Here is a 57,671-nt window from a genome sequence, read left to right as displayed (position 1 = left end):
TGCTCCGCGCGCGATCGCTGCGGTCATCCCCGCGATGAACGAAGCCGATCGGATCGCTGCGACTGTGAGAAGCACCAAGCAGATTCCCGGTGTCGACATCATCATGGTCGTCGATGACGGTTCCTCCGATGACACCGGCGCCCTAGCTCGCAGGGCCGGCGCCGAGGTGGTCACCCACCGCAAGAACAAGGGCAAGGCTGCGGCCATGATGACCGGCGCGTTCGCGATCCGCAATCGTGAGATCTCCGATGCGGATCCCGACCAGGTCCCGGACCATCGCGCCCTCCTCTTCATCGACGGCGACCTGGAGGATTCAGCACTCAACACGGCCCCGCTCGCCGCACCTGTCCTCGCCGGGGAGGCCGATATGACGATTGCGGTCCTGCCCGCGCAGAAACGCAAGGGCGGCGGATTCGGTTTCGTCGTCGGACTCGCGAAGAAGGGCATCGCCGAACTCAGCGGATTCGAAGCGACCCAGCCCCTGTCGGGAATGCGCTGCCTGAGCCGTGAGGCCTTCGACGCAGCGCTGCCCTTCGCCGCCGGCTGGGGTGTCGAGACGGCCATGACGATCGACGTCGTCAATGCCGGGCTGCGTGTCGAAGAGGTCGAATGCGAGCTGCACCATCGTGTCACGGGCAAGAATCTCAAGGCACAGATGCACCGCGCGGCCCAGTACCGCGACGTCGCGCGTGCCATTGTCACGCGCCGCCTCCATGCAAAGAAGCTGCGCGACAAGAGGCTGCGCGCCCAGAAGGAGTCGTCGAAGTGAGCGCCGATCGCTACGCCTACTTGGGCCCTGAAGCCACATTCACCGAGGCAGCACTTCTGCAGTATCTGGACTCCCACGGCTTGCGCTCGCGTGCTTCAACCCAGCCGATGCGCAACGCAGCCGCGGCCCTGGACTCCGTCCTCGACGGCGACTGTCTGGCGGCGGTCGTCCCGATTGAGAACTCCATCGAGGGCGGTGTTCCCGCCACCATCGACGCCCTGACCGATCACGGTCAGCTCCAGATCGTCGCCGAGGTGGTCGTGCCCGTGCGCTTCGTCCTGGCGGTGAAGCCGGGAACGGACCCGAGCACGCTGACCTCATTCGGTTCCCACCCGCACGGGGAGGCACAGGTGCGCACGTTCATGTCCGCGAACTTCCCCGATGCCGTCTACCTCCCGACCTCCTCGACGGCCGCGGCCGCACGGGACCTGGCCAACGACGCCGCCGACCACGTGGCAGCCGTGTGCCCCGCGCTGGCAGCCGAGCGCTATGGCCTCGAGGTCCTCGCCGATGACATCGGAGAACGCCAGGACGCCGAGACCCGCTTCGTCGTCGTCACTCGTCCCGGTGCCATTCCCGCGCCGACGGGATCCGATAAGACAACAGTCGTGGCCTCACTGCGCTCCGACCGCGCCGGTGCGCTGCTGGATATGCTCGAGCAGTTCGCCACTCGTGGTGTGAACATGTCACGCATCGAATCTCGGCCCACCGGTGACGGGCTCGGGCTCTACCAGTTCTCGATCGACCTGCTGGGCCATGTGCACGAGGCGAGAATGGCTGATGCTCTGCAGGGAGTCCACCGAGTGACCCGAAGCCTGAGGTTCCTCGGCAGCTATCCCAGTGCATCAAAGACCACGGCGCCCCTCGACCCGACGACGACGGACGACTCCTTCACTGCCGCCGCTGACTGGCTTGATTCGACGCTGAACGGCTGAGTCGCGGCCCGTTCGAGCTCGCCAAGTGCGTCTGAGTTCACCCGCACGCGTTGGCTGCCTGACCGGACCGCCTACCCGGACCACCTACCCGGACCGCCTACCCGCCGTGAATGTGGACTCGCGTTCGATATTCCTGCCACCATCGAACGCGAGTCCACATTGATGGCCGCTGTGTGGACGTCAGTTCCCTGTGACGGTCGTTGTCTGGGAACGAACGGTGTTGAACTGCGGCGTGGCCAACCAGAATAAGCCGATGGCATCCCGGGGGGACGCGGCGGACAGTAGTCTGAGTGTGCACGGGTCGCACGGCCCCAAGAATTCGCAGCACCAGGCCCCACCCACACATCGACGAAGGAGTCGCCCATGGGAACCATCTTTCCGACCGCCGCCCCTGACGAGGCTCTCAATTCTGAGGAGCCTCTCACCTGCGACAAAGCTCTTGCCCCCGACGGGACCGAGGCTTACGACGCAATCGTCGTCGGGGCCGGCCTGGCGGGGCTCGTCGCCGCCCATGAACTCAGCCTCGCCGGGAAACGAGTACTCATCCTCGACCAGGAAAATCGGGCCAACCTCGGCGGTCAGGCCTTTTGGTCCCTCGGTGGGCTCTTCCTTGTCGACTCCCCCGAGCAGCGCCGGCTCGGTGTCCACGATTCTCTCGACCTGGCGCGCCAGGATTGGGCCACCTCGGCTGGCTTCGACCGGGACGAGGATCATTGGCCCCGGCAGTGGGCCGAGGCATATCTTGAGTTCGCCGCCGGAGACAAGCGCCGCTACCTGCATGATCTGGGGCTGCGCCTGACGCCGATCGTCGGCTGGGCTGAAAGAGGCGGGTCCGGGTCTTCCGAACATGGGAACTCCGTGCCGAGGTTCCACCTCGCTTGGGGCACCGGCCCCGAAGTGGTCCGGGTCTTCCGCGAACCAGTGGAGCAGGCGGAATCCGCAGGCCTCGTGACGATGGGTTTCCGGCATCGTGTCGATGAGCTCGTCGTCGAGGACGGCGGCAACGGCGATGGTGCCTCGGTTGTCGGGGTTCGCGGGTCGACGCTTGCCCCCAGCCACACCGGCAGAGGGATCGCATCGAACCGCGAGGAGGTCGGAGACTTCGAACTCCGTGCCCCTGCAATCATCGTCACCAGCGGCGGCATCGGACACAATTTCGAACTGATGCGTCAGTACTGGCCGGCCGAGCGCCTCGGCGAGTTCCCGCAGACGATGCTTGCCGGAGTGCCCGCCCATGTCGACGGTCGCATGCTCTCCATTGCCGAGGACGCGGGTGCGAGCCTGATCAATCGGGACCGTATCTGGGCCTATACGGAGGGCATCGAGAACTGGAATCCAGTCTGGCCGAACCACGGGATCCGCATCATTCCGGGGCCCTCGTCACTGTGGTTCGACGCCGAAGGCAATCGCTTCCCCGCGCCGAACTATCCCGGGTTCGACACCAACCGGACCATGAAGACCATTCTGTCGACCGGTCACGACTACTCCTGGTTCGTACTCAACGAGTCGATCATCCGCAAGGAGTTCGCGCTATCGGGTTCGGAGCAGAACCCCGACATCACGAAGAAGGATTGGCGTGTGACACTCGACCGTGTTCGGTCCTCCGATGCGCCCGGCCCGGTCGAAGCATTCAAGCGATTCGGTCCCGACTTCGTCGTCGCCGACACCACCGAAGACCTGGTCACCGGGATGAACGAACGCTCCCGGGGGCCCGTCATCGATCATGACCACCTCGTCGACCAGATCGTCGAACGAGATCGGCAGATGGACCACACGTTCTCCAAGGATGCGCAGGTCCAAGCCATCCACAATGCCAGGAACTACCTCGGCGACAAGATCGTGCGGGTGCAGAAACCGCACAAGATCCTCGACCCGGCCCACGGACCACTCATCGCGGTGCGCCTGAGTCTGCTCTCACGCAAGACCCTAGGCGGATTGGAGACGAACCTCGATGCTCAGGTCATCGGGGCGAGCGGCACACCGATCCCGGGACTCTACGCCGCCGGTGAGGTCACAGGGTTCGGCGGTGGGGGAATGCACGGCTACAACGCGCTGGAGGGGACCTTCCTGGGTGGGTGCATCTTCTCCGGAATGCGCGCTGGACGATCGGTGGCGAGAAGCTCGGGAGCCGGCCGGACCGCATCCGAGGACGAGGCGGCTGAAGTGGATCGAGCGGGGCGCTGACCATGGCTGATACGGATCTCACTGTGCTCGTCACAGGCGGCTCCTCCGGCATCGGTGCCGCACTGGTCAGGATGCTGGCAGACAGAGGTTACACGGTCCTGACGACGAGTCGAGACCCGGAACGGGTCGGGAAGTCCCAGCGGGTCCCCGGCGTGCGTTATCTTCGCCTGGACCTCGCTGATCCCGACAGCGTCGAGGCCCTCGGAAACGAGCTCGCCGAGGTCGACGTTCTCGTCAACAACGCCGGCGAGAGCCAGTCCGGCCCTTTCGAAGAGCTTCCGCCCGAGGCCATCAACCGCCTGTTTCGGACGAATGTCATCGGGCCGGTGCGACTGAGCCAACTCGCCCTGCCCGGCATGCGCAAGCGGCGTCACGGCCGGATCATCATGGTCGGTTCCATGCTCGCAAGCTTCCCCTGGCACATCGCAGCTCCTATGTCGCGTCCAAGGCCGCCCTGCGCGGATTCGCCACGGCCGCGCGCCAAGAGCTCTCACCGTTCGGGGTGTGGGTCAGCGTCGTCGAACCAGGGTCCATCGCCACCGGAATCGGCAACCGGCGGACGAAATATCTCGCCCCCGGCTCCGTCTACACCGACGATGTGACCACGATGCTGGGCCACCTCGACGACAATGAGCGGCGGGGAATCTCGCCCGAGACCGTCGCCGCAGTCATCGTCAAGGCCATCGATACAGCCAGACCCCGCGAATTCTATGCTGTGGGCAGCAGGTCGCCGCTGCCGTTCCTGCTCAAACGGGCACTTCCTCGAAGGGTGGTGTCACGGATCATCGCAGGCCGGCACGGTCTCAACCGATGATGACTGCCAGGCCACGGCGATCGGCTGTTGACCGAGGGCGGCTACTGGAATCGTGACGGCAAGAGGAACTGTGTGGTGGAGATTCCGAGCACTCGCTGCTGACGAGTGAGATTGTACGTGCGATCGTGCTGCAGGTACTCGACGAAGAACAGCTCCGCCCTATTGCCCTGATGGAAGAACGTCTTGATCTTCAACCCCAACTTCGCGGTGAACAGTGCCTTGTCCTTCGCGATCGCTTCGATGACGACAGGTTCGTACTCCATACGGGCGAAGTGAGTGGAGACCGCATCCTTGAGTTTGTAGGGAGTCGGATCGCCGATGTTGAACGGGCCCGAGGCCGAAGGCACATCGACGCAGGCGATCGCCGCTCGCACCAGGTTGTCGATGTGGGTCAGGGTGATCTTCTGCCTGCCGCGGCCGGGAAGTCGCAGGACTCCCTTCCTTGCCACTCGGCTCAGGTGCGGCATCAGCATGGTCTCGCCGGGACCGTAGACCGCGGCTGGCCGAAGGATGGCAGCGTCGGGGCGGATCCGCGTCACGAGCTGCTCTGCCAGAGCATGTGTCTTCGAATAGGCGTCATGGAAATCGTTGGGGTCCTTGGGGCCGGCTTCTTCCCACAGGTCCACGTGAGGCTTGTTCGGGGAGTAGACCGTCGTGGAGGAGATGTGCACGATGCGCGCCTTCGCGAATGCGTCGAGCACGTTCCGGGTCCCGGTGACCTTGACCGAGTACAGCTCATCATCGTCGGCGCTGACCTCGGCGATGCCTGCACAGTGGAAGACCGCTGAGGTCTTCGACGCCAGGGATTTCACTGCTTCGGAGGCGGGTTCGGTGAGGTCCCAGGCCTGGAAATTCACACCCGGGATCTCCGGATCGCGTCGTCCCAAGGCGTAGACGGTCTCATCTCTGGCCGTCAGGGCACGGGCGATGGCGCCACCGATGAAGCCGCTGGCTCCGGTCACGATTACCGCCACGTCTGATCCTCCATCATCGTCTGCAGCGTCTCATCCGGTTCATCCGAACGAGTACACAGTCATAGGAAATCACACTGTCAGTCCCGATGCTGCCACTGAGGTTCTCTTCTGTGCAGAAATGCGTCGATGCCCTCCTGCGCGTCGGCCGCGACGGCATTGCGCGCCATCACCTCCGACATGTGCGCATAGGCGTCTCCCAGGGGCAGATCACGCTGTTCGTAGAACGCTGCTTTGCCTACTGCCACTGTAGCCGACGAGGCTGACGCGACCTTCCGCGCCAGCTCCACGGTCGAGGTCTCCAGCTCGTCATCGGCAACCACATCGGAGACCAATCCGAACGTCAGCGCATCTCCAGCGCTGAGGAAGTCTCCGGTCAGCAGCATCCGCATCGCAGTCTTCGCCGGCACCGCCCGAGTCAGCGCCACCATGGGCGTGGAGCAGAACAGACCGATCTTCACCCCCGGTGTGGCGAAGCGAGCCGAGTGCGCCGCCACCGCCAGGTCGCAGCTGGCGACAAGCTGGCAGCCGGCTGCGGTCGCCACACCTTGGACCTGTGCAATGACCGGCTGCGGGATCGACTGAATCAGCTGCATGAGTTCAGAGCAGAGCGCGAAGGTCTCCTGCTGCGATTCCAGCTCGGCCCCACGGATCTCCTTGAGATCATGGCCGGAACTGAAGACATGTCCTGCGGTGGCCAGGATCACTGCACGGACATCGGTGCGCTGCCCCACCTCGGCGAGGGTGCCGATGAGCTCATTCATCACCGACCGCGACAGCGCATTGCGAGTCTCCGGCTCGTTGATCGAAATCATCGCGACTGCGTCGTCGGCCACAGACAATACAATTGAGTCAGACATAACAGTATTCTGCCAAAGTATCGTTGGTCCGGCGCGGAAACCTGGCATCGATTTCCTTCGAGGTCCTGACCTGGCGCCCCTCGTGGAGACGATGCTGACTGACATCGATGCCGTTGTTCGAGCGCGCAGCACATGCCACCCATACCGAGGAGACGGCCATGACCACCCTGCTGATGATCATCGGATTCGGTGCCGCGACCAGCGTGGTCGTGGGCTTGGGCCAGAAGCTGCGCCTCCCCTGGCCTGCACTCATGGTGGTCATCGGCATCGCCGGCGCATTCATCCCCACATTCGCGCAGATCACCATCGACCCCGAACTCATCCTGCCCCTGTTCCTGCCGCCCCTCCTGTTCGCGGCCGCCCAGAAGACATCCTGGGCTCTCTTCGCCATCCGCTGGCGCACGATCCTGGGCATGGCGGTCGCGCTCGTCGGCGTCACGGTGGCGGCCGTGGCCGGAACCGCGGTCCTCCTCATCCCCGGGATCACCATCGCCGCCGCGGTGGCGCTGGGAGCAATGCTCGCCCCACCCGACCCCGTCGCCGTCGATGCGGTCGCAGGAACCGTGTCGATACCTCGGCGGATCATGTCCACGCTGCAAAGCGAGGGGCTGTTCAACGATGCCGCGTCCCTCGTGATCTTCCAGACCGCGATGGCGGCGGCCATGTCCGGCACCGAGGTGGACTTCGGACAGCTGGCCCTGTCCTTCCTCATCTCCGCGGCCATCGCCATCACCATCGGCCTCGTCGTGGTATTCATCGTGTGGTCGGTGATGGAGAAGATCGATCATACGATCGCCCGCTCCTCGCTGATGCTGATGCTGCCCTTCGGCGTCTACCTCATCGCCGAACATTTCCACGCCAGCGGAGTCGTCGCCGTGGTCGTGGCCGCACTCGAGGTGCGCCGACGCGATGTCGAGGGCAATTCAGCCGAACGTGTCACCCAGGCCTCGACGTGGCAGGTCCTCGAGATGCTCATCACCGGCATCGCCTTCGGGCTCATCGGCCTCGACCTGCGCATGGTCGTCGAAACCGAGCAGACCGGGCTCGGAGAAGCCGTGCTCGTGGGGCTCGCCATCGCTGGCGTCATCATCGCGGTGAGGTTCGGCTGGCTGCTCATCGGGACCGTGCTCGAGAACAGGCGGAAGGACGAGGACCCGGACGCAGCACCGTTGAATGTCAGGGATGCCATGCTGATGACCTGGGGCGGGATGCGCGGATTGGCCACCATTGCGCTGGCGTTGTCGATTCCTGCAACCACCGCGACCGGAGAGCCGTTCCCCGGCCGCTCCTCCATCCTCGTCGCGGCCGCCGTGATCCTACTGGTGACTCTGGTCCTGGCCGGCCTCACCTTCCCCACCATCGTCACCATCCTCGGCATCGACGACGAGGCGCAGAAGGAGCGTGAGGATTCGGCGGAGATCGCGCGTCGTGCGTACAAGGCCGCGATCGACCAGATCAAGAATGACGACAGCCTGCCCGAGGAGGTGGCTGAACCTCTGCGCGCACGCTTCAAGGTCCTCTACTCGCAGCTGCTGGGAACCTCGGACGACCAGGTCAGTTCGGAGCAGGCCACAACGCTGAGGGAGCACCGCGAGGCGATGGTGAAGGTGCAGACCAAGGCACTGCAGTCCGCCCGCACGGAAGTGCTCAAGGCCCGACGCGAACGCGGCACCGACCCGGAGATCGCCGACAGAGTGCTGCGCCGCTTCGATCTCCAATCCGTGCTGCTGAGGTGACGCGTGTACTCCTGAGCTGACGCCTGCCGGGCTTCACCGTAATGACACATGCCGGGCTTCACCGTGGTGATGTGCGCGCCGAACGGCTCGGGTTCTCTCGCTTTTCAAAGTTGAGTGGAATAGACTCAACTTTATCGGTGTTGAACTCTTCGAGATCAATTCCTGTACACGGAACAGTTGCGAAGAACACTTGTGAAGGAGATGCGCATGGACGCACAGTTGACAACCAAATCACGCGAGACGGTTCAGTCCGCGATGAATGACGTCGTGGCTCGGCGAAACAATCAGATCGAGCCCGTCCACCTGGTCGCGGCTCTGCTGGAGCAGCCGGACTCACTGGCCTCAAACCTGGTGACAAAGGTCGGCGCCGACCCGAAGTCCGTTCTGGATTCGGTCCGCTCGACCATCGATGGCTTCCCCACCGTCAGCGGTCAGACCGTGTCCCAGCCGGGGCTGTCGCGTTCCGGACTCGAGATGATGAACCTCGCGCAGGAGGAGATGACCAGCCTCGGCGATCAGTTCGTGTCCACGGAGCACCTGCTGCTCGCGGCCGCCGCGGGTCAGGACGGAGCCGGTGAGGCGCTGCGCCGCGCCGGCGCCGGCCGCGACGCTCTGCTGGCTGCGCTGCCCGAACTGCGCGGGGGAAAGAAGGTCACCTCGGAGAACCCCGAGGACACGATGCAGTCGCTGGAGAAGTACGGCCTCGACCTCACAGCCACCGCGCGTGAGGGCAAACTCGACCCGGTCATCGGTCGTGACAAGGAGATCCGGCGGGTCATCCAGGTCCTCTCGCGGCGGACGAAGAACAACCCCGTCCTCATCGGCGACCCCGGCGTCGGCAAGACCGCCGTGGTCGAAGGCTTGGCCCAGCGGATCGTGGCCGGTGACGTGCCTGAGTCCCTGCGCGACAAGACGCTGATCAGCCTGGACCTGTCCGCAATGGTGGCCGGGGCGAAGTACCGGGGCGAATTCGAGGAGAGGTTCAAGGCCGTCCTCGAGGAGATCAAGAACGCCGATGGCCAGGTCATCACCTTCATCGATGAGCTCCATACCGTCGTCGGCGCCGGCGCCACCGGAGACTCCGCTATGGACGCGGGCAATATGCTCAAGCCGATGCTCGCCCGCGGTGAACTGCGCCTCGTCGGCGCGACCACACTCGACGAGTATCGCGAGAACATCGAGAAGGATCCGGCCCTGGAACGCAGGTTCCAGCAGGTCTACGTGGGCGAACCCAGCGTCGAGGACACGGTCGCGATCCTGCGTGGGCTCAAGGAACGCTACGAGGCCCACCACAAGGTCTCGATCAACGACGGAGCACTCGTCGCCGCGGCCACCATGTCCAATCGCTACATCACCGGCCGTCAGCTGCCGGACAAGGCCATCGACCTCGTCGACGAAGCCGCGTCCCGTCTGCGCATGGAGATCGACTCGGCACCCGTCGAGATCGATGAGCTTCGGCGTGCGGTGGATCGGCTGAAAATGGAGGACATGGCCCTGTCCAAGGAAACGGACACGGCCTCGAAGGAGCGCCTCGGCGCCCTGCGTGCCGATCTTGCCGATCGGGAGGAGGAGCTGCACGCCCTCGAGGCCACCTGGGAATCCCAGAGGGCTGGTCTCAACCGGGTCGGCGAGCTCAAGGAGAAGCTCGACGAGCTGCGCTCTCAGGCTGACAAGGCTCAGCGCGACACGGATCTGGAAACGGCCTCGCGTCTGCTCTACGGGGAGATCCCTGCCGTGCAGAAGGAGATCGACCTCGCCGAGGCGGAGGAAGCCAACGCCGAGACCGAGACCGATCCGATGGTCAGTGATCGTGTCTCGAGCAATGACATCGCCGAGGTCGTCTCCTCCTGGACGGGCATCCCGGCCGGACGCCTGATGCAGGGCGAGATCGAGAAGCTGCTGGGCGCCGAGGATGTGCTGGGCAAGCGTCTCATCGGCCAGAAGAGCGCCGTGGCCACGGTGTCCGATGCGATCCGTCGTTCACGTGCCGGCATCGCCGACCCGGACCGTCCGACGGGCTCGTTCCTGTTCCTCGGCCCCACCGGCGTGGGCAAGACCGAGCTCGCGAAGTCCCTCGCGGACTTCCTCTTCGACGATGAGAAGGCCCTGATCCGCATTGATATGAGCGAGTATGGCGAGAAGCACACCGTCTCACGTCTCGTCGGCGCCCCTCCGGGCTACGTCGGCTACGACGAGGGCGGCCAGCTCACCGAGGCTGTGCGCCGTCGCCCCTACTCCGTCGTCCTCCTCGACGAGGTGGAAAAGGCACACCCGAGTGTCTTCGACATCCTGCTGCAGGTTCTTGACGATGGTCGTCTCACCGATGGTCAGGGGCGCACAGTCGACTTCCGGAACACGATTCTGATTCTGACCTCGAACCTGGGTTCGCAGTTCCTCGTCGATCAGTCTCTGAGTGTCGAGGAGCAGAAGGATGCTGTGTTGGGCGTCGTGCATTCGACGTTCAAGCCCGAGTTCCTCAACCGTCTTGACGACATCGTGCTCTTCGACGCCCTGAGCACGGAGGAGCTGTCCTCCATCGTCGACCTGCAGATCCAGCGTCTGGCGTCTCGCCTGACCGAACGCCGGATCACGCTCGAGGTCACGGATGCCGCCGAGGATTGGCTCGCGCTCGAGGGCTACGATCCTGCGTTCGGCGCCCGCCCCCTGCGCAGGCTGGTCCAGCGCGAGATCGGAGACAAACTGGCCCGCGCTCTGCTGTCCGGCGACGTGGTCGACGGCGATGACATCGTCATCGGTCTGCCCGAGGATCCGGAGTCCAAAGGCCTGGAGCTGCGCCCGAAGCGATAGTCCGCCCCAAACGGTACGGGCCCCATCGAAGTTTCAGAGCTCTGCTTTAAAGCGGAGCTCTGAAACTTCGATGGGGCCCTTTCCCTGCGAGCTCAGGAAACAACGGCTCGTGCGGCGCGCAGGCGACTAGCGCGAGGCATTCGCCTTCGTGCGTTCCAAGCCTTCGGAGGTCGATCTCCACCAGCGACTCACCAGCTTGTGGAGCTTTTCGAAGCTGCGATCGCGGATGAAGATGGCATCGACGGCGATCATCGTCAGCGAGAACCAGGGCAGTCCCATCAGCAGGGCGATTCCCAGGTGGAAGGAGAGGATGCCCAACAGGCCCACAATTCGCGTGTACCTGTTGAACAGCATGAACGGGAACGCGCACTGGAACAGGACCGAGCCCCAGGAGATGGCCACGACCATCGGGCCCCAGGCGGTCAGCAGGTCTGAGAGCACCGGCCAGGTTCCGAACTGTTGAGTGTGCAGCGGGTTGTACACTGCGAATCCGTGCTGCCAAGCGGCACCACCGGCCTTGTACAGACCACCCGACATGTAGATCGCACAGACCTGGAAGGCCAGCACGACGATCGCTAAGTTGTTGGCCATGATGAGGGCCCAGCGATAGCTGCCTCCGTCGGTTTCCGGGAACTCCGGGTTCTGCTGTCTCTTGCGCTTGGCATCCAAGGACCACCGCCGGGTGGTGTCGGCGAAGAGCATCGCGATCATGAACATGCGATACGCATTGTCGCCCTGATCGCCAGCACCGTCGTTGAGCTCGATGAAGCTCACCCACAGGACCAGATAGAACGGCAGAACGATGCGAGTCCGCCATCCGAGGATGATGACGACGGCGAGAATGGCCAGACCGATGATCATGGCGGTGAACAACGGCGGGTTGGTCACCGCACGGTGGAAGACAGAGAACAGCCAGATGTTCGGGAAGTCGCTCTTGGGGTCAGCGATCTCCCCGTTCCAGGCGCTGCCCACGCCGAAGGCATAGTGCCGGGCGCTGAAGTTCGTCAGCAGCAGGCCGAGTCCGGTCAGGCCGATGAGGATACGGGTCACCGCGAGACCGTACGTTGCGTGATAGCGACCGATGAGCATCTCCTCAAGCCAGTCCCAGCCGCGCGAGATGCTCCCCAGGACGCGGGAAGCGACTGGAATGCGCTCGTTCGGATCCGCTGCCGAATAGGAGGTCACCCCGGACTTCGACTCCTGCACGCCGATCTCTTCACCCTTGACCCGGGTGTTCTTGTCACTGCTCATCTGCACACCTCACTTTGTCGGAGGCACAGAAGTACTCGGCGAACTCCACATCGGACTGGTGCGGTTCGGCCACCAGTGCTCGCCAGCCGACCGGCACCGGCTGGATGTTCGGCCGTTTCGCATCGTCGTTGTTGCGCTGTGCAAACGGCACAACATTCTGTCGGGCTGCCTGGTACTGGACGCGCTGGACGTCCTCACCCCAGATCGCTCTGGCCACCTGTGTCGCATAGGCCGTGGCCAGATGTTCGCTCTCCAGGTATCCGTCGACAGCACCGTCGGGATCTTCGTAGTCCCCCAGCTTCGTCGTCAGCCGGTCGACAGAGTCATCACCCTTGAAGTAGTCGAGCTTGACGATCGCCTTCTGGTCGTTGGGCAGGTCCTCCCACGATCCCTTGATGTCGGAGGCGACCCCGACGCCCAGACCGGCCGAGCGAGGAGGGAAGAGCTTGTAGGTCGAATGATCGAGTTCAACATCCGTGGCGCGCACCCAATCCGTGACCTCTTCACCGCCCTCGGCAGTCTTCACGACCGCGCGGACATCGAAGTAGTAGTCGCCGTTGATCGGCTCGGGAGCGAATACACTCCACGACTGACCCCACAGCGGAATCATGTACTCGGAGAGAAGGTCCCCGGGGATCACCTCTCGCGCCGTCGACGACGGAGCGATCCAGAGGAAGCTTGCGAGCAGATGAAAGGCTGTCAGCAGCATGGCCACAACCATCAGCGCGCGCTTGACGACCGACCGTCTGGCGGACTTCGTCTCAGTCTTGTCTGTATCCATCTCAGTCCTGGAGTCTGGTGCGCCACTTTGCGAAATCCGCCGTGACCAGAAGTGGACTGCTCAGGATCTCCCCAGTGACTAGGGTGCATTCATACAGACTCCAGGGTACGTCAGTGAATCCGGAAGTTCAGCCCGAGCAGCCCTGGTGTTTCACGAACCCAACCTGCCAGAACTTCCGGCAGAACGTCCGACAGAACGCCTGCCGGAACGTCCGGCAGAACGTCTGGCAGAACTTCCGTGCAGCAACACTGGGTCTGACTCCGAGCATGACCCCGGTAGTGACGGTGAAATGACTGCCCTCAGCGCTGGCTGCGCAACCAGTCCTTGACCACCTCGGTGCTGTCCCCCAGCTGTGGCGGAGCGAGATCGTAGCTCGGCGGAGTCTCGGACAAGCGGATCGGATTGGCCACCGTTGGGATCACCCGATCCCCGGCCCCCGCCTCGGCGACGGGCTCAAGACCCAGCGAGGTCGCCAGGTCGACACCCTGGGCGATCGTGTTGATCGGAGCACACGGAAGACCGGCAGCAGTCAGGATGTCGAACCATTCCTGGTTCGTCTTCTCACTCAGCGCGGCGATGAGTTCCGGTTCGAGTTCGCCACGGTTCTCGTTGCGGTCGGAGAAGTTCGCGAAGCGTGCATCCTCAGCCCACTCGGGATGGCCCAGCACCGCTGCCAGTGAACGGAACTGGTTGTCGTTGCCGACAGCGATGATGATCTGCCCCTCGGCCGTGGGCATCGGCTGGTAGGGGTACAGGCTCGGGTGGGCGTTGCCCATTGCCTGCGGGACGACACCCCCGGCCACATATGCCGAGGTCTGGTTCGCCAGCCCAGACAGTGCCGAGGACAGGAGGTTCGTCTCCACCAGCTGCCCCTCGCCGGTGTCCTTGCGGTGGGCCAGTGCCGCGAGGATTCCGACCGTGGTGTGCAGACCGGTGAACACGTCAACGACCGCCACGCCAGCCTTCACCGGACCCGACTCCTGCGACCCTGTGACGCTCATGAAGCCGGACAGTCCCTGGATCAGCAGATCGTAGCCGGGTTGCGGGTTGTCACGCCCGAACCCGGTCACCGAGGCGTAGATGACGCCCGGATTCTGAATCTTGACGGTGTCATAGTCGAGCCCGTACTTTGCCAATCCACCGGCCTTGAAGTTCTCCACGAGGATGTCGGCCCGCCTAGCCAGCTCCTGCGCCAGGGCCAGCTCCCCCTCGTCTTTGAAATCGAGGACCACGGAGTGCTTGTTTCGGTTCGCCGTGAGGAAATACGTCGCATCATCGCCTCGCCGAGGTGGCGCCCAGTGCCGTGTATCGTCGCCGGTCCGTCCCTCGACCTTGATGACCGTGGCGCCGAGGTCGGCAAGCATCATCGTCGCGTAGGGCCCCGCCAACACACGTGAGAAGTCAGCGACGACCACTCCCGCCAACGGACCGGTCCCAGACCGACCGAACAATTCCTGCAGATCCTGCTGTTCCACGTGCTGCCTCCCATGGCGCGTTCGAGCCCTGATACCCAAGCGTTGTGTCTTCCACGCCAGACTATACGGACTTCTCCCACCCCGTCCGGGTAGGTGCGGAATCCGTTGACCCCCAGGAGCCGAACCTCGCTACACTCGGGACAAGCCAACTGCCGCCTGCAGCACTGGGGAGAAAGTTCACGGCGGCGTGCAGCCCACCAGGCCACGAGGCTCAACAGTCGCTCAGACACGAAGGGATGAACGATGACGTTTCACATGCCCGCGGAAACAGCTGCCCACGATCGCATCTGGATGGCGTTCCCGTCCTCCGGCTATGCCCTGGGGGAGACCGAGGAAGACGCCGAGGCGGCTCGCCGCACTTGGGCCGCGGTGGCCCGTGCCACCAGCGAGTTCACTCCGGTGACTGTGGTCGTCTCGACGTCGCAGACGGACAATGCCCGCCGCCACCTCGGCGAGGGCATCAACCACCCGATCACTGTGGTCAATGCCGAACTCGACGATGCCTGGATGCGCGACATCGGTCCGAGCTTCGTCGTTGACGACGATGGCGCACTGCACGCGGTGGACTGGGTGTTCAACGGCTGGGGCGCCCAGGAGTGGGCGACATGGGATCATGATCAGCACATCGGCCGCTTCGTCGCGAACCAGGCAGGAGTCCCCATCATCGATTCCCAGCTGCGCAATGAAGGCGGCGGCATCCACGTCGACGGGCAGGGCACCGTGCTGGCCACGCGCAGCGTGCAGTTGGATCCGGGCCGCAACCCCGACCTGACCGAGGCCGACGTGGAAGCCGAATTCGCCCGCACGGTCGGGGCGAAGAAAGTCATCTGGCTCGAGCACGGCCTCCACCGCGACAATCAGACCTTCGGCACCCGCGGCCACGTCGACATCGTCGCGGCCATGCCCAGCCCGGGCGTCATCCTCATCCACGATCAGCGCAATCCCGAGCACCCGGACTTCGAATTCAGTCAGGCGCTCAAGACCCAGTTCACCGCCGAGACCACTGCCGAGGGGCAGCCCTTCGACGTCGTGACGATCCCCGCACCCGAAGCACTGCGCGATGATGAGGGGTGGGTCGACTACTCCTACGTCAACCACCTCGTGACCAATGACGGGGTCATCGCCTGCACCTTCGACGATCCGATGGACGCCGAGGCGGTCTCCGTGCTCGAGAAGGTGTACCCGGGACGCAAGGTCGTCGGCGTCGATGCTCGCGAACTCTATGCCCGGGGCGGCGGAATCCACTGCATCACCCAGCAGCAGCCCACAGTGGGCTGATCACCGAAGAACTGTCTCTTCTCCCCCAAACCTGAGACTGTATTCTTTCACTGAGGAACCATCTGCAGTATATGGTGGTGAACCAGGACACAGTGCCGATGCGCACGACCGTCGATCATCGTCGGTCTGTGCACTCACACGTGTTGCATGCAGTCACGGCAAGCTGAGAAGGAGAGCAGGAAAATGAAGAAGCGATTGATTCTCCTGGCTGGTCTGGGAGTCGGTTACGTACTCGGATCACGCACCGGACGTCAGAGCTACGAGAAGCTTAAGGCCCAGGCACAGGATCTCTGGACCGACCCGCGAGTGCAGGACACCGTTGAGAAGGCCAACCAGTCGATCCGCGACAAGTCCCCGGCCGTCGCCGATGCCGTCCAGACGGCAGCCGACAAGGTCAACTCCGCAGCGGGGACAGGTGCGACAGGCACAGGAGCCACCGGAGCTGGTGCAGACGCCACGGACAGCAAGTCCACTGGCACTGCAGGCAGCAAGCCCACGGGCGCTGCGGAGGCCAAGGACGATGTCATCGCTGACCCCATGCGCGACATCGACGATGAAGGCCCTGCCGGACTCACTGAAGACGCCTGAGGCTCTCACACCTGAGGCTCTCACCTGCACCGCTCGAGGGTTGTTGCCCACGGCGGCTGAACCGCTTGACGGCTGACCCGCGATCGCAGGCAGCAGGTGACAACGCTCCCGCACACTGATCCAGGGTGCGGGAGCGTTGTCATGTCCGGCGCAGTACGCCACGAGCCCTCACCAACGTGACTAGAGCAGTGAGCTCGTGAGTCTGGCGACGTTCTCCACATATTTGTGCAGCAGCGGCCGATCGTTCCAACGTTCGGCGTCGAGCTCGACGGAGTTCGGAGCGTAGCGCTGCGCTTCGAGGTCGTACATCCGCTGGGTGAATTCCCTATCGACGATGAACATGGTGACCTCCATGTTCATCGCGAACGATCGCTCATCCATGTTCGACGACCCGATGATCGACACTTCATCATCGATGAGGAGGAACTTCGAATGCAGGACGGTCGGGGCGTGGTACAAGAAAATTCTGACGCCGGCTCGCACCAGATCGGCGTAATAGGACTGTTGGGCCCGCTGCGTGAGCCAATGGTCGCTCGTCTCTCCCACATACAGGCGCACGTCGACTCCGGACCGGGCCTCAGTCGTGAGCGCGTGCATGAGCGATTCGTCGGGCACGAAGTACGGTGAGCAGACGACGACGCTGCGGTTCGCGTTGTAGATGAGGTGGTTGAACAAGCGCAGGTTGTTCTCATCCTCGAACCCAGGTCCCGACGGCACCACCTGCGCCTGGATACCACCGTTCTGCGGTGCTTGGGGTTCTCTCCGTGAGGGTTCGTCGAAGAACTCCCCCGTCTCCGAATACCAGTCCGTGACGAAGACTGCATCGAGTTCATCGACGACTGGGCCGGTGCACTTCAGCGACAGATCCTTCCATTGGAAGCCCTTCCTCCGGTTGCGCCGCTTGTTATACGACCGGTCGATGATGTTCTGTGATCCGGTGAAGGCAAGGACTCCATCGACGACGAGGATCTTCCGGTGATTGCGCAGATCGGGTCGCTGGTACTCGCCCTTCCAGGGGCGGATCGGCAGGGCCCGGCGCCACGCCACTCCCGAGGAGTTGAGCCTCTTGACCAGCTCCGAGTAGCCCGGATATCCCAGTGAGCCCAGATGATCGATGAGGATTCGGACCTCCACCCCACGCTCGTGCGCTGCCAACAGCGATTCGAGGAGCCGCCTCGTCGTGTCATCGATGGCGACGATGTAGAACTCGAAGTGGACGAACCTCGTGGCCGCGTCGATCTGGTCGGCCATCGCCTCCATGCATGCGTGGTTGTCGGTGTGGAGTTCGAAGGAGTTGCCGTGCGTCATCGGCAGTGCGCCCAGATCGTAGTTCAGCTGCGCTGCCGTCCTCAGTGGTTCCGGCATGTGGGCCGAGTCGCCGATGATCGCCTGATCATCGGTCTGGTCCCGGAAGACGTCGTTGACGAGCACCTGTTTGTCCCGCCGCCGCTTCGGGAGCTTGGAGGAGCCGAGCAGCAGGAACGCGAGAATTCCGACGTAGGGGATGAGGAAAATCGCGAGCAGCCACCCGAGTGCGACCGAGGGTCTGCGGTTGTGCGGAATCCAGCCCAACGCGACGATGCGGATGATCATGTCGATCGCCAGGAGTGTGAATATCAGCCAGTTGGGCCACGCCTGGTCGATCGTGAAGAAAGGATAGCTCTCCAATCCGCTCATTTCCGCACTCTTCCGGTCTGCGGGCTGTCGACGACCGGCGCGTGCGCCGATCCTCAAGTTTCAGCTCTCAAGCTGACTTGAGAAGTTCACCGTCGTTCTCCTCCGGCACCATCGTATCCTGCCGCATGAATCCTCAGATGGTCGCCCCGGCAGACAGTGACGGAGGTCGATCGCGGCCCGACCACACCCGTTCTGAGCCCACCGGACACCCACCCCACCTCCGCCCGGGGCAGCAGTCAGCGTCATAATGGGAGGTGACGACCAGACACAGAAGCGAAGGTGCTGACAGTGATTCGAGATATCTCCCCCGAGGGGTCCGACCGTTCGGACCTCGCTGATTCCTCCAGCCGCGGACCCGATGTCCCCGACCCGACGGCCGTGCCGATCAAGCCCGCCGTCAGTGTGCTCATGATCCGTGATGGCAGCACCGGGCTCGAGGTCTTCGTCCAGCACCGGGTGTCGACGATGGATTTTGCCGCCGGCGTCGTCGTCTTCCCCGGCGGCCGCGTCGATCCCATCGATGAGCAGACCGGGGCATCCATCGAGGTCCCCGACCCGCAGACCCATCAGGCAGCGTGGAAGGACTCCACCATCGCCGAGGTGACCGACGGTTGGCGCATCCTGCTCGCCACCGCTGTGCGTGAGGTCGAAGAGGAGACAGGTGCCGTGCTTGACCCGGCGGGGCTGAAGCCGTGGGCGAACTGGGTGACCCCGGCGGGGCGGCCGAAACGATTCGACACCTACTTCTACGCGCTCTCGGCCGGTGACCATGGGTCAGCCCATCATCGGACCACCGAGGCGCATGCAAGCGAATGGATGTCGGTGAGCGAGATTCTGACCGCCGAGACCGAGGAGCGTCTCAAGTTGATGCGCCCGACACTCGTGCTGCTGCGCGAACTCGATACGTTCGACACCGTCGCCGAGGCGGTCGGATCCGACCGGACCATCGACCCGATCCGCCCGGAGTTCCCCGGCAAACACGGCTGAACCGCGGCCGGTCGCCACAGCCGATTCGCTCGCCTCAGCCCTTCGACCTCTTGGCCATGCGAGCCAGCCGTTCTGTGACGACCGCGCGCTGCTCGTCGGTGCCGATGAGCGAGGCCAGCGCCTCCTGCTCCGCATCGAGGCCAGTGGCCAAGTCGGCTTCATAGGAGAGGTCGACGAGTTTCTTCGCCCAGACAAGTGCCGAGCGTGATTTCCCCGCGATGTCGGCGGCAAGTTCGAGTGCCCGCGCGACCGGATCCTCGGCCAGTTCTTCGACGAGACCGATCCGCAGCGCCTCTTCGGCTCCGATGGCCTCACCTGTGGCGATGAGCTTCTTCGCCATTCCGGGCCCGACCAGGCGCGGCAGAAGCTGAGTCCCGCACATGTCCGGAATGATCCCCCATTTGATCTCCATCAGCGAGAGTTGGACGTCGGGGCCGGCGATGCGAATGTCGGTGCCCAATGCGATCTGCATCCCACCGCCGAGAGCCGGGCCTCTGAATCCGGCGATGACGGGCACCTCGATCAGGGACCACACATGCACGGCCTTCTGGGCCAGCGCCCGAGCGGATCCGAGACGCTCACCGACGTCGACGGCGCTGCCGGTCGGTGACGCATTCCCCACCCCCGCCTCGGCGGCGGAAGCGGTTGCCGTGCCCTCATCTGCGAGCCGGGACATTTCGGTGAAGTCCAGCCCGGCACTGAACGCACGCCCGCGACCGGAGAGCACGACGGCCCTGACCTCAGTCGATTCCTTGAGCGCACGGCCGACCTCGACGAGGTCTTCGAATACCTCTCTGGTCAGTGAATTGAGTTTCTCGGCGCGATCGATCTCCACGTGGGCGACGCCCCGATCGATCGTATAGGTGACGTTCGAATGTGCTGCATGGGGCATGAAGTCCTCCGGATCCTAAGCTGAACGAATGATCAGCTGCGTTTCTTGAACCCTATCGAAGCCCCGCTCAGGGTCAAGATCAGAACGGCGAGCAATGAGGTCATGCACATGACGACGACACCCGGCCACGCGAAGCCGGTGAACAGAACCGCCGACAGCCAGGCTCCCAGGCTGGTGCCCAGATAGTAGACGGTGAGGTAGATGGCCGCCGACCGGGTGGAGTCGACACCCGGCCGTGAGGCGCTGGCTGATGCTGATGCACCTGTGTGGCCGAGGAAGAAGCCGCCGGTGAGCAGGGACATGCCGATGATGATCACGGGCAGAGAGTTCACGAGCGTGAGCCCGGCGCCGACAAGCGCCGTGACCATCCCGATCAGCGTCAGCGAGGTGCGCGAGAGCTTCGTGGCCAAGCGCCCGTAATACGTGGTGACGAGCGTGCCGACGAGGTAGATGAGGAAGAACAGGGCGACCGCACCTTCGCTCAGACGCCAGGGATCGTGCTGCAGCCGGGTGCCGAGCATCGTGAAGGACCCACCGAAGACGATCATGCACAGGAAGCCAGTGAGGTAGATTCGCCACAGCCCCGATCCCAGCGGAATGATCGCGCGCCGAGGCGGCTGGACCGAGTCCGCGACCGCCGCGGTGTCCGACTCGACCGCCGAAAACTGCTTAGCCGTCGACGGTTCCACCACGGTCGCCGAGGCTTCCCGTGCAGCGATCGCCCGCGCGGTGGTGAACAGATCGTGGCGGAGCAGCCAGACGACGATGACTCCGAAGACCAGCGAGACTGCCGCGGTGAACGCCAGGCCGCCGTGCCAACCCAGGATCTCAGCGGCAAGACCGGTCAGCAGCCGGGACGAGAGCCCACCGATCGTATTGCCGGCGATGTAGACGCCGATCGCGCCGGGCAGCGCCGCCGCCGGCAGTCGCAGCGAAAGATAGGCCATCGCGGTGGCAGGTACGGCAGCGATCGCCACACCCTGAAGGAAGCGCACGACGATGAGCAGTTCGGGGCTCGGCATGAAGGGCAGAATGAGTGCGAGAAGCGCTGCCAGGACCACGCCGCCGGCGATCTGCCTGGCATGCCCGATGCGCGGGGCGAGCATGGAGAACGGGATGAGGAAGACCGCCATGGCGACGTTGGTGGCGGAGACCGTCAGACTCGCTGTGGGGGCATCGATGTCATAGGCACCACGGATGGCAGGGAGGAGCCCCTGCGTCTCGTAGAGCACGAGGAAGACAGAGACTCCGGCCAAGAACACTGCCACGATGGTTCGCCGAGTACTCGTCGCGCTCGGCTCACCAGTACCCATGAACCCCACGCTATGCCGACACTGAGGAAAACCCCAATGCGCACACACCCATGGGTTTCCTAGGCTGTACTCAGGTCCCCCGCCTGACACCCATCCCTCGGCTCTTCGCGGTACGCCCACTGCACCACGGAGAGCGGCTAAGCATGAGAAGGAGAACACGGTGCCCGTGTCGTCTCTGGCCCCCGAACTGCCGTCCAGCGACCCCCGTCAGCGGCCGGACTCTGTGAACGGGCCCGCGCAGGAACACGCCAATCGTTCCTTCTTCGTCACCTGGATCCTGTCACTGACGCTGGGATTTCTCGGTGCCGACCGCTTCTACACGGGCCGTTTCGCCACCGGCGGGCTCAAGCTCTTGACTCTGGGCGGCTTGGGCCTGTGGTGGATCGTCGACCTCGTCATCGTCATGGCCGGCGGTCTTCGCTATTCCGATCGACCCCTGAGCGGCTATGACTCCTCGAAGGAGATCGCGTGGATCGCGACGGGTCTTCTCCTCATCATCGGCTATTCCCTGCGGCTGGACCAGGTCATCGCTGGGCTGCTGACCCAGCCTTTCTGAGCGCATCGACCATGGCCAGGACACCAGTTGTCCTGCCGACATAGCACCTTGCTGCTCTGAGGACACGCCGCCGTGCACGTTTCCCGGAATTTAGCCCACCCTTTCCTGAAATCCCCGTCTTCTCGGTCTAGGCTCGCATCAAGTACAGACCGAGGAGGCTCAATGCAACGACAATTCCCCAGGGTTCGTCTGGTCAGCAATGACTCGACTGGAAAGCGGGTGGCTCAGGCCGCCGCAGCCGTCTCAGCGCTCGGGCTCGGCGCCCTCTCCGCCTGGGACATGACCCAGAAGAAGCATTCGATTCTGCGCAACTACCCGATCGCGGGCCACGCACGGTTCCTGCTGGAATCGATTCGTCCCGAGATCCAGCAGTACTTCATCGAACGGAATTGGGATGGGCGCCCGTTCAGCCGTGACACCCGCACGACGATCTACGAACGCGCCAAGGGCAAGCACTCAGAACATGCCTTCGGCACCGAACATGACGTCAACCGCACGGGCTATGAAGCCCTCATGCACTCCGCGGTTCCGATCACCAATTCCCCGACCCCGCCCCGGGTGCGAATCGGCGGCAAGGACTGCACACAGCCCTATGACATCTCTCTGCTCAACGTCTCGGCCATGAGCTTCGGGTCGCTGAGCAACAACGCGGTGCGCGCCTTGAATAAGGGTGCCGCCATGGGCGGCTTCGCCCACGACACCGGGGAGGGTTCGATCTCGCCCTACCACCAGGAGTTCGGCGGCGACCTGATCTGGGAACTGGGCACCGGGTACTTCGGTTCCAGAAGGCCCGACGGCGAATTCGACCCGGAGGTCTTCGCCAGGAAGTCACAGGACCCGCAGGTCAAGATGGTCTCACTCAAGCTCTCCCAGGGCGCCAAGCCCGGCATCGGCGGTGTCCTGCCGGGACCGAAGGTCACCGAGGAGATCGCGGAGATCCGCGGCATCCCCGTCGGCAAGACCTGTGTGAGTCCACCGAATCACCGGGTGTTCTCCACGCCGATCGAGCTTCTGCAGTTCATCGCGAAGATGCGCGAGCTCTCCGGCGGCAAGCCCGCCGGCTTCAAGCTCTGCGTGGGTTCGCGCACCGAGTTCCTCGCCATCTGCAAGGCGATGGTCGAAACCGGGATCACGCCGGACTTCATCATCGTCGACGGTTCCGAGGGCGGCACCGGTGCGGCGCCACTGGAGTTCGAGGACCACGTCGGCCTGCCGCTGACGCAGGGCCTGATGATCGTGCACAATGCGCTCATGGGTGCGGGCCTGCGCGATCAGATCAAGGTCGGCGCGTCCGGGAAGATCGCAAGCGGCTCCGATATCGTCAAGCGCCTCATCCAGGGCGCGGATTTCACGAACTCGGCCCGTGCCATGATGATGGCCGTCGGCTGCATCCAGGCTCAGGTCTGCCACACGGGCAAGTGCCCCGTCGGCGTGGCCACGCAGGATCCTCGCCGGGCCCGCGCCATCGATGTCCCCGACAAGTCGACCCGTGTGAAGAACTACCATGCGAGCACCGTCGCCGAGGCTGTGCGCCTGATGGCATCAATGGGGGCAACGCACCCGGACGAGCTGGAGCCCACGATGCTGCGCCGCAACGTCTCGGCGTCCGAGTCGTGGTCCTATGCCCGACTCTACGACTGGCTCAAGCCCGGCAAACTGCTCGACGGCGCTCCCGACGACTGGGCCGATGACTGGGAGACGGCCCAAGCCGACTCCTTCGCCATCCCGCACGGCCACAGCCGCTGAGTCACCCGAGCTGCAACCCGAGATGCGGCCCGAGATGCGGCCCGAACTGGATTCAACTGACGAGACAGGAGACCGCCATGACAACCCTCGTTCTGCTCCATTCCGCGTTGGGCAAGACTCCCGGCATCGATGCGATCGCCGAGCGCTACACCACTGCGGGCCATAGCGTGGTCGCCCCCGACTTCTATGAGGGGCACACGTTCACCTCGGCCGATGCAGGGGTCGGCCACGCGCAAGAGGTCGGGTTCTCACGGCTCGTCGATCGGGTGACCGCGGCGTGTGCTGATCTGCCGGATGAGATTGTGTTCGCCGGCCTCTCACTCGGGGCCGGCATCGCCCAGCAGATGGGCAAGAACGATTCACGTGCACGCGGTGCGCTCCTCTTCCACGGTGGCGGCTTCCCCAAGCCGACACGGTGGCAGGAGGATGTGCCCGTCCAGATCCACTTCGCCGTCGACGACGAGTGGCGGGATGCGGGAACACCGGAGACCCTGATGGAATCAGCCGCCCGAGCAGGTGCCCAGGCGGAGTACTTCCTCTACCCGGGAGCGACCCATCTCTTCAGCGACCCACTGGTCGACGACTATCGCGAGGACAGTGCGCAGCTGCTCCTCGACCGCAGTCTGGCGTTCCTCGAACGGGTCTGACTCCCACGACTCGCCCCACCCCAACGAACCACCCAAGCAACCAAGCAACCAACTTCGAGAGCAGATCGCAGCGCCGAGGGCCGACCGCAGCGGCCAAGGCCGACTCCCTGAAGTCGCCCGTCGCCGCTGCGGTCTGCTCTCGGCGATTGCGTGGCCGCAGGCAGGGCGGAATCGGCGAACGCCTTAGTGTCGTTTCGTGCCTTTTCATTGCGTTTAATGCGTCTTGATGTCATTATCGTTAAATGGTTCAGGTTTACATGAAGCAGGATCTGCTCAGATTCGGCTTGACCGACGACGATGTCCGCCGGGCGCAGCAATGTTGTCTGCGAAAGATTCGGCGTGGGCATTATGCCGTGGCCCGTCCTTGCAGTTCACCGCAACATGCCATTCTGCACTCGTCTGCCACTGCCGAGCCGATCGCCTATCCCCAGGCCTTCGGCGACATCCGAGATCGAAGTGAAAGCCTCAAGCCTTTGATTCGCTCGCGACTGGATGAACTCCGCTCCGGTGACGTCTACTCCCACATCTCTGCTGCACTGATTCACGGCATTTATCCGCCCTTCCCGGCGACCGACCAAGCTGAGATCATCCGCCGCGGATATCATGAGAACTTCACGACGCTGCGCATCTACGACCGCACGGTTCCGCTGGCGGACCGAACCACCGTCGGCGAATTTGCCGTCACAGATCTGTCGCGCACGCTCTCCGATATCGCTCACGACTACCCGTTGGAGATATCGGTCCCGATGATCTCCGAGGCCCTTCGGGTCAGGGATATCAGCAAGCCTGAGCTTCTCGATCAGATGAAGATACGTCGAAGAGGCTGCAGAGCTGCGAAACAAGGCCTGGAACTGTCTGATCCGCTGCACGAGTCCCAGGGCGAGTCACTCTGTGCGGTGAAATTCCACAGATTCTCCATCCCAGACATGATCCCGCAGGTGACGGCGCACGATCGCGCAGGGAAATTTCTCGGCAGATGCGGCTTCAAACACGCAAGACTCCCCCTAATCGTGGAGTTCCATGGACTGGGGAAGTACTACCTCAACGAGAATGGACCGGATCGAGCAAGCAAGGACAACCACGCTCGGCACATGCGACTCACCAATGCCGGTTTCACGGTGTTCAATTTGGTCTGGGCCGACCTGTTCCCCAGTGACATGTTTTCTGCGATAAAAAAGCACATTGCCGAAAGCCGACCGCACCATCGAGGGCAGACTCCCTGAGGTCGGCCCTCGACGGTGAGGTCTGCCCTCGACGGTGAGGTCTGCCCTCGACGTGGCGCGGGCGATGATCGCCGGGTATCTGGCGGGTGCGAAATCGCTCCTGGCTTGAGGTCGACAGCTGAGGTCGACAGCTGAGGTCGACAGCTGAGGGCGGCACCCGGGCGCTATCGCTCAGGACAGTCGGACGCTATCGTTTCAGTCCATCACCAGGCCGTTGTCGACGACGAGGTTCTGGCCCGTCACCGCACGTGAGGCTGGTGAAGCGAAGAACACCACCGCCGAGGCGAATTCCTCCGGAGTCGTCACATGGCCCAGCGGAGTCTGTGCCGCGATCTGGTCGAAGACCTCCTCCGGGGTCGCCGAGGAGGCATCTGTGGTGCGCAGCAGACCGCCGGAGACCATGTTCACCCGAACTCCGGACGGCCCGAGATCCTTGGCAAAGGTCCTGGTCAGCGACAGCAGCGCCGCCTTGGCTGCGGTGTAGTCGTGGTAGGGCACGACCGGGTTCTGGACGAGGTTGGACCCGATGTTGATGACCCGCCCGGAGCCGATCTTGCGGAATCCGCTCATCGCGGCCTGGACGGTGTTGAGGGCGGCACCGACGGCACCACGGAACTGATCTGTGAAATCGGAGAAGTCGATCTCATCCGCCGGCTGCCTTTCGTCACCATTGAAGGAGAAATCGACGAGGGCATTGTTGACCACGGTCGATACGGGAGCCCCGAACTCCTCCTGCGCCGTCCTGAACATCGCATCGACGGCTCGTGAATCGGTGACATCGGCCTCGACGGCCACGGCACGTCCGCCTCGGGCACGGACCGCCTCGGCAAGCTCCTCCGCGGCTTCGACGGAGTAGCGATAGTTGATGACAAGCGCCGATTCCTCATGTGCGAAGGCCTTCGCGATTGATGATCCAACCCCGCGTCCAGCCCCGGTGATGAGGACGACCTGCTGGTCCAAGGGCATGGCCGATGTCGTGAATGCCTGGGCGTTGCTCATCGCGATTCTCCTTCGAAGGCTGGGCGGTCCTCGACGATTCCGAGGTCATATCCGATCGTGATCTCACCCTACCCGCGCGGTGCGGCACCGACGCCATCCCCGGGTGCGACCTCGCCCGCCGCCGGGTATATTGCGGGGCTCAAACGTGATTACCTGGCCAATCCTCCTTAGACTGAGCACACGACCATCGTTGCCCATCCCCAGGAAGTCCCCCATGAGCGAGCTCGGCGCCAGCATCTCAATCGGAGTCCTCGCAGCACTCGTCGTGCTCATCGTCTACCTCATCGCGTCTCGAATCGGCAGATGGCAACCGGCTCCGCAGCGTCGACCCCAGGGCGGGCAGACGCCGCAACAGCCCGGGTACGCCCCCGGTGGGCACGGCCAGCAGGGTTCGGGGCCGGGCGCACGACCGCGAGGCGGCTCCTACGACCAGCCAACGCGCGCCTACAACCAGCCGACTCAGGCCTACGACCAGCCGACGCGCGCCTACAACCAGCCCGAACGCGTCTATGGAATGGCCGAAGACGAGACTCGTGTGCTGCCGGCGACCGGGGCCGACACCGATTCGCGCGCCACGAAGGCGGAGCTGAGAGACAACATCGGACAGTCGGGTCAGATGGTCGAGGCGAACCGGCGCGCGGCCACCTCGGCCAACGGTGACACTCTGGCGGTGTTCACGTATATCTTCGGCGCCGCCCTCATCGCCGTCATCGCGTTCGTGTTCTTCAACAATCTGCTCCTCCCCGCTACGGTCGGCGCCCTGGCCGGCGCGATCATCTGCGTGGCGTTGGCATCGACCTACACGCTGAAGTCCCTCGAATTCTGGCCGGACAATTCGACGATCACGATCATCAACCTCCTCGTGGCCCTGGCCGCCGCTGTCGCCATGTTCATCGGCGCAGAGCAGACCGAGCGCGACGGATTCACCCTGGGCCGCATCACCGATTCCTTCGACGCGCTGCCCTTCAGCGAAGGATTCACCGGCTTCGCCACCGCCATCGCCGATCGCGTCGTCGAGTTCTTCCGCGAGTTCGGGTTCATGGGATTCATCTTCCTTCTCCTCATGGGCGTCGGCTGCATCATCGTCTTCACTCTGGCAGCGAAGTCGCTCATCGACGTCATGGACTGGCGCATCTTCGTTCAGTTCGGACGCTTCGTCACCGACCGCCCCATGTCCCATTCGCGTGCCGTTCGCTTCCAATCCTCTAAGGTCTCGCACACGGTGACGTCGATCATTCTGGCCGGGATCGCGGTCCTCTGCGCGACCGGAATGGCCTATGACGGATTCACCTGGTTCACTCGCTGAGAAACAATTCAGCCTCGGGGATATAAGATAGTCTCCGGACTTCCTCCGTCGCGGCGCACCTCAAGGGCGCGTTGCATCGGCCCTCAGCAGACGACGACGAACGACCCGCAAAGGGATGAGAACCTCAATTGGCGAATGGCAACGCAACATTCCGGCACTCGAACGTGGCGCTTCTCGGCCTGACCGAGATCCTCGCCCCCAACGTTGTGACCTCTCAAGAATTCGACGAGCGCCTCGCCGACACCCTGTCTACCCTCAATCTGCCCACTGGTCTTCTCCAACGCGTCGCCGGTGTCAACGCACGCCGCAATTGGGATGAGCCGAGCCAGTTCGCCGATGGCGCGATCGCCGCCGGCAAGAAGGCCCTCGCCGAGGCTGGGGTCTCCCCCGACTCGATCGGACTGATGGTCAACACTTCGGTCACGCGTGAGCACCTCGAACCCTCCGTGGCCGTCGGCGTCCACGCCGGCATCGGCTTGGGCTCGCGGGCGATGAACTTCGACATCGCCAACGCCTGCCTGGGCTTCGTCAACGGAATGACCCTGGCCGCGAACATGATCGACGCCGGCCAGATCGAATACGCCCTCGTTGTCGCCGGTGAAGACGCCTCCCGCGTCCAGGAGGCCACGCTGCGTCGGCTGACCCGCCCGGGCATCAGCCGCGAGGAGTACCTCAACGAGTTCGCTTCCCTGACGCTGGGATCCGGTGCCTCCGCCGCGGTCCTCGGGCCAGCCGACAAGCATCCGAACGGCCACCGCATCCTCGGCGGCATCACCCGGGCCGCCACTCAGCACCACGAACTGTGCGTGGGGGATCACAACGGAATGTTCACCGACACCAAGGGCCTGCTGGCCGGGGGCATGGAACTCGTCGTCGCCGCGTGGGAGGAAGCCCATGAAGATGGATGGGACTGGCGCGAGATGGATCGCTACATCATGCACCAGGTCTCCGACGTACACGTCAATTCGATCACGAAAGCCGCGAATCTCGATCCCGATCGAATTCCGGTCACCTATCCTGAACTGGGCAATGTGGGACCGGCTTCCCTGCCGATCACGCTCAGCCGTGAGGCATCACACCTCAAACGCGGCGACCGCATCCTGTGCATGGGAGTCGGGTCGGGACTCAACACTGCAATGACCGAAATCGAGTGGTAGAGGTTCAATGAGATTTCCTGCACGGCCGGCTCAGGCTCCCCCGAAGCTGCCCGAGTGGGACCCCGCCTGGTCCCGAATCGTCGAGGCCAAGACACCCGAGGGACCTCATTCCTTCCACGTCCTCGACACCCTCGAGGTGCTGCGCACCAACGGGCTCGAACCCAGCGGCACAATACTTGCACTCCACGGCAATCCGACCTGGTCGTACCTGTGGCGACACCTTGCCCAGGCGACTGTGGACACAGCCCGGTCCGGTGGACGTGTGTGGCGGCTCATCGCCCCCGACCAGCTCGACATGGGCTTCTCCGAGCGGCTGGCCCATAATTCGCTGCCAACTCCTCACGGCGCCGAGGTGCGCCGCATGTCCCAGCGCATCGATGACTTCGACGCCGTCGTCACCCCTCTTCTCGCCGAGGTGGCAAGCAGTGCCGCGCCCCAGGACGGGGTTGCAGACGCCGCGAGCACCGGGCGCAACGGGGCTGCGTCCGCCGACACAGCTGCATCCGCCGAACATCCGATCGTGACGATCGGTCATGACTGGGGAGGCGTCCTGTCCCTGGGGTGGGCAGCACGCAACGCCGATCGCGTGTCCGCCTCGATCAGCCTGAACACGGCCGTCCACCAACCCGAGGATGCGCCGATCCCAGCACCTCTGCGGGCAACATTGGCCGGACCCATGCTGCCGACTGCCACTGTGGTCACCGACGGGTTCCTGCGGGTGACGATGAGCCTCGGCGATCTCGATCCCGAGATCAAGGATGCGTTCCGCTCCCCGTATGAGAGTGCCTCCCGACGCCACGGGATCGGTGGGTTCGTCGCCGACATCCCCGTCGATGAGAGCCACCCGTCCTATTCCGAGCTGCAGCGCGTGGGCGCCGACATCGCGGCCTTCGATCATCCTGCCCTCCTGGTGTGGGGACCGAAGGACCCGGTCTTCCTTGAGCGCTATCTGCGCGATCTGCGTCAGCGCCTGCCCCAGGCCGACGTGCACCGCTTCGAACTGGGCTCGCACCTGGTCAGCGAGGACTACGACGTGGCCGGCGTCGTCACCGACTGGCTTGAGACACAGTTCCCCGCCGGCGGCACCGGAGCGAATGCCCCTTCGGACGCGACCGCTGCGTCTGAGGCAACCGTTGCAGAGAACGCGACCGCCGCCCCTGCCCGTGGGGTGACATCGATCCTGGACGCACGCCACGATGACGAAGCCATCGCCTCGGTGGACTTCGCACAGACCCCGGCGCAGCAGATCACCTGGCGCCACCTCTGGCACGTGACGACGAGCATCGCGGGCGGTCTGCTCGAACTCGGCGTGCGTCCCGGCGATCGAGTCTCCATGCTCGTCCCGCCCGGCAACAACCTCACCGCGGCCCTCTACGCCTGCCTGAAGATCGGCGCAGTCGCCGTCGTCGCCGATGCCGGGCTCGGGCCGAAGGGCATGACCCGGGCGACGAGCTCGGCGGATCCGCAGTGGATCATCGGGGAACTGCCGGGACTCGGCCTTGCCCGTGCCTTCAACTGGCCGGGCCGCCGCATCTCCGTGTCCCCTTTGGGCTCGGTGGCGGCCAAACTATTCAAGGTCGAGACCAGCCTGACAGCACTCTCGCGCACCACACACCACGCGCAGCTGCCCACTCCGGCAGCCACCGACGATGCGGCGATCCTCTTCACCTCCGGATCGACGGGACCAGCCAAGGGCGTGCGCTACACCCACGGCGACATCTCCGCCCTCGCGGCAGTTCTGACCCGAGTCTTCGACGTACGCGAAGGTACCGGCCTGGTCGCCGGCTTCCCGCCCTTCGCCCTTCTGGGACCGGCCATCGGGGCCACCTCGGTGACTCCGGACATGTCTGTGACCAAACCGAAGACGCTGACAGCCAGCGCCATCTCCGATGCGATCATCGCCGGTCATTCCACGATGGTCTTCGCCTCACCCGCCGCGTACAAGAACGTCGCGGCCACTGCCTCCGACCTGGATGAGGAGCAGAAGGCCGCATGTGCACGGGTCGAACTCGTGCTCTCTGCGGGGGCACCCGTGCCCCTGGGACTGATGGATTCCATCGCCGAGGTGTTCCCGAACGCGAGCATCCACTCCCCGTATGGGATGACCGAGGGCCTCCTGCTCACCGGCATCGACCATGCCGGTGTCAGGGCGGCAGATGCCACGCCCAACCTCGGCGTGTGCGTGGGCCGACCCATAGACGGCGTCGAACTGGCGCTGGCCCCGATCGACGACTCAGGTTCGGCTGCAGATGTGCTGGAACGAGGCGTTGATGCTCAGGGTCACTTGGGTGAATTCGTCGTCAGCGCCGCCCATATCAAGTCCGGCTACGACAACCTCTGGGCCACCACTGCCGCCTCGGCTCGGGATGACCTGGAGGGTCGGACATGGCACCGGACGAACGACATCGGCCACATCGACGCCGCGGGCCGCGTCTGGCTCGAAGGTCGTCTGCAGCATGCGGTCACCACGCCTCGCGGACCGGTGGGCCCCGGTGGCCTTGAGGCCCTCATCGATTCCGACGAGCAGGTCAGTCGCTCTTCGATCGTGGGCATCGGCCCGGCCGGAACGCAGTCGCTGGTGGCTGTCCTCGACGCTGAAGGGACCGATCTCTCCCCCGGTCTGGCACCGCTGGACCTGACGTCGAGGCTGCGGGAGCTGGTTGCCGAGGTTCTCGGTCACGACCTCACCGCGGTCCTCGTCGCCCCCATGTTCCCGACCGACATCCGCCACAATTCGAAGATCGACCGATCCCGCCTGGCGACCTGGACCGATCACGTCCTGTCCGGCGGTTCGGTGCGCACCAAGGTCTGAGGAGTTCCTATGAAGATCACCGTCACCGGCGCCTCCGGACTCCTGGGTTCGTCCGTCGCTCGCGCACTGGTGGCCGGCGGCCACCAGGTCACGACTCTGCAGCGCCGGCCCTCCTCGGTGACAGGTGCCCACGACGTCATCGGGTCGGTCACCGATCCGAGCAGTGTCGCCGAAGCCCTCACCGGCGCCGAGGCGGTTGTGCATTTGGCGGCGAAGGTATCGATGATGGGCGACCCCAGTGAGTTCGAGGCCGTGAACATCGGAGGTACGCGCACCCTCGTCGATGCTGCTGTGGCAGCCGGTGTGCAGCGTCTGATCCACATCTCTTCCCCGTCGGTGGCCCACACCGGCGACTCGATCATCGGCGAGGGTGCAGGTCCCGCCTCACCCGAGCTGGCGCGCGGTGAGTACGCGCGAACGAAGGCCGCCGGTGAACTCATCGCCCTGGCTGCCGATTCCGAGGACTTCAAGGTCCTCGTCCTGCGCCCGCACCTGATGTGGGGCCCCGGCGACACGCAGCTGACGGAACGTGTCATCGATCGTGCTCGGGCCGGCCGGATGCCGGTGCTCGGATCGGGTGCCCCGCTCGTCGACGCTCTGTTCGTCGACAATGCGGTCGAGGCGATCGTTGCGGCCGTCGACGCCGTCGCGTCCACGCACGGTGAGTCGCTGGTGGTGACGAACGGTCAGCCGCGCCCCATCGGGGAGCTCATGTCACGGATCGCCATCGCCGGTGGCGCTCAGGTGCCAAAACTGCGCATTCCCGTGGGTCCCGCGCTGGCGGCCGGTTCGGTCGTGGAGAAACTGTGGGATCTGGGCGAGCATGATGACGAGCCGCCCCTGACGAGGTTCTTGGCCGAGCAGCTCTCAACGGCGCACTGGTTCGACCAGCGTCGCACCCAGGAGGTTCTGGGGTGGAAGCCGCGGGTCAGCATCGAGGAGGGGCTGGAGCTCCTCGCCGCTCACTACGCGAAATAGGTGCAGTCGGCGCACGGACCTCGCGGCGCTTAGCGTTTCGAGTTGGGTTCTTCGGCCGTGGACTCGTCGCCTGCGGGATCATCATCGGAGGCCCCCTCGGTGCCTGCCGACTCTGCGTCTTCCAGCGAGTCGACGGAGACTCCCGGCTCTCCGGTCGGAGGGCTCTCCAGTGATGATCCCGTTGCCTGTTCGTCGTACTCCTCGGGTGCAAGAGTCTCCGGCTCGTCAAGAGTCTCCGGCTCGTCCTGGGCGACGTCGCTCTCGTTCAGCTGGTCTCGCGAATCGTCACCGTCATCCGGCTCTGCCTCGATCGAAGACTCCCCAGCTTCCGCTGACGTGTCGTCCTCCCCTGCCGAGCGCACCGGCGGGGCCGCTGCCACAGGAGTCTCATCGGCCGAATTCGCTTCTGGCACAGCGGTCTGAGCTGCACTCTTCGCCTCGGTGCCCTCGCCTTCAGCCTTCGGCTCCGTGGCTCTGTCGTCTGATTCGTTGTCGTCGAGGCTCACACCCGCTTCGGCGGCTAAGCGAGAGCGACGCTCGGCGCGTGCAGTCGCACGCTCCTCCTCGCTCATCGCCGGCTTTGCCCGTGCGGCATCCTTATGGCTGGGTTTGACGACTTCCCAGATCAGGAGAACGACTACCATCGTGATTCCGACGGTGGCGCCCATCGACAGCGAACCCCAGGGGCGCGGCATCGAGAAGATTCCGGTGAAGGAATTGACCCCGAACAGAGCGCCGATGCCGATGACGAATGCAACAAGATATCTCATGCCCCCATTGTGCCCTGTCAACGCAGGCAATCACCGAAAGCCGCCACAATACCTGTCGTGACACACCCGCGTCTGCTGCCGACGAGCATGGTCAACGACATCGTCTTCAGTGCAGAAACGACTCGTACAAAACCGACCGGGACCACACACGATCCTCCACCCTCCTCGGCAGGTCACGTGCCATGCGTCACAATGGAACCATGAACACGATCGCACAGGACCAATCCCCCAGCTACAACGATGTCATCGCTGCCATCGATGCCGATCCTGAGAAGTTCTGGCTCGACCAGGCCACGAGGCACATCGATTGGGTCACCGAACCGACTCGGGCCGTCGATGGCGCCAACGCCCCGATCTACCGGTGGTTCCCCGACGGCGAACTCAACGTGTGCTTCAACGCCGTCGACCGCCATGTGGCAGCCGGGCGCGGAGATCAGGCGGCCATCATCTATGACTCGCCTGTCATCGACACGATTCGTACGATCACGTACTCGGAACTCCTCGGCGAGGTCTCCCGCTTCGCCAGGGCTCTGTCTGACAAGGGCGTGGTCAAGGGCGATCGGGTCATCATCTATATGCCAATGGTCCCCGAAGCTGCCGTCGCCATGCTGGCCTGCGCTCGCATCGGCGCGATTCATTCGGTGGTCTTCGGCGGCTTCGCGCCCAACGAGTTGGCTGTTCGCATCGACGACACCTCCCCGAAAGCCATCATCTCCACCTCGTGCGGGGTCGAGAAGAGCCGCATACTCGAATACAAGCCCATGGTTGACGAGGCGATCGACATCGCTGCGAACAAGCCCGAGTTCACCGTCATCGTCCAACGCGACGAGCACCGTTGCGAGATGAGTGAGAACGATGTCGACTACGCCGAACTGCTCGCGAACACTCCCGAAGGCATTGATCCGGTCACCGTCAAGGCCACCGACGAACTCTACGTCCTCTACACTTCCGGCACGACGGGCAAACCGAAGGGCATCGTGCGCGACTCCGGCGGCTACGCGGTGGCATCCGCGTTCTCGATGCCCACCATCTTCGGTCTCAATCCCGGCGATACGATGTTCACCGCTTCCGACGTCGGCTGGGTCGTCGGCCACACCTACATCGTCTACGCCCCGCTCTTGGCCGGAGTCACATCGGTCCTATTCGAGGGCAAACCGATCGGCACCCCCGATGCGGGCACCTTCTTCCGAATCATCGAAGACCACGGGGTCAACGTCCACTTCACGGCCCCGACTGCAATGCGCGTCGTCCGCAAGGAAGACCCGAACGGTGAACTCATCAAGAAGTACGACCTATCCAGCCTGCGAGCCTCATTCCTGGCCGGTGAACGCCTCGACCCGGACACCTATGAGTGGACGACGAACATCCTCGCCGAGGCGACGGGACGAGACATCCCCGTCGTCGACAACTGGTGGCAGACGGAGACCGGTTGGCCGATCGCGGCCAATCCACTCGGCCTCACCCAGTTCCCGCTCAAGGCCGGGTCCCCGACGAAGCCGGTGCCGGGCTTCCATGTCGAAGTCCTCGATCCTTCCGGGAAACCGATGCCGGCCGGCGAGGAGGGCCTCATCGTCATGAAGCTGCCCCTGCCGCCGGGAACGATGACCACCGTCTGGGGCGATGACTCCAGATTCGTGTCCTCATATCTGTCAGCATTCGACGGCTACTACCTCACCGGTGACTCGGGGTACCTCGACGAAGACGGATACGTCTTCGTCATGGGCCGCACCGACGATGTCATCAACGTCGCCGGCCACCGCCTGTCCACGGGTGTGATCGAGGCCGTCATCGCCTCCCATCCTGCGGTCACGGAGACCGCTGTGATCGGTGTTCACGATGACACGAAGGGACAGAGCCCGCGCGCGCTGGTCGTTCTCGGTGATTCCGCCGAGGTGGCCGATCCGGACACGGTCATCGCCGAGCTCGTGGCGCTGGTGCGCAAGGAGATCGGCCCCGTCGCCGCGTTCAAACAGGTTGATATCGTCTCTGCCCTGCCGAAGACTCGGTCGGGGAAGATCCTGCGCAAGACGATGCGGGAGATCGCCGACGGAGTCGACTCACCGGCCGTGCCCTCGACGATCGAGGACCCTGCGGTGCTCGAGGCCCTGGAGTCTGTGCTCCAGCAAGGCTGAGCACTCGTCTCACGCCTGGCAGATGGCTGGCCTCGGTGAGGAGCGGTTCGGTTCAGCCTTCGGCGAGTGCTTTGAGCCCCTCAAGCGACGCCAGCAGCCTCTCGGTCGTCGTCGACTGCGCGCGTGGCAGTCGCTGGGGGTCTCTCAACTCGGTCCAGTCATAGGTTTGGCGAACCAGACTTGAGCGTTCGCCTCTTGCTTCGATCTCCCACGTCCATTTCTGGCCGAACGGTTCACCGCCGACTTCGGAGGGCTTCCAGGCGATGAGCCTGCCCTCCTCGAAGTCGACGATGTGGTTCTCGCGGTCCACGCCCTTGCTCAGAGTGGTGATGAAGGACCCGCTGGCACTGGTCGGCCTCTGCCCCTGAGCGGCTGTGCCCAGGTTGTCGTTGCCGTCCCATTCGGGTTGCCGGACTGGGTCCGCGATGAGCTCGAAGATCTCCGAGGCGGGTGCGGCGATCTCGATTTCCGCACTGACCACTTTGAGAGCCGGGTCGATCGTGTCGAAGATTGAGGCGTCGGAGGCACTGGCTCCATCGCCGGAAGCAGATGAGTTGGATGTCGGTTCGGTCATGGGGTTCCGCCTCTTCGCTGGGGTCCGGTTCCGATAGCAGGTTCGCGCCACCGAAATGCAGTCGCTGTCAGGATACACAGCCTGCCCAGTCCGCGAACTTTTGTGCCATCGAATCCTGAATTGACATGCACTCAGTCCTCGAGTGCCCGTTCCTGACGTTCGGCTCGCAGCTCTGCGGTGCTGAAACGAGTGAACAGCCGCGAAGAATCGCTTGACAGCGACAGCAGCACGGCGACCTGCATGGCAATCGTCATCAGTGCGTACATGTTGGTCGCGAGGTCGCGGTCTCCGGTGAAGTAGTTCGTCATCGACACGATCACGGACACCGTGGAGAGGGTCAGGATCCACAGTCGAGCCCGATTGCTGCCCCGGAACACGGAGATGCTCGCGATCACCTGCAGGCAGCCGATGAGGAGGCTGGCTCCGATGAGAGCTCCCGCCACGATCCGTGTTGCCGTTTCGCCGCCGAAGGTTTCGATGTCAGCACTGCTGTCCACGACCTCGGTGCGCAGTCCGTCCCAGTCAAGCACTGTGCCCAGCACATCCCACGCCTGAAAGATGAGCAGGACCAGGACGAGTGCGGCACCGACGACGGTCTGCAGGGGCCGCCTGTGCCACAGGGTCCTCGTCACCTCTCTGACCGACCGTGCATCGGCGTAGATCTGGGTCGCATCGAGCGCCAGTTCGAGCCGGTCGGGAGAGTCGGACTCGTCGGCAACCACCTCCGTGGCTTCGATGATCGGCAGATCCCCGTCCGTGATGATCGCATCCCCGCCGCCGTTGCGTGAATGGTAACCGGTCGAGAAGTCCTGGATATGCTGGACGACGATCGCGTCATCGGTCGAAGCCACCGTGTCAACGATGTAGTCACGTTCGACATCGGTGTTCTCTTCGATTTTGTGAGTGAACTGCAATGTGAACAGCGAGATCCCGACGCTCTTGTCATACGTGCCCGCCGCCAACCAGTCCGCCTGATGCCCACCGGGCAGCATCCATCCGGTGGGACATTTCCAGAACCGCACATGGTGGCGCTGACCCGGGTCGCCGTCGACCTCCTGCTGATAGGCGAAGTCCTGCCGCCTGCCGAACAGCAGCAGGGGCGACACCGGCGCCTTGGGATAGCTCCGCCTGGTCAGAGTGGATCTGATGATCTCCCAGGTTGAGGCCGGCGTGATGTCATCGGCAAGAATCCAGCCGGCAGCCTTCATGGCGTGATGGATCTGCGTCTCATCGCCGCGCCATGCGAGGTTGACCGGGTCACCGAGCAATCCGTCCGAGGTCCGAGCTCGACCGATGAAGTAGTTCGGAACGTAGATCTGAGAGAGGATGCGATGCAGCCGCGGAAGCGCCAAGTACGAGACCACTCCCCAGAACACAAGCAGGGTCAGCACCTGCCACCACCCCAGAGAAAACCCTTTGAACAGGATCAGCATCGCCAACCACGTTGACGAGGCACCTCCGAAGAGGAAGAAGAGATAGTCGAGGACCCCGGTGACGGTGAAACGGTGGCGCCGGAATGCGAATGGCTGCCTCTGCCGTCTCTTCGGGGAGGCACCTGAGCCGCCGTGCCCCGAATCGGGGCCTGATTCGGGCGTCGCAGTTCCAGAGGTCATAGGCCAAGCTTAATGATCGCGGCGGCGGTTCAGGGTCGCCGTCGCCGTCGCTGCGACCTCGAGACTCTCATCGGAGCTGAGTTCGGCAATGAAGTCATCGACCTCGGCGCCCGGAATCTCGATCAGGACCTGCAGCACTCGGAACCGCACCCTCGCCTCTGGCGACCGGGCATGCCGACGCAGATCCGACATGATCCGCGTCGCGACCTCAGCACGCTGCCCGTCTTCCGGGGCCTCGTTGACGAAGGCGGCAAGCGCCTCCGCGGCCTCGATGTCCTTGGGTCCGTCCATCGCGATTTCGAGCAGATCCGAGACTGCAACAGGATCCCCCATCTGCCCTAATATGAGTGCGGCGCCGCTGCGCACCTGAAGGTCCGTATCACCGAGGCCGGAGTGCAGGGATGCGGTGATGGTCGCCTCAGCCACGGGCCCGAGCTCTTCCTTCGCAGTAGTGCGGCGGATCTCGTCGAGTGCCTGCAGCGCGTTGCGACGGACCTCGACGGAAAGATCGTCCATTCCCTTCGCCAAGTAGCGGACCGCCTCAGGTCCCGACTGTGCCAGGGCCCAGCGCATGGCTCCGGCGGCATTGAGCACAGACTCGTTGAGAACGGCTGCGGACAGGGACTCGACGGGTACAGTTCCGTCGACGCCGCTGCCCAGTGCCGCCTTGTGCCGCTGGATGACATCGCCGGATTCGAGGGAGCGCATGAGATCGATGGTCAACAGCAGAGCTTCACCGTCGGCATGGTGGAGGCGGTCGATCCGCTCGAGGTGGGAGAGCAGTTCCTGTTCGACTGCGATGCGCCGCCTCGACGTCTCGGCCAGCTCGCGAATCAGACGCCCGGGATCGAACGCAGGATCGCCGAGAAGGGTTCCGATCTCTGCCAGCGACATGCCAAGCTTGCGCAGCCCTTCGACATGGAATATTCGCCCGATATCGGCTGCGGAGTACTCTCGGTACCCGCTCGAGGTGCGCTCACTGGGTTCGATCAGACCCAGGGATTCGTAGTGCCGCAGCATCCGTGCGCTCACGCCTGACCTTCTGGCCACTTCGCCGATCAGCATCAGCACCCCCTCCCGTTCCCACTATAGACAGGTCACGCTGTCGTGGCTCCATCATCAACGCACCCGGCTCATGAGGAAGGAGCCCGAGGCGTCGCACGCAGCGCTGCGCGAGCTTGCCCCGCCCGGCAGCGCCGCCTCGGTCAACCCTTCCCACAGTCGACCTATGCTGACTCCTCGGACCCCAGTGCGACCATGCGCTTGGCTTCGCTCAAGGCGTGAGCGAAACCGGCGTCCGGATCGGTGAACATGTCCCGGGTCGCCATGGCGTGTGTCCGCACTGTTTCTTCCTCTGCCTGCAGTCTTCCATCGAGCACTGACACGAGGTCCTCACCCAGGGAGACGATGGCTCGACTCAGGCTCTTCTGCGTCTCCATGTCGCCCAGTCCAAGCTGTGCGACCAGGGACAAGGCCAACCGCTCTCGGTCACTACCGGGAACAAGTGCCACGGCGGCCCTCCACGCACTGCGGGCCACCTCGGTGTCGGAATGAGCGATCAGCCCGTCTCCGATGACTCCCGGGTCCATGGCCTCCCAGCCGCGGGGGTCACCGATCTTCGACAATGTGTGCAGTGCCTGACTCTGGGCTTGCGGAACATCGGAGCCCAGCTCGGCGATGAGCAGCGAAACGGTCGCCTCGGCAGGCATCCGAGTGATTGACCAGGTGAGCATGTCACGGACGAAGAAGTCCGGCTCGATTCCGCTCCGCTGGATGAGAACGCCGAGGTGGCGGTCCTCGGCCGTGATTCCGACGGACAGCGCCGCCTGCAGTCGCTGCTGTGGATTCGGCGATGACAGCGCTGCGATGACGAGCTCCTGTTTCACCTGGGGCTGCGAGACGTGCTGCGCGGATGTATCGGTGCTGTGTGGATTGGTCATGGTGTCCACCTCCTTGAAACCAGTGAAGGCCCTGACATCGTGTCAAGGTCAAGCCGGTTCGAGATGACAGGCAAAGTTCATGGGATCCGCGTCATCCTGTGCAGAGAACAGTCGTCGGCACCAGTGCCGAGAAATGAGCCGCCCCTGCCACTCACCCGCCGTTCGACCAGTGCCCGCTGGAGGCCGGCGCACTGCTTGGTGCACCATCACCGCTCGAGCCCTCACCCGAACCGTCGCTGCCAGCGCCCACAATGACCACCGTGGCGACGACGGCGATGACAACGATCACCATGGTGACCACCGCGATCACACCCACCAGACACCCGAAGAGTCGGGATCTCGGGTTGCGTCGTCTCACAAAGACCATAGTCCGATCTTAAACGGCGTCCCCACGGATACATCCCCACACAATGACGCAGAGTTGGAACACGAAGCGTCACCGTCGGACCACCCAAAGGAATTCACTTCCGTGACCGTCCTGTGACAAGAGGCACGGCGTGGGCACATGCATCCGTCAGTTTGTTGCATTATCGTTATATTCATGGCTGGACAGACTCGACACCGCAACGGATCTCGGTCCGTGCTTCGTGGTGCCCTGATCGGCTTCGGGGCAGCGGTGATGGCCCTGGTCGTCGCCGCCGTCATCATCGTCAATTCACCTGTCTCCTTCGGTTCGACTACGCTCAGGCAGATGCAGATGGCTTCAGTGAATCAACTGACCGAGCAGCAGATCGACAATGCCCGACTCATCATCGGCATCGGCCGTGGTGGGGACTTCGACGACCGGGCGATCAGAATCGCCCTCATGACCGCACTCCAGGAATCCTCGCTGCGGAACCTCGACTCGGGTGACCGCGACTCGATCGGCCTGTTCCAGCAGCGCCCTTCGCAGGGCTGGGGCGAACCGGAGCACCTCAACGATCCCATCTACGCCACGAAGTCCTTCTACGGAATCAACCCGGACATCGAGAACCCTGGTCTCGAGCAGATCGAAGACTGGCACACGATGAGCCCCACCGAAGCAGCACAGGCCGTACAGCGATCCGGTCTGCCTGATGCCTATGAGCAGTGGGAGTCCCTGGCCGACGACCTCATCGGCACTCAGAACGACGTCGAAGCCCTAAGCTGAACGGTGAGAACTGCACACCAGCCACTGACCCTGGCCGTGCTGGGACTGGGCACGGCCCTGTCGCTCAGCGCATGCTCACTACTTCCCGATCAGGCAAGCCACGCCAACGGCCCCTACCCGCAGACCGTCGACTCCCCCTATGGCAGTGCCACGATCACAGCACAGCCGGAGAAGATCGCTGTGACCAGTTCCATTGACTTCGACATCGCCGTGGCGCTCGGCGAGGATCCGGTCGTCGCACCGGCGCTGTCAGACAAGAAGGCCAGCCCCTGGGCCGCAGAGGCCCTTGATGATGCCGGCAGGGACACTCCGGCCCTGTATGACGCGGAGAAGGGTCCAGATGTCGAGGCGATCCGCGAAGCACAACCCGATGTCATCCTCGCCACCGGTCTCGACGATGTCGCAGAGCATTTCGACGAGCTCTCCGATATTGCGCCCGTCGTTGCCGCCGAAGACGATGCGACGTGGACCGATCGCACCGCCGCCGTCGCCACTGCATTGAACAAGGCGAAAGAGGCTGAGTCCAGCGTCAATGACATCAACGCTGAGGCCGAGGAGGTCGCCGCCCACCACCTCGAATTCGAAGACACGACCTATGCCCGCGCCGACGTCACAGCCGATTCCATCGACTACCTGTCGTATTCGGGCAGCGACGACAGCTTCTTCACCGGCATCGGCATGTTCCAAAACTCCGCGGCAGAGGACTACTCTGCCAAGAAGCATTCGGTCACGAAGCCTCAGGTCGACCAGCTCGATGCCGATGTCCTCCTCATCCACTTCCCCGATGTCGGGCAGACGATGCTGGACGAAGACGAGCTGGAGGATCCGTTCTATCGGGAAGTCAAGGTCATCCGCGGCAAGCACTACACCGTGCTCGATGACAACACGTTCGCAGCCCTGACCAACCTGTCGCCATTGAGCTATGACTGGCTGCTGCAGGACTTCCCCGACGATCTGGGCAAGGCCGAACAGGGCTTCCTCTGAGCCCTGAGGGCGAGCCTTTCGTCGACCGCGCGCCTACGGCTTGCCCGCCTGCTGTGATGCAGACGTGAGTTCGGTGCAGAATTTCCGGTAATCTCTTTCCATGGCTTCCACTTCAGATTCCACCCCGGTCAATGCCGCAGTCGAGCAGCTCCTGCGCAACCCCGAGGACAATCTCGAAGCCATCTCAGAGACCGCCGACCTCTTCAAGGCACTGGCCACGCCGTCGCGGCTGAAGATGCTGCTGGTTCTCGCCCACGGTGAGGCGACAGTGACACACATCGTCGAGTCCACCGAGCTCTCTCAGCCCCTGGTGTCTCAGCATCTGAAGTTCCTGCGCGGCCTCCACCTCGTCGGGGTCAACCGGATCGGCCGCGAAGCCTATTATTCGCTCAAGGACGACCACGTCGCCCACATCATCCTCGATGCCCTGGCCCATACCGTCGAAGGTCACGAGCACTGAGTGGCACCTGAATAGGTCACCGCCTCCTGCGCAGCGCCTCCGGGCCACCGCCGACGACCCAGACGATGGCGACGACCAGCCCCGCACCGATCCACTGTGCCGGCTGCAGTCGCTCTCCGGCGATGAGCGCGCCCAGGACCACGGCGGACAGCGGTTGGAGCAGCATGAGGGCAGCCGTTCGCGGCACCGTCACCAGCGGACTCGAAATGCTCAACAGCACCCATGACAGTGCCTGGCCGAAAACGGCCAACGCCACCATCCACGCCCACCCGTCCCAGCCCAGGTCGAAATCGAGCCCGCCGAGTGCGACACCGGCGATCGCCGTCATCACTCCCGCCGCAACGGTGCCTACAGCCACGGGTGCGACCACGAAGTTCGGTGCCGCCTTCCGACAGTGATGGATGCCGAAGATGTAGACGCCGTAGAGAATTCCAGACAGCACTCCGAAGACCGCACCACGCCCCGGGTTCGCGGCTCCCGCATCGGCACCGAAGACGCCTCCGGTCAGCAGCATGCCGATGATCATGACGGGGATGCACGCGATGAACAACCAGCCCGGGCGCGATCCTCCGAAGACCCACACCAGTGCCGGAAACACGATGACCTGGACGCTGATGAGCACCGTAGAGACACCGACTCCCGCATCAAGGACGCTCTGGGCCCACAGCACATAGTCAATGCCCAGAGCCGCACCCGAGACCGCTGCGACAACGAGTGCCTTGGACGGCAGGAGCCCATGATGCCGGAGTTCGAGGATGGCCAGGGGTGCCAGGACGATGACAGCGATCCAACAGCGCAGGAATGCCGCAGTCGGGGCACTAGCCTCGGCGAGGATGACGAACAGGCCCGCCGAGCCCAGGAGCAGCGCAGAGACGATGATGCCCAACGTCGGCAGACCAGTGGGCGAGAGCGGATCTGAGGCGGTTGGTGAGCGCGAAGACACAGATGGGTCCGCAAACGGTCCCCCGTCGTGGGCCGCGGCCGAGTTCGGAGTCATCTCATAAAGTCGAGGATCCGGTCGAGCGCCTCGGCGGTCTTGTCCGCGCCGACGGCCAACGACAGCCGCACCGAGCGGGGCCCGTTGAAGGAATCGAAGTCATCACCCGGGGCCAGGGCGACTCCGGTGGCTTCGAGGAGCACCTGACACCAATCGGTCGCGGTGACGATACCGGCGCCGGACCGCTGCAGGATCTCGTCGATGCGGGCATACATGTAGAACGCCCCATCGGGCGGCGCCATATCGGTAAATCCCAGGTCAGCAGTGGCGTCGAGAACGTGCTTGCGGGCGCGGGCGAAGGATTCGACCGCCGCTTCGCATTCAGCGTAGGACTCTTCGGTGAAGGCAGCCACGGCCGCATGCTGTGCGGGGACCGGGGCACACAGCGACAGGTTTCCGGTCACGTTCTGGGCAGCGTGCGTGAGCTCTTCGGGCAGAATCGCCCAACCGAGCCGCCATCCGGTCATCGCCCAGTACTTCGAGAACGAGGAGATGACGATGGCATTGTCATCATGTGCCAGCGCGGTCTCACCACGCGTGCCGATGTAGCTGATGCCGTGGTAGATCTCGTCGGAGATCACCTGCACGCCGTGTTCGGCGCACCAGGAGATGAGCTCGCCGAGGTGGTCGCCTGAAATCATCGTGCCCGTGGGGTTCGCCGGCGATGCGAGCATGAGTCCCTTGAGGGGGGCCTTCGCGTGTGCTTGTTCGAGGAGTTCGACGGTGGGCTGGAAGCCGTGGTCCGCTCCGCAGTCGAGTTCGACGATCTCGCAGTTCAAAGCGGCGAGGATGTTCTTGTATGCACCGTAGCCTGGGCGGGCAAGGGCGACGCGATCACCCGCGTCGAAGCAGGTCAGGAAGGCCGTCTGGAAAGCCCCGGAGGAGCCTGTGGTGATGGCGATGCGTTCGGCAGGCACCTCAACGTCGTACCAGTCGCGGTAGTGCCCGGCGATGGCTGCGCGCAGTTCGGGGATGCCGAAGATCGGGGAGTAGCCGAGGTTCGTGCCGTCGGTGATCACCTCGGCGGCTCTCCTGCGCACCGGTCCCGGCGCCCCCTGGGTCGGTTCGCCCAAGCACATGGCGATGGTGTCCCGGCCCGAGCGCGACATCTCCTGGACTCTGGCCACGATGTTCATGGCGGCAAACGGCTGGACGAGGCCGGCTCGGTCAGAGACGCGGGGCGCACTCGTGTGGGTGCTCGTGGTCATTGGTCACTTCCTCTCGCGTGGGACGCGTCCCATGAGGTAGAACTCGGGGTTGGGCATCATTGACCCGATGTGGGCCATTCGGTTGGACAGGCCGAAGAATCCGGTGATCGCGCCGATGTCCCAGGCATCTTCGTCGTCGAATCCGTGCTCGGCCAGGGCTGCGAAATCAGCGTCGCCGAGCGCCCAGGGCTCTGTGCAGACCTTCATCGCGAAGTCGAGCATCGCCATCTGGCGGTCGGTGATGTCGGCCTGGCGGTAGTTGACGGCCACCTGGTCGGCCACGTGGGGCTTCTTCTCCATGATCCGCAGCACGGCTCCGTGCGCGACGACGCAGTAGAGGCAGTTATTCACCGCCGAGGTGGCCGTGACGATCATCTCCCGGTCTCCCTTGGTCAGGTTCCCGGTCTCCTTCTCCATCAGAGCGTCGTAGTAGGCGAAGAATGCACGGAATTCGGCCGGTCGCCGGGCCAGGGACAGGAAGACGTTGGGCACGAAGCCCGACTTCTCGGACACGGCCAGGATGGTTTCGCGGATATCGTCTTCGACCTCGTCGATGTCAGCCAGTGGGTAGCGCATACTGCTCATGCTAACCGCCGAGGCGCTTCCTGTGTGCCACGGGTCACGTACCGGGCTGGGATGCCGCTGTACTGAGGGCTAGGGTGAGGTGCAGACCATCGATGACGATCATAAGGAGTGTCAATCATGAGTGACGAGAACACCGGCTCGACCGGCGAGGTTCAGCTCGACAACGGAGTCTTTCGAGTAACGAAGTGGACAATCGAACCCGACGGCGTCATCCCGATGCACAAGCACGAGTACGAATACGTCGTCGTGCCCATGGTCACCGACACGATGGTTGTGCAGAACTCGGACGGCACGCAGATCAACGCCGAACTCGAAGCAGGAGTCAGCTACACCCGCGCCGCAGGTGCTGAGCATGAAGTCTCGAACCCCGGCGGTTCTGCCGCTGTCGTCTTCGTCGAAATCGAACGCCTCTGACTCAGGCAGCAACACTGAGACAGCAGTACTTAGGCGGGCACGTCCCACGTGTGGACGGGTTCGCCTGAGGCCTGGTTCTTCACGTAGGCGTCCATCATCGCCTTGAGTCCCTCGCGGCGCTCCGGCGAGTCCGGGGAGCTGTTCGGCGCCAGGTGGTCAAGCATCCTCAGCTGCCAGGTCGCACCGTTGGCACGCAGTTCGGCTCGCCCTTCGATGATCGACATGTACTCTTCGATGACGTCCTTGTCGATGCCCAGACGGTTCAATCCCCGGCGCGCCTGCGGAATGAGAACATCAAGCACGAGATCCGCGACATCGATGTGGCCGATCTTCGGCCAGGTCACGCGGGCATGGATGCCGTCCTTGGCGCAGGCGAAGAAATTCTCCTCCGCCTCGCGGAAGGACATTCGCGACCACACGGGACGGTTCTGCCCGACGAGGAACTCGGCCAGACCATAGTAGAAGGCGGCGTCGGCGACCATGTCGACGGGTGTCGGGCCGGCCGGGAGCAGTCGGTTCTCCACGCGGATATGGGCACCGGAGTCCGAGGAGTCATAGATCGGCCGATTCCAGCGCCACACGGTGCCGTTGTGCAGGTTGAGTTCGTAGAGCTTCGGGGCATCGGCAGAGCTGAACTCGACGAAGTCCTTGATTTCGGGAAGCAGCGGTGGAAAGTACCGGACGTTTTCTTCGAAGAGGTCGAAGACGCTTGTGATCCAGCGTTCCCCGAACCACACTCGGGGCCGCACTCCCTGGTTGACGAGCTCGGGGGTGCGCGTATCGATGGACTGGGTGAACACCGGAATCCGGGATTCGTGCCATAGTTTGCGGCCGACGAACAGTGGGGAGTTCGCGCTCATTGCGACCTGTGCTGCCGCGATCGCCTGGGAGGCATTCCACGCCTCGGCGAACTTATTGGGAGCGACCTGCAGATGCAGCTGCATCGACGTACAGGATGCCTCCGGGGCGATGTCGGCGAATTCGTGCTTGTACTTCTCCTCGCCGTCGAGCTCGATGCGCACGTACTCACCGCGAGCATCGACGATCGAGTTGCTCAGCGCCTCGTAGCGGTTCTCCTCGGTGATCCACGTTTCTTCGGTGAGGAATTGGGTGCTCAGGGTCGGCAGCGTTCCGATCGACGCAACCTTCAGCCCTTCCGCCTCGGCGGCCTTCTGAGCCTTGCCCAGCCGGTGTGCCACGCCCGCCTCCAGGGTCTTCAGCCCACGGCCGGCCACTTGCAGCACTGGGTGGTTGAGTTCAAGGTTGAAGCCGCCGATCTCCGACTGGTACTCATCGTCGAGGCGTTCGAGAACCTTCTTGTTGTTCAGACTCGGCTGATTGTCGGAGTCGATGAGATTGAGCTCGAGCTCGAGACCGATCGTGCCCGCGGACTTGAACTCCGCATGCCGCAGGTACGTGTCGAAGAGCTCGAGGTTCTCCGCGAGCTTCTCCCGATACAGCGTGCGTTCTTCCGGCGTGTACCGCTTGGAATTGACTGCCTCACCCATGGGTCAAGCAAACCACAGGCTGAGGCGGTTTGCGTAGGCTATTTCCGTCACACGATGCGGACACTGCAACCGCCCTTGCAGGCCTCATCGTAGAATCGGGCCATGACTACCTCTCAGTCCTCAGAGCTCCAGTCCGCTGACCTCGTTGCCAAGGCCACCGACCGCCTCCCCCTCATCCTCGATGACATCAAACGCGTCATCACGAAGGAAACACCTTCTCACGACAAAGAAGCTGTGGCCGCCGGTGCCCACGACTTCGTCGAACTGCTGCGTGAACGCCTCGGTGCGTCGGCCGAGGTCATCACCATCGATGACACTGCCCATGTGCGGCTGCGTTTCGGCTCGGGGCCGGCCCGCGTCGTCCTCCTCAACCACCAGGACACGGTGTGGCCGCACGGGACCTTAGACCGCATCCCCTTCTCCACCGACGACGGAATCCTGCGCGGGCCGGGCAGCTTCGACATGCTCACCGGGGCGATCATGAGCATCCACGCGAGCGCGATCCTGCGCGAGCACCTCGGCGAGAGTGCCCTCGATGGTCTGTCGATCCTCGTCACCGGCGATGAGGAGATCGGGTCGATCTCGTCCTCGGATCTCATTCGCGCCGAGGCGGCCGAGGCGAAGGCCGTGTATGTGATGGAGGCGAGCGCCGGGGGTGCGCTCAAACTCGAACGCAAGGGCACGAGCAACTACACACTCGTCTTCACGGGCAAGGCCTCCCATGCCGGGCTCGAACCGGAGAAGGGAATCAACGCGGGCATGGCACTGGCCCTGCATCTGCCCCTCGTCGCCGATCTCGCCAAACCTAAGGAGGGGACATCTGTGGTGCCGACCGTGATCAGTGCGGGCACCACCTCGAACACGGTCCCCGCCGAGGCACGTGTCGATGTGGATGTGCGTGCACGCACCGCCGCCGAACTCGACCGAGTCGATGCCGCCATGCGTGAGCTCGCCACACGGCCCCAACTCAAGGGCTCGTCGATCGAGGTCATCGGCGGAATCAACCGTCCACCGTTCGAGCGCGAGCAGTCGGCGACACTCTTCGATCGCGCCACTGCCTTGGCCGCTGAACTTGGTCTGCCCGCTCCCGAAGGTGTCTCCGTGGGCGGCGCCTCGGACGGTAACTTCACCGCCGGCGACGGCATCGCGACACTTGATGGTCTGGGTGCCGTGGGCGATGGTGCACATGCCGAACACGAGCACGCGGTCATCGAAGAGATCGCCCCGCGCACCGCTCTGCTCGCAGCCCTCATCGCCGATCAGCTCAAGGGCTGAAGCAAGCTTCAAGCTCCTGAACTCACTCAGGCAGTCACGTGATCGGGTAGCCCGCGACCCGCATGTCCTCCGGGTTCTTCATGGAGAAGAGCCAGTCGCGCAAATGCGGGTCGGGGACGATCTCGTCACGGGCACTGAGGTGATCGTGGCCGACGAGGTAGTAGTGGTAGTCGAAGCGATCGAGGATGCGCATCAGCTGCGCGGGCTGCGCCCTCTCTTCGAGAACCTCGCACAGGATGTCCGGCTGCAGTGTGCCCAACAGTTCCCGGCCATTGTCGAGGACATCGTTCTCCGCACCCTCAACGTCGATCTTCACCGTCACCTGCGGGTGGCCGGGCGGCAGGTCCGGGAGGAGCTCGTCGAGGCAGGTGAAGTGCACCTGGGCACCGGAGTCGAAGTCCATGCCCGCCCCGTAGAACGACGGCAGAGCCGAACCCCCGTCACCAGTGGGTACGTGCATCGTGGTGCCGGGCTTGCCGACCCCCGTCAGATGCACGCTCACCCGATCGCCGAGGTGGTTGCGGGCAATGTTCTTCTTCAGCCCGGTGACGACGGCAGGGATGATCTCGAAGGAGTGGGCGACTGCGGCCGGATTCGCGGCCAGAACCGCCATCGTGAACACCCCGGTGTAGGCACCGATGTCGAGGAACACGTCCGCGTCGCGGGACAGTTCGACCATGAGGTCGAGCGCGAAGGCGTCCTCTGCCTCCGTCCGGCGACCCTTGCCCCAATAGAATTCCTTGGCGATCTCACAGCGGAATGGATCGACGAGGTAGAAGCCGGCACCTCCGGCACGCCCGCGCACCTCGGTGAGTCCGATCGGTGCGGGCAGTCTGCCGACCTTGATGCCGTTGATGTGGGGCGCCAGCGTCCTCAGCATCAGGTGGAGATACGGTTGCGCGAGTGCAGTCTTGACGGGCAGTTTGAGTCCGAACCACTTCTGCTTCCGGCCTTTGAGCGACCGCAGGTAGTCGTTCACACAGCTCTCCCTCGATTGAGCGGAACCTTTGATTCACAGTACCAAGGTCGAGACCGCTGTCTCTAGAGGCGGCACAGTCATCAGACGAACAATGCAGCCTGCCGCTGCTCTTTCCGAGAGTCGCTGCCTGCTCCCACTGCGTCCCACACTCCAACGCTCGCCGAGGCGGACCTGAGAGTGACTATAAGCTGGGTCATAGGATCATCGGCCCCGATCACGAAGAAGGTGCATGGCGCATGAAGCTCAAGTCAATCACTCTCCACCAGGTATCCATTCCCCTCGTCACCCCCTTCGAGACCTCGTTCATGCGAGAGACGGAGAAGGACTGCTACCTCGTCGAGGCCACCTTCGATACCCCTAAAGGTGAGATCACGGGGTGGGGAGAGTCAGTGGCGATGATCTCCCCGCTCTACTCCTCTGAGTACGTGGCATCGGGCATCGATGTCACAAAGCGATGGCTGGCACCGATCCTCTTCGACGTCGACGACCTCACCGCGGAGACCGTGTCCTGGCACCTGCGTCACGTGATCGGTCACCCGATGGCGAAGTCGGCGCTGGAGATGGCAGTCATCGAGGCCCAGCTCAAACTCAATGACCAGTCCTTCAAAAGCTATCTCGGCGGCGTCGTCGACTCCGTGCCCTCCGGAGTCTCTGTGGGCATCCAGGACTCAGTCGAAGACACTGTCAAGGTCATCGGCGGTTACCTGGAGGAGGGCTACGCCCGCATCAAGCTCAAGATCAAACCAGGCAAGGACATTGCGCCCGTCGCCGCGGTGCGCAAGGCCTTCGGAGACGACTTCGGCTTCCAGGTCGATGCCAATGCCGCTTACACTCTCGTCGACGCCTCCCACCTGCGCAGGCTCGATGAGTACGGCCTCCTCCTCATCGAACAGCCTTTGGGCGAGGCCGACATCCGCCAGCACGGGGAGCTCGCGAAGCTGATGGAGACTCCGATGTGCCTGGACGAGTCGATTGACTCCGCTGAAGCCGCCGCCGATGCGATCTCCATGGGTGCAGCGGCCGTCATCAACATCAAGCCCGGACGGGTAGGAGGCTTCATCGAAGCGAAGAAGATCCACGACCTCTGCTCCGCCCATGGCGTGGCAGTCTGGCACGGCGGAATGGTCGAGACCGGTTTGGGCCGTGCCGCCAATGCCGCACTGGCATCTCTGCCCGGTTTCACGCTGCCAGGAGACATCTCGGGATCGAATCGCTTCTTCCGCGAAGACATCACCGAAGAGATCGTCATGTACGACGGCAAGGTCGACGTACCCACAGGCGTCGGCTTCGGCGTGTCGATCAACCCCGCGAGACTCGAGAAGTTCCGTACCGACTCGGTGCAGATCCTGCCGCAGGGCTGAAGCGACCAGACGGCATAAAGTGAACGGTGGTTTCAAGCTGTCGTTGCCACACCTCTGCACAAGAGGAAGTTGCCATGGTCCGCAGCGGAGCACCGTCGACGGTGCCGTCGGCTCAGTTGTGGGTATGCGTCTCCTGCGCCGCGTCCTTCGCCCTGTCGAACTGGAAGGTCGAGTGTTCGATCGCGACCCTGAAATGCTCTGCCAGACACTCCTGAAGCGCGGTGAGTATTCGCGGGGCATGACCGTCGTAGAAGCATTCGTCGGCGAGGACCACGTGCGCGGTGAGCACCGGAAGGTTCGAATCGATGCGCGTCACGTGAAGGTCGTGGACTTCCTGGACGTGTTCGACCCCCTCAATGTGCATCTTGACCTTGTCGAGGTCGAGTTGCCTCGGTGCGACTTCGAGCAGGATGGATCCGGTCTCTTTCAAGATGGAGAAGGCTCTGGGCACGATCAGCGCGGCGATGAACAGGGCGGCCACCGCATCGGCACGAGTCCAGTCGAAGAGCCAGATCGAGACGGCAGCGAGGATGACGGCGACAGAACCCAACGCATCGGCGATGACCTCGAGGAATGCGGCCCTCAGATTGAGCGACTGCTCTTTGGAAGAACTGAGGATGATGATCGACACGATGTTGCCGACCAGTCCGACGGCACCGAAGAGCATCAGCTCCGGGCCCGGCACCTCGGGCGGGACGAAGAAGCGCCGGATTCCCTCGATGAGGCTGTAGACACCGAGCCCTAGGAGTAGAGTCGCCTGTGCTCCCGCGGCAAGCACTTCGGCCCGGCGAAAACCCCAGGTCTTCTGGCCCTTCGGCGGCTTCCGGACCAGGGCGGCGGCGAAGAGTGCGATCCCGATGCCGATGAGGTCGACGGAGTTATGTCCGGTGTCGATCAGCAATGCCAGGCTGTTCGTCATGATCGAGCCGATCACCTGGAAGACGAAGATCACCAGGACGATGCCGAAGACGATCGCCAAGCGTCGACGCGATCCTGAGGTGTGCGAGTGGTCGTGTGTCATGGGAACCTCCTACGCAATCACATTAACATATGCGCATGTCTTTATGAATGAGTTCGGCGTCACATGACCTCATTGCGTTCCGGTTCCTTTCAGCGGTCCGCCTCCGGCTCCCGTCAGCCATCCCCGAGGCGGACCTGGGGGACAACATCCGAACGCAGAATGCGTGCGTGCCCGGCACAATTGCCGGACACGCACGCATCAAGTCTGCACAATGCCCGCAGGTCACCCCGGGCAGCGTGAGTGCCGATCACAGCACAGGCTATGTCTTGTCGGGCCCGCCCGAGCCGCCCTTCGGCCCGTTCGAGCCTGAGCCGTCAGAATCGCCGTCGGAACCGCCGTCACGGCCGTCGCGCCTCCGCAGTGCGTCGGCGATGTAAGACTGCACATCGATTCCGGTGGCCTTCTTCACATCGTCACCGATGTGGGTGAGATCGAGTTCCCCGTTCTCGTCAAGGTAGTCCTTCGGATCGAAATTCCCACCCGTCCAGGCGCTGGGATCCCCCAGACCTGCAAACTTCGACCCTCTGCCACCTGAGCGATCTCCGCGACGTGACTGGCCGCCGTGCCCTTCGGAGATCTGGCCTTCGACGACCTGATCGCGGCCGTCGGCAGCGCGAGAGTCCGAGGCTGTGGATCCGGCCTCGGCGACGGCACCCGAATCCTCGGATGACGTCGAGCCATCGGATGACGTCGAGGCATCGCCGCCCCCTCCGTTCGCGGACTTCGAACCGCCCTGGTTCTGAGCCTTGCTGACCAGATCGCTGAGGTCGATGCCGGTGGTGCCGCGCACGACCTCGAGAACCTGCGCGAGGTTGTTCGACACCGAGTTCGCGAGCTTGGACTCGCCGTCGGTCGACACGATCGAGAGGTCCTTGATGTTCGCGTATGGTGCGACGAGTTCGCCGGCGATGGTCGGCAGGACCTCGAGGACCTTCGACAGTACGGCCGCATCGTTGAACTTCTTGTAGGCCTCTGCCTGAGCCTGGAGGGCCCCGGCTTCCGCCTCGCCGCGCGCCTTGATCGCATCGGCCTGGGCCTCACCCTCGAGCCGAATGGCCTCAGCGTCCTTGGACCGGCGGTGCAGCTCAGCGGCTGCCTCGGCCCGGCCCTGAGCTTCGACGTCATAGGCACGCGCATCGGCATCTGCCTGCTGGCGGTACCGCTCCGCATCGGCAGGACGCCTGACCTCGGCATCGAGCTGTTCGGCACGCAGCTCTGCGGCTTCCTTCGCCACGATTCGGTCGCGTTCGAGCAGCTTCTGCTTCTCCGCCGCGTTCGCCAGCGGACCGGCATTGTCGGCACCTGCCTGACGCTGATCTGCTTCTTCCTTCAGCGCCGCGCGACGCAGTGCAAGCTGCTGCTGCTGTTCGGCGATGGCCTGATCGGTCAGCGCCTGCTGCTTCTGTGTCTCCTCTGTCTGCAGCGCTTCTTCAACGGCCGAGGCACGGCTGGCGTTCGCCTCGGCGATGGCAGCGTTCTTCGCGACCTCGGCCGCCTGTGGGCGACCCCAGTCCTTCAGGTAGCTGCCCTCATCCTCGACCGCGGAGATCTGGAACGTATCGATGACCAGACCCTGGTTGTTCATCGAATGTGCGGATTCCTCCTGCACTTGGGCGGCGAAGGAGGCACGGTCCTGGATGATCTGCTCGACGGTGAGCGTACCGACGACAGCGCGCAGAGTGCCGGAGAGGATCTCCGTGCTGTAGGGCTCGATCTGGTCCTGCTGGTCGAGGAAGCGCTGGGCGGCCTTGCGCACATCTTCCTCGGTGCCGCCGACCTTGACCTGCGCGACGCCGTGCAGGCGCAGCGCGATACCGTTCATCGAGATGCCGTCGATGGCAACAGCGATCTGGCGCGATGACAGCGACAGAGTGAATGCCTTCTGCACGATCGGGTAGACGACCGATCGACCGCCGATGATGATGCGGCCGCTGCCGCCGAGCCCGGACGCATTGCGGCCAGTGATGATGAGCGCCTCAGAGGGGGAGGCGATCTTGATCGAGCGCATGATCACGAAGAACGCGATCAGGGCGATGATGACTATGACGCCGATGACTCCGGCGCCCACGATGAAATCCATCCTTGGGCCTTTCCGAGATTCGATGGTGGAAGGGGCCGGACAAGGTGAGACCACAGCGTCCGTTGTGTTCATCCTATGCGAGTCCCTGACCCTTGCACAGAGTCGTCCAGCGCCGAGGCGGCTCGGCCGTCCCCACGATGATCAGATCATCGCCGAGGTGGGCCTGAGGTTCACTTACCCCATTCGCCGGGAGGGCCGAGGAGCAGCAGCCCACTGAAGACGATGACGACGAGGATGACTCCGACACCGATGGCCAGGAACGGTGAGCGGATCGCCCAGGAGGTGAGCTTTTCGAACCAGTTGCGTGGGGTGCGTCCGTTCGCGCCCAGTCCCCAGTCACCCTCGAGTGCTCCGGTCTTCTCCACGGATCGTTCGAAGGGAATCGTGGCGTAGGGAATGATGGCCGAGCCCAGGCCCGTGGCGATGCGCTTCTTGCTCCACATCTGTGAGGTGCCCACGCCGACGACGGCGATGACGAAGCAGATGAAGACGAACCCGTGGATTCCGCCGCCGATGCGCACACCGATCTCGGTGATATGGGTGTATTTGAGGATCATGCCGATGATGAGCAGTGTCCAGGTGATGGTCTCCGCGATGGCGAAGATCTTGAAGAAGAGTTTGGGAGTCACAGGAGTCCATTGTGCCCGACCAAGATGGGCAGGCACTGAAGGACTCCACCGACTGAGCGGAGGCGTCTCACTGCAGCGGATGAATGGGCACGCGGGCCGGCAGACTTATTCAGTCACCGGCCCGCGTGGCATTCGAAGGATGCTCAGGCCTTGCGGCGGCGAGCTCCCATTGTCATGATCACGCCGAGCACCATGAGTGCACCGGCCGAGATCACCAGAGGCAGGGCCTCATTGCCTGTGCGCGGCAGGTCTCCACCGCCATCACCGGCACCTGGACCGTCGCTGTCGGCGGCGAGGACCTCGAATGAACCGGACAGCGGTTCACCGCCGTCGCAGTCGACTGTGACCTCGTACGTGCCGACATAGGTTGCGGCCTTGGACTCATCGAGTCCGCGGACACCGAACCTGGCCACGGAATCGGCATCTGCCGTCGCGGTCTGCTCGAATGTCTCGATCGTGCCGTTCTGCGGCTCCACCGTCATCGTGGCGGTGGTGTCCGGGGTGCATCCGGCGGCGGCCACCTGCACGCCCTTGGCACCGATGAAGTCAGCCTGGTCGATCGTGGTCGGATCAATGCTCAGACTCCGCTCGACCGGAGCATCCGTCGGATCATCCGTCGGCGTCTCAGTAGGAGTCTCCGTCGGCGGATCCGTCGGTGGAGTGCTCGGCGGATCGGTCGGGGCCGGTGCATCGCGGAGATCGTATGCGAGCGTGTGCACCGCATAGGCGATGGCTGGGGAGAAGATGTCGAGAGACTCCTGGCTCACGTTCTCGATCGTGTCAGTGGGCTGATGGTAGTTGGTGTCGTGCTTGTCGCCAACGGTTCCACCGAACATGTCGGCCTCCTCCTGCGTCTTCGTGCCATCGGCCCCGGAGAACAGACCACTGGAGGGAATGCCGTTGTCGATGAAGGCCTGGTAGTCCGAGCGTCCTGAGAAGTCCGTTCCGACGTTGGGCTGATCCTTCGTGTCGAAGTAGTCGGTGAAGACCTTCTCGAGCTCCGCCGAACCCTCGGGCACGTTGACCCCATCAGGGATCGGCACATCGGAGCCGTCGGAGTCCAGCGTACCGACGATGTAGTTGTCGGATCCGATCATGTCGAAGTTCATGTACGACTTGACCTTCGAGGCCTCTGACTCACTGAGGCTCTCCACGTAATGGGTCGAGCCGACGAGCCCGACCTCTTCCGCGGCCCACCAGCCGAAGCGGATGGCGTTGTCCGCCTCGGTCGGCTGCTTTGCCAGTGCCTCGGCGCTGGCCAGCAGTGCGGCTGATCCGGAGCCGTTGTCGTTGGCACCCGGCCCTACGGCGACACCGTCGAGGTGGGCGCCGAACATCTGGACGTTGTCGTGATCGCCGGCTTTGGTTTCGGCGATGACGTTCCAGGTCGTCGAGGTGGTGTATTCGGTTTCGAGGGTGAAATCGGCCAGCAGCGGCTCCCCCTCGGCGGCTCCTTCAATCTTGGTCAGCAGGTCGTTGCCCTCGTTATAGCTGACACCGACGGTGGGTGCACCGTTCTCGACGCGTTCGCCGAGGGTGGCATTGAGTGCCTCATCGGGTGCAGAGGTGTCGTTGTTGTAGAGGATGACCGCTGCGGCTCCGGCATCCGTGGCCGCCTGGGTCTTCTCCCCGAAGGCGCAGCTGCCGCGTGCCACCAGGACGAGTGCACCCTCGGCGCTGTCGTCGAAGTCGCTGGCCTCGCAGCCCAGCTGGCCGCCGGCCAGGTCGCTGAAGTCGTCGTCGACCGGCAGCGCCACGGACAGATCGGTCAGGGGTTCTTCGGTGCCCTCGGTGTAGCTGGCCGGGGTGACCTCGAGTTCCTCTCCGTCAACGCTGACAGCGACCTCGCCGAACGTCTGGTCGTCGACGTCGAAGGCCTGGCGTTCGACGTCGAAGGCACCAGTGGCCTCGAGCGTCTCTTCGACGTACTCAACGGACTCCTCATAGCCCGGTGTCCCCAAGGCACGGAATCCCTCATCGGAATGGGAGGTCGAGATGTCGGAGATCTTCTGCAGGTGATCCATCACGGCGTCGCCGGTGACGCCCATATCGGTGTGTTCGGTCGGTCCCGCGTTTCCGGCCGCCAGTGCCGGACTGAATCCGCCGAGAGCCAGACCGGTGGCGGCGGTGACCGCCAACCATGTTTTGGTACGCAACTTCATAGAGTTCCTTTCGCTCCTCAGGTGCCAGACGAACCATGGCTGCTTTTCGCACACATCTGCGAGCGGGCATCTCTGACCGCGTCCGGACCTCGACCGAACGTCACCCACGAGGTAATCGCAGCACACGAATAGCTGAGCGCGAACCGGAGGCACCGAGGCTGTCAGAAGTTCACAACAGCAGCGGTGCCAACCTGTCGAGCTCAAGGGGAAGCTTGATTCTCCCGTTTCGCAATGTATTCGCCATTGGTAACGAAATACATACATCTATAACGAAACGGTGACACAACTCACATTGACCTTTAATCTAGCCCATCCCCTGGACGCCTGAGGTAACGAATCGATAACAACCGATACTTAGTCGATTGCGCAAGTATTGAATTCAATCGCCTACTCCAAGTAGAATCTGATCAGTGATGAACAACGAATCAACGGTCCCCGACGCGCTCCATGAGCCCGATCGCAGGACAATCAGACGCTGGCAGAGATACCTTGCCAATGAGCGGCTCGAGGAGCGTGTCTACCGCGATCTGGCCGAGCGCCGCTCCGGCGAAGATCGGGAGATTCTGCTGGCCCTGGCCGCCGCCGAATCCCGGCATCAGGAGCATTGGATCGACCTCCTCGGCGAGCACGCACGGAAGAAGCGGGCCCCCGACCTGGTCACTCTGGGACTGGCGTTCCTGGGTCGACTGTTCGGGTCGGTCTTCGTCCTCGCACTGGCGCAGCATTCGGAGACGAGCTCACCGTATGACGACGACGAGGCGGCATCGGCAGAGATGGCCGCCGACGAACGGATCCACGCCGAGGTCGTCCGCGCTCTCGCCGCCCGCTCTCGGGCCCGACTGTCGGGCAATTTCCGGGCCGCCGTCTTCGGCGCCAATGACGGACTCGTGTCGAACCTCGCACTCGTTCTCGGCGTCGGCGCCGCTGGCGTGGGCAACCAGGTCATCCTGCTCGCCGGCGTCTCCGGCCTGCTCGCCGGGGCACTGTCCATGGCGGCCGGAGAGTACATCTCCGTGCGGTCCCAGCGCGAGCTGCTCGATGCGTCGACACCGGATCCTGAATCACGCCACGCGCTGGCCGATCTCAACATCGACGCCAACGAGCTCG

The 57,671-nt window shown here is 63.8% G+C and carries 49 protein-coding genes and 1 pseudogene (2 of these 50 only partly in view); 26 read left to right on the top strand and 24 right to left on the bottom strand.

Translation table 11 applies throughout. The annotated features are described in order from the left end of the window. From BANT918_RS12745 to BANT918_RS17785, 5 genes and pseudogenes are all read left to right on the top strand, one after another. On the top strand, nt 1–769 hold the 3' portion of the coding sequence (locus BANT918_RS12745; protein WP_101620599.1) for a glycosyltransferase family 2 protein. Its footprint begins 47 nt before the window's first position; only the last 769 of its 816 coding nucleotides appear in the window; the start codon falls outside the window, past its left edge; it ends in the stop codon at nt 767–769. After that, complete coding sequence (pheA, locus tag BANT918_RS12740) at nt 766–1,704, top strand: prephenate dehydratase (RefSeq protein WP_101620598.1); 939 nt, start codon at nt 766–768, stop codon at nt 1,702–1,704. Before BANT918_RS12745 ends, pheA begins: the two co-directional genes overlap by 4 nt. A 363-nt stretch (nt 1,705–2,067) precedes the next feature. Further along, nucleotides 2,068–3,888 carry an FAD-binding dehydrogenase gene (locus BANT918_RS12735; RefSeq protein ID WP_233429475.1) on the top strand — a complete coding sequence of 607 codons (1,821 nt, stop codon included), beginning with the start codon at nt 2,068–2,070 and terminating at the stop codon, nt 3,886–3,888. Between the two features lie 2 nt (nt 3,889–3,890). After that, nucleotides 3,891–4,387 (top strand): annotated as a pseudogene (locus tag BANT918_RS12730) (SDR family NAD(P)-dependent oxidoreductase); the annotation flags it as partial. Nucleotides 4,388–4,486: 99 nt separating this feature from the next. Next, nucleotides 4,487–4,702: a hypothetical protein gene (locus BANT918_RS17785; RefSeq protein ID WP_233429473.1), complete on the top strand. Its 216-nt coding sequence runs from the start codon at nt 4,487–4,489 to the stop codon at nt 4,700–4,702. A gap of 41 nt (nt 4,703–4,743) precedes the next feature. Here BANT918_RS17785 and BANT918_RS12725 read toward each other — a convergent pair whose 3' ends face one another. Together BANT918_RS12725 and BANT918_RS12720 are read right to left on the bottom strand one after the other, a co-directional pair. Continuing rightward, entirely contained in the window at nt 4,744–5,676 is a 933-nt protein-coding gene (locus BANT918_RS12725) for an NAD-dependent epimerase/dehydratase family protein (RefSeq protein ID WP_101620597.1), read from the bottom strand. A gap of 77 nt (nt 5,677–5,753) precedes the next feature. Then, nucleotides 5,754–6,533, bottom strand: a complete 780-nt coding sequence (locus BANT918_RS12720; RefSeq protein ID WP_101620596.1) for an enoyl-CoA hydratase — start codon at nt 6,531–6,533, stop codon at nt 5,754–5,756. Between the two features lie 158 nt (nt 6,534–6,691). Here BANT918_RS12720 and BANT918_RS12715 point away from each other — a divergent pair, with 158 nt between their 5' ends. Continuing rightward, entirely contained in the window at nt 6,692–8,269 is a 1,578-nt protein-coding gene (locus BANT918_RS12715; RefSeq protein ID WP_101620631.1) for a Na+/H+ antiporter, read from the top strand. 207 nt (nt 8,270–8,476) lie between these two features. Then, nucleotides 8,477–11,077: an ATP-dependent chaperone ClpB gene (clpB, locus tag BANT918_RS12710; protein ID WP_101620595.1), complete on the top strand. Its 2,601-nt coding sequence runs from the start codon at nt 8,477–8,479 to the stop codon at nt 11,075–11,077. Between the two features lie 126 nt (nt 11,078–11,203). Here the strand turns inward: clpB and BANT918_RS12705 are convergent, their stop codons facing one another. The 3 genes from BANT918_RS12705 to BANT918_RS12695 all read right to left on the bottom strand — a co-directional run bounded on the left by BANT918_RS12705 (nt 11,204) and on the right by BANT918_RS12695 (nt 14,584). After that, nucleotides 11,204–12,328 carry an HTTM domain-containing protein gene (locus BANT918_RS12705; protein WP_101620594.1) on the bottom strand — a complete coding sequence of 375 codons (1,125 nt, stop codon included), beginning with the start codon at nt 12,326–12,328 and terminating at the stop codon, nt 11,204–11,206. Further along, on the bottom strand, nt 12,318–13,109 hold the full coding sequence (locus BANT918_RS12700) for a DUF5819 family protein (RefSeq protein ID WP_101620593.1): 792 nt from the start codon (nt 13,107–13,109) through the stop codon (nt 12,318–12,320). The genes BANT918_RS12705 and BANT918_RS12700 overlap by 11 nt, the downstream gene beginning before the upstream one ends. 299 nt (nt 13,110–13,408) lie before the next feature. After that, on the bottom strand, nt 13,409–14,584 hold the full coding sequence (locus BANT918_RS12695) for a CaiB/BaiF CoA transferase family protein (protein WP_101620592.1): 1,176 nt from the start codon (nt 14,582–14,584) through the stop codon (nt 13,409–13,411). Nucleotides 14,585–14,839: 255 nt separating this feature from the next. Here BANT918_RS12695 and BANT918_RS12690 point away from each other — a divergent pair, with 255 nt between their 5' ends. Together BANT918_RS12690 and BANT918_RS12685 are read left to right on the top strand one after the other, a co-directional pair. Continuing rightward, nucleotides 14,840–15,862: an agmatine deiminase family protein gene (locus BANT918_RS12690; RefSeq protein ID WP_208618108.1), complete on the top strand. Its 1,023-nt coding sequence runs from the start codon at nt 14,840–14,842 to the stop codon at nt 15,860–15,862. A 183-nt stretch (nt 15,863–16,045) separates the two neighbouring features. Continuing rightward, entirely contained in the window at nt 16,046–16,450 is a 405-nt protein-coding gene (locus tag BANT918_RS12685) for a hypothetical protein (protein ID WP_101620590.1), read from the top strand. Nucleotides 16,451–16,630: 180 nt separating this feature from the next. On the opposite strand, the gene cls is transcribed toward BANT918_RS12685, so the two are convergent. Beyond that, on the bottom strand, nt 16,631–18,127 hold the full coding sequence (gene cls, locus BANT918_RS12680; protein ID WP_101620589.1) for a cardiolipin synthase: 1,497 nt from the start codon (nt 18,125–18,127) through the stop codon (nt 16,631–16,633). Nucleotides 18,128–18,415: 288 nt separating this feature from the next. Between cls and BANT918_RS12675 the strand changes: the two genes are divergently transcribed. Continuing rightward, on the top strand, nt 18,416–19,114 hold the full coding sequence (locus BANT918_RS12675) for an NUDIX hydrolase (RefSeq protein ID WP_101620588.1): 699 nt from the start codon (nt 18,416–18,418) through the stop codon (nt 19,112–19,114). Nucleotides 19,115–19,148: 34 nt separating this feature from the next. Here BANT918_RS12675 and BANT918_RS12670 read toward each other — a convergent pair whose 3' ends face one another. Both BANT918_RS12670 and BANT918_RS12665 read right to left on the bottom strand, forming a co-directional pair. Further along, nucleotides 19,149–20,006, bottom strand: coding sequence for an enoyl-CoA hydratase-related protein (locus BANT918_RS12670; RefSeq protein WP_101620587.1), 858 nt, complete (start codon nt 20,004–20,006; stop codon nt 19,149–19,151). A gap of 32 nt (nt 20,007–20,038) precedes the next feature. Further along, complete coding sequence (locus BANT918_RS12665) at nt 20,039–21,319, bottom strand: MFS transporter (protein WP_101620586.1); 1,281 nt, start codon at nt 21,317–21,319, stop codon at nt 20,039–20,041. Nucleotides 21,320–21,479: 160 nt separating this feature from the next. Between BANT918_RS12665 and BANT918_RS12660 the strand changes: the two genes are divergently transcribed. The 4 genes from BANT918_RS12660 (at nt 21,480) to BANT918_RS12645 (ending at nt 25,491) form a co-directional block, all read left to right on the top strand. Next, nucleotides 21,480–21,875 (top strand): TM2 domain-containing protein, encoded by a 396-nt coding sequence (locus BANT918_RS12660; RefSeq protein WP_167389467.1) that lies wholly within the window; start codon nt 21,480–21,482, stop codon nt 21,873–21,875. Between the two features lie 162 nt (nt 21,876–22,037). Further along, nucleotides 22,038–23,621 (top strand): FMN-binding glutamate synthase family protein, encoded by a 1,584-nt coding sequence (locus tag BANT918_RS12655; RefSeq protein WP_101620584.1) that lies wholly within the window; start codon nt 22,038–22,040, stop codon nt 23,619–23,621. 77 nt (nt 23,622–23,698) lie between these two features. Next, complete coding sequence (locus BANT918_RS12650; RefSeq protein WP_101620583.1) at nt 23,699–24,268, top strand: dienelactone hydrolase family protein; 570 nt, start codon at nt 23,699–23,701, stop codon at nt 24,266–24,268. A gap of 257 nt (nt 24,269–24,525) precedes the next feature. Continuing rightward, nucleotides 24,526–25,491 (top strand): hypothetical protein, encoded by a 966-nt coding sequence (locus BANT918_RS12645; protein WP_233429472.1) that lies wholly within the window; start codon nt 24,526–24,528, stop codon nt 25,489–25,491. 195 nt (nt 25,492–25,686) lie between these two features. Here the strand turns inward: BANT918_RS12645 and BANT918_RS12640 are convergent, their stop codons facing one another. Then, entirely contained in the window at nt 25,687–26,490 is an 804-nt protein-coding gene (locus tag BANT918_RS12640) for a 3-oxoacyl-ACP reductase (protein WP_208618107.1), read from the bottom strand. A 214-nt stretch (nt 26,491–26,704) separates the two neighbouring features. Between BANT918_RS12640 and BANT918_RS12635 the strand changes: the two genes are divergently transcribed. The 4 genes from BANT918_RS12635 (at nt 26,705) to BANT918_RS12620 (ending at nt 32,743) form a co-directional block, all read left to right on the top strand. After that, nucleotides 26,705–27,796 carry a hypothetical protein gene (locus BANT918_RS12635; protein WP_101620582.1) on the top strand — a complete coding sequence of 364 codons (1,092 nt, stop codon included), beginning with the start codon at nt 26,705–26,707 and terminating at the stop codon, nt 27,794–27,796. Nucleotides 27,797–27,924: 128 nt separating this feature from the next. Then, nucleotides 27,925–28,953: a 3-oxoacyl-ACP synthase III gene (locus BANT918_RS12630; protein WP_101620581.1), complete on the top strand. Its 1,029-nt coding sequence runs from the start codon at nt 27,925–27,927 to the stop codon at nt 28,951–28,953. Nucleotides 28,954–28,960: 7 nt separating this feature from the next. Beyond that, nucleotides 28,961–31,765 carry an alpha/beta fold hydrolase gene (locus tag BANT918_RS12625; RefSeq protein WP_101620580.1) on the top strand — a complete coding sequence of 935 codons (2,805 nt, stop codon included), beginning with the start codon at nt 28,961–28,963 and terminating at the stop codon, nt 31,763–31,765. A gap of 9 nt (nt 31,766–31,774) precedes the next feature. After that, nucleotides 31,775–32,743, top strand: coding sequence for an NAD-dependent epimerase/dehydratase family protein (locus BANT918_RS12620; RefSeq protein ID WP_101620579.1), 969 nt, complete (start codon nt 31,775–31,777; stop codon nt 32,741–32,743). 29 nt (nt 32,744–32,772) lie between these two features. Here BANT918_RS12620 and BANT918_RS12615 read toward each other — a convergent pair whose 3' ends face one another. Then, nucleotides 32,773–33,513, bottom strand: coding sequence for a hypothetical protein (locus BANT918_RS12615; RefSeq protein ID WP_101620578.1), 741 nt, complete (start codon nt 33,511–33,513; stop codon nt 32,773–32,775). A 200-nt stretch (nt 33,514–33,713) separates the two neighbouring features. On the opposite strand from BANT918_RS12615, the gene BANT918_RS12610 reads away from it, so the two are divergent. Next, nucleotides 33,714–35,645, top strand: a complete 1,932-nt coding sequence (locus tag BANT918_RS12610; protein WP_101620577.1) for an acetate--CoA ligase — start codon at nt 33,714–33,716, stop codon at nt 35,643–35,645. Between the two features lie 52 nt (nt 35,646–35,697). Here the strand turns inward: BANT918_RS12610 and BANT918_RS12605 are convergent, their stop codons facing one another. The 5 genes from BANT918_RS12605 to BANT918_RS17250 all read right to left on the bottom strand — a co-directional run bounded on the left by BANT918_RS12605 (nt 35,698) and on the right by BANT918_RS17250 (nt 40,139). Next, nucleotides 35,698–36,219: an SRPBCC family protein gene (locus tag BANT918_RS12605; protein WP_101620576.1), complete on the bottom strand. Its 522-nt coding sequence runs from the start codon at nt 36,217–36,219 to the stop codon at nt 35,698–35,700. A gap of 131 nt (nt 36,220–36,350) precedes the next feature. Then, nucleotides 36,351–37,832 (bottom strand): LssY C-terminal domain-containing protein, encoded by a 1,482-nt coding sequence (locus BANT918_RS12600; protein WP_101620575.1) that lies wholly within the window; start codon nt 37,830–37,832, stop codon nt 36,351–36,353. A gap of 9 nt (nt 37,833–37,841) precedes the next feature. Continuing rightward, nucleotides 37,842–38,897, bottom strand: a complete 1,056-nt coding sequence (locus BANT918_RS12595; RefSeq protein WP_101620628.1) for a MerR family DNA-binding transcriptional regulator — start codon at nt 38,895–38,897, stop codon at nt 37,842–37,844. Between the two features lie 161 nt (nt 38,898–39,058). Next, nucleotides 39,059–39,772 (bottom strand): HEAT repeat domain-containing protein, encoded by a 714-nt coding sequence (locus BANT918_RS12590; RefSeq protein ID WP_101620574.1) that lies wholly within the window; start codon nt 39,770–39,772, stop codon nt 39,059–39,061. Between the two features lie 151 nt (nt 39,773–39,923). Continuing rightward, a complete protein-coding gene (locus tag BANT918_RS17250; protein WP_145996986.1) occupies nt 39,924–40,139 on the bottom strand; it encodes a hypothetical protein in 216 nt (71 codons plus the stop codon). A 174-nt stretch (nt 40,140–40,313) separates the two neighbouring features. Between BANT918_RS17250 and BANT918_RS12585 the strand changes: the two genes are divergently transcribed. The 3 genes from BANT918_RS12585 to BANT918_RS12575 all read left to right on the top strand — a co-directional run bounded on the left by BANT918_RS12585 (nt 40,314) and on the right by BANT918_RS12575 (nt 42,345). Continuing rightward, nucleotides 40,314–40,901 carry a peptidoglycan-binding protein gene (locus tag BANT918_RS12585; RefSeq protein WP_233429470.1) on the top strand — a complete coding sequence of 196 codons (588 nt, stop codon included), beginning with the start codon at nt 40,314–40,316 and terminating at the stop codon, nt 40,899–40,901. A gap of 3 nt (nt 40,902–40,904) precedes the next feature. Next, nucleotides 40,905–41,885, top strand: a complete 981-nt coding sequence (locus BANT918_RS12580; protein WP_101620572.1) for an ABC transporter substrate-binding protein — start codon at nt 40,905–40,907, stop codon at nt 41,883–41,885. A 100-nt stretch (nt 41,886–41,985) separates the two neighbouring features. After that, on the top strand, nt 41,986–42,345 hold the full coding sequence (locus BANT918_RS12575; protein WP_101571527.1) for an ArsR/SmtB family transcription factor: 360 nt from the start codon (nt 41,986–41,988) through the stop codon (nt 42,343–42,345). Between the two features lie 16 nt (nt 42,346–42,361). Here the strand turns inward: BANT918_RS12575 and BANT918_RS12570 are convergent, their stop codons facing one another. From BANT918_RS12570 to BANT918_RS12560, 3 genes are read right to left on the bottom strand one after another with little or no spacing between them, the layout of a single operon-like run. Next, nucleotides 42,362–43,342, bottom strand: a complete 981-nt coding sequence (locus tag BANT918_RS12570; RefSeq protein WP_101620571.1) for a DMT family transporter — start codon at nt 43,340–43,342, stop codon at nt 42,362–42,364. Then, nucleotides 43,339–44,550: a pyridoxal phosphate-dependent aminotransferase gene (locus BANT918_RS12565; protein WP_101620570.1), complete on the bottom strand. Its 1,212-nt coding sequence runs from the start codon at nt 44,548–44,550 to the stop codon at nt 43,339–43,341. Before BANT918_RS12565 ends, BANT918_RS12570 begins: the two co-directional genes overlap by 4 nt. A 3-nt stretch (nt 44,551–44,553) precedes the next feature. Continuing rightward, nucleotides 44,554–45,126, bottom strand: coding sequence for a peroxidase-related enzyme (locus BANT918_RS12560; RefSeq protein ID WP_208618105.1), 573 nt, complete (start codon nt 45,124–45,126; stop codon nt 44,554–44,556). Nucleotides 45,127–45,252: 126 nt separating this feature from the next. On the opposite strand from BANT918_RS12560, the gene BANT918_RS12555 reads away from it, so the two are divergent. Continuing rightward, nucleotides 45,253–45,549, top strand: coding sequence for a cupin (locus BANT918_RS12555; RefSeq protein ID WP_101620568.1), 297 nt, complete (start codon nt 45,253–45,255; stop codon nt 45,547–45,549). A gap of 29 nt (nt 45,550–45,578) precedes the next feature. On the opposite strand, the gene BANT918_RS12550 is transcribed toward BANT918_RS12555, so the two are convergent. Next, on the bottom strand, nt 45,579–47,057 hold the full coding sequence (locus tag BANT918_RS12550) for a glutamate-cysteine ligase family protein (RefSeq protein WP_101620567.1): 1,479 nt from the start codon (nt 47,055–47,057) through the stop codon (nt 45,579–45,581). A 102-nt stretch (nt 47,058–47,159) separates the two neighbouring features. On the opposite strand from BANT918_RS12550, the gene BANT918_RS12545 reads away from it, so the two are divergent. After that, nucleotides 47,160–48,332: a M20 family metallopeptidase gene (locus BANT918_RS12545; protein WP_208618104.1), complete on the top strand. Its 1,173-nt coding sequence runs from the start codon at nt 47,160–47,162 to the stop codon at nt 48,330–48,332. Nucleotides 48,333–48,366: 34 nt separating this feature from the next. Here BANT918_RS12545 and BANT918_RS12540 read toward each other — a convergent pair whose 3' ends face one another. Then, nucleotides 48,367–49,311 carry an FkbM family methyltransferase gene (locus BANT918_RS12540; protein ID WP_101620566.1) on the bottom strand — a complete coding sequence of 315 codons (945 nt, stop codon included), beginning with the start codon at nt 49,309–49,311 and terminating at the stop codon, nt 48,367–48,369. A gap of 236 nt (nt 49,312–49,547) precedes the next feature. On the opposite strand from BANT918_RS12540, the gene menC reads away from it, so the two are divergent. Then, on the top strand, nt 49,548–50,672 hold the full coding sequence (menC, locus tag BANT918_RS12535) for an o-succinylbenzoate synthase (protein ID WP_101620565.1): 1,125 nt from the start codon (nt 49,548–49,550) through the stop codon (nt 50,670–50,672). A 112-nt stretch (nt 50,673–50,784) separates the two neighbouring features. On the opposite strand, the gene BANT918_RS12530 is transcribed toward menC, so the two are convergent. The 4 genes from BANT918_RS12530 to BANT918_RS12515 form a co-directional block, all read right to left on the bottom strand. Continuing rightward, on the bottom strand, nt 50,785–51,693 hold the full coding sequence (locus BANT918_RS12530) for a cation diffusion facilitator family transporter (RefSeq protein ID WP_101620564.1): 909 nt from the start codon (nt 51,691–51,693) through the stop codon (nt 50,785–50,787). A gap of 259 nt (nt 51,694–51,952) precedes the next feature. Next, the gene (locus tag BANT918_RS12525; protein WP_101620563.1) at nt 51,953–53,773 is read right to left on the bottom strand and encodes a flotillin family protein; all 1,821 of its coding nucleotides are present in this window, start codon (nt 53,771–53,773) and stop codon (nt 51,953–51,955) included. A gap of 170 nt (nt 53,774–53,943) precedes the next feature. Further along, a complete protein-coding gene (locus BANT918_RS12520) occupies nt 53,944–54,402 on the bottom strand; it encodes a DUF3817 domain-containing protein (protein WP_101620562.1) in 459 nt (152 codons plus the stop codon). 143 nt (nt 54,403–54,545) lie between these two features. Further along, the gene (locus BANT918_RS12515) at nt 54,546–56,564 is read right to left on the bottom strand and encodes a M20/M25/M40 family metallo-hydrolase (protein ID WP_101620561.1); all 2,019 of its coding nucleotides are present in this window, start codon (nt 56,562–56,564) and stop codon (nt 54,546–54,548) included. Between the two features lie 413 nt (nt 56,565–56,977). On the opposite strand from BANT918_RS12515, the gene BANT918_RS12510 reads away from it, so the two are divergent. After that, nucleotides 56,978–57,671, top strand: the 5' portion of a protein-coding gene (locus BANT918_RS12510) for a VIT1/CCC1 transporter family protein (RefSeq protein WP_101620626.1). The gene runs 410 nt beyond the window's last position; only the first 694 of its 1,104 coding nucleotides appear in the window; it begins with the start codon at nt 56,978–56,980; the stop codon falls past the right edge of the window.

It is taken from the genome of Brevibacterium antiquum CNRZ 918 (genome assembly GCF_900169145.1).
Taxonomy (GTDB): Bacteria; Actinomycetota; Actinomycetes; order Actinomycetales; family Brevibacteriaceae; genus Brevibacterium; species Brevibacterium koreense.
Note: the sequence above shows the minus strand (reverse complement) of the source record. Positions and strands in the feature narration are given on the sequence as shown.

Bases quoted from the DNA above. Each gene is read 5' to 3' on its own strand.
- BANT918_RS12530 (WP_101620564.1), bottom strand. From the start codon at position 51,693: ATGACACACGACCACTCGCACACCTCAGGATCGCGTCGACGCTTGGCG.
- BANT918_RS12615 (WP_101620578.1), bottom strand. From the start codon at position 33,513: ATGAGATATCTTGTTGCATTCGTCATCGGCATCGGCGCTCTGTTCGGG.
- BANT918_RS12670 (WP_101620587.1), bottom strand. From the start codon at position 20,006: ATGCCCCATGCAGCACATTCGAACGTCACCTATACGATCGATCGGGGC.
- BANT918_RS12705 (WP_101620594.1), bottom strand. From the start codon at position 12,328: ATGAGCAGTGACAAGAACACCCGGGTCAAGGGTGAAGAGATCGGCGTG.
- clpB (WP_101620595.1), top strand. From the start codon at position 8,477: ATGGACGCACAGTTGACAACCAAATCACGCGAGACGGTTCAGTCCGCG.
- BANT918_RS12515 (WP_101620561.1), bottom strand. From the start codon at position 56,564: ATGAAGTTGCGTACCAAAACATGGTTGGCGGTCACCGCCGCCACCGGT.
- BANT918_RS12650 (WP_101620583.1), top strand. From the start codon at position 23,699: ATGACAACCCTCGTTCTGCTCCATTCCGCGTTGGGCAAGACTCCCGGC.
- BANT918_RS12735 (WP_233429475.1), top strand. From the start codon at position 2,068: ATGGGAACCATCTTTCCGACCGCCGCCCCTGACGAGGCTCTCAATTCT.
- BANT918_RS12570 (WP_101620571.1), bottom strand. From the start codon at position 43,342: ATGACTCCGAACTCGGCCGCGGCCCACGACGGGGGACCGTTTGCGGAC.
- BANT918_RS12690 (WP_208618108.1), top strand. From the start codon at position 14,840: ATGCCCGCGGAAACAGCTGCCCACGATCGCATCTGGATGGCGTTCCCG.
- BANT918_RS12575 (WP_101571527.1), top strand. From the start codon at position 41,986: ATGGCTTCCACTTCAGATTCCACCCCGGTCAATGCCGCAGTCGAGCAG.
- BANT918_RS12620 (WP_101620579.1), top strand. From the start codon at position 31,775: ATGAAGATCACCGTCACCGGCGCCTCCGGACTCCTGGGTTCGTCCGTC.
- BANT918_RS12565 (WP_101620570.1), bottom strand. From the start codon at position 44,550: ATGACCACGAGCACCCACACGAGTGCGCCCCGCGTCTCTGACCGAGCC.
- cls (WP_101620589.1), bottom strand. From the start codon at position 18,127: ATGAGCGGATTGGAGAGCTATCCTTTCTTCACGATCGACCAGGCGTGG.
- BANT918_RS12560 (WP_208618105.1), bottom strand. From the start codon at position 45,126: ATGCGCTACCCACTGGCTGACATCGACGAGGTCGAAGACGATATCCGC.
- BANT918_RS12655 (WP_101620584.1), top strand. From the start codon at position 22,038: ATGCAACGACAATTCCCCAGGGTTCGTCTGGTCAGCAATGACTCGACT.
- BANT918_RS12685 (WP_101620590.1), top strand. From the start codon at position 16,046: ATGAAGAAGCGATTGATTCTCCTGGCTGGTCTGGGAGTCGGTTACGTA.
- BANT918_RS12625 (WP_101620580.1), top strand. From the start codon at position 28,961: ATGAGATTTCCTGCACGGCCGGCTCAGGCTCCCCCGAAGCTGCCCGAG.
- BANT918_RS12610 (WP_101620577.1), top strand. From the start codon at position 33,714: ATGAACACGATCGCACAGGACCAATCCCCCAGCTACAACGATGTCATC.
- BANT918_RS12590 (WP_101620574.1), bottom strand. From the start codon at position 39,772: ATGACCAATCCACACAGCACCGATACATCCGCGCAGCACGTCTCGCAG.
- BANT918_RS12720 (WP_101620596.1), bottom strand. From the start codon at position 6,533: ATGTCTGACTCAATTGTATTGTCTGTGGCCGACGACGCAGTCGCGATG.
- BANT918_RS12550 (WP_101620567.1), bottom strand. From the start codon at position 47,057: ATGGGTGAGGCAGTCAATTCCAAGCGGTACACGCCGGAAGAACGCACG.
- BANT918_RS12665 (WP_101620586.1), bottom strand. From the start codon at position 21,319: ATGGGTACTGGTGAGCCGAGCGCGACGAGTACTCGGCGAACCATCGTG.
- BANT918_RS12640 (WP_208618107.1), bottom strand. From the start codon at position 26,490: ATGAGCAACGCCCAGGCATTCACGACATCGGCCATGCCCTTGGACCAG.
- BANT918_RS12545 (WP_208618104.1), top strand. From the start codon at position 47,160: ATGACTACCTCTCAGTCCTCAGAGCTCCAGTCCGCTGACCTCGTTGCC.
- menC (WP_101620565.1), top strand. From the start codon at position 49,548: ATGAAGCTCAAGTCAATCACTCTCCACCAGGTATCCATTCCCCTCGTC.
- BANT918_RS12595 (WP_101620628.1), bottom strand. From the start codon at position 38,897: ATGCTGATCGGCGAAGTGGCCAGAAGGTCAGGCGTGAGCGCACGGATG.
- BANT918_RS12635 (WP_101620582.1), top strand. From the start codon at position 26,705: ATGAGCGAGCTCGGCGCCAGCATCTCAATCGGAGTCCTCGCAGCACTC.
- BANT918_RS12525 (WP_101620563.1), bottom strand. From the start codon at position 53,773: ATGGATTTCATCGTGGGCGCCGGAGTCATCGGCGTCATAGTCATCATC.
- BANT918_RS12600 (WP_101620575.1), bottom strand. From the start codon at position 37,832: ATGACCTCTGGAACTGCGACGCCCGAATCAGGCCCCGATTCGGGGCAC.
- BANT918_RS12715 (WP_101620631.1), top strand. From the start codon at position 6,692: ATGACCACCCTGCTGATGATCATCGGATTCGGTGCCGCGACCAGCGTG.
- BANT918_RS17250 (WP_145996986.1), bottom strand. From the start codon at position 40,139: ATGGTCTTTGTGAGACGACGCAACCCGAGATCCCGACTCTTCGGGTGT.
- BANT918_RS12700 (WP_101620593.1), bottom strand. From the start codon at position 13,109: ATGGATACAGACAAGACTGAGACGAAGTCCGCCAGACGGTCGGTCGTC.
- BANT918_RS12585 (WP_233429470.1), top strand. From the start codon at position 40,314: ATGGCTGGACAGACTCGACACCGCAACGGATCTCGGTCCGTGCTTCGT.
- BANT918_RS12555 (WP_101620568.1), top strand. From the start codon at position 45,253: ATGAGTGACGAGAACACCGGCTCGACCGGCGAGGTTCAGCTCGACAAC.
- BANT918_RS12645 (WP_233429472.1), top strand. From the start codon at position 24,526: ATGAAGCAGGATCTGCTCAGATTCGGCTTGACCGACGACGATGTCCGC.
- BANT918_RS12605 (WP_101620576.1), bottom strand. From the start codon at position 36,219: ATGACCGAACCGACATCCAACTCATCTGCTTCCGGCGATGGAGCCAGT.